This window comes from Embleya sp. NPDC050493, assembly GCF_044458105.1.
In the GTDB taxonomy this organism is placed as follows: Bacteria; Actinomycetota; Actinomycetes; order Streptomycetales; family Streptomycetaceae; genus Embleya.
Window position 1 is genome coordinate 56,675 of sequence record NZ_JBITHP010000007.1, and the last position, 56,960, is coordinate 113,634.

Genomic DNA, 56,960 nt, shown 5'->3' on the forward strand with positions numbered 1-56,960 from the left:
ACCGGCCCTCCTCCTCCAGGGTCGCGAGCCAGCCCCGCGAGCGGCTGGCCGCGTCGAGCCACTCCTGCGGCCCGGAGACGTGCCAGACCGTCTCGTGTCCGAGGTCGAGCAGGTGCCGGGTGGCCAGCCCGGCCACCAACTGCTGGTCCACGGCCACCACTTCGGTCGCCGCAGTACGCGAACCGTCGACGGTGATGGTGGGCACCGCGGAGGTGAGCTGTTCGATGCGTCGGCTGACGTGGATCAGCGGCACGGCGAGGATGACGCCCTCGACGTGTTGTTCGGACAGCCGAACGAGCGCGGCTTCGATCGCGGAGGTGTCCAGCGAGGCGGTGGTGGCGGTACTCACGGTGTAGCCGGCCCGGTCCGCCGCGCGTTCGACGCCGACGGTGAGGGCGGTCCGCGAGTGGAAGCCGGTCTGTAGCGTGACCACGCCGATGGAGCGGCTGCGGCCGGAGGAGAGCACCCTGGCCGCGTTGTTCTTGCGGTAGCCGAGTTGATCCACGGCGACGAGCACTCGCGCGAGGGTCGCGGCCTGGACGTTCGGATGGCCGGCCAGCGCCCGGGAGACGGTCTGCGCGGAGACGCCCGCGACCCTGGCGACATCGGCCATCCCGGGAGGCCGGGCGGTGTGGGATGCGCCGTCGTTCGCCATGGGGCTCCTTCCCCGTCGAGCCGCCTTGATATCGATGCCAGTCGATCACAAACGGGATATCGATACAAGGCGGCCCGACCGACCCCCGGATTGGGATCGATGACATGCGCGGGCGGCGGGGACGGACCTCGCCTGGGTGTTCCGTAGGCCGGATCCGGTCAGGTGATCGTCCACCGCTGGAGCGGCGATTGAACGTCCGGTTGCTGCGTCACCGGGGCGCCGTTCGCGGCGGAGGCGGTGGTGAGCGGTAGTCCGCTGCGCACGGAAGCGACGATGTAGGTGCCGGTGGGTTGCCTGGTGACGGTCCAGTGCTGATTGTCGTGGCCGTTGCAGGTCCATTGGATGATCCTGGCGCCGGCCGTGGTGGAGGCGCCTTCGACGTCGGCGCACAACCCGGATTCGGCGTTGGCCAGTTCGTAGGAGCCGTCGCTCTGCCGGGTGAACCGCCAACTCTGGTTGAGGCCGGCGCCGGCGGTCCAGGTGATGAGTGGGGTGCCCGCGGCGGTGCTGTGGTTCGGGTCGTCGAGTGCCTTGCCACCGGTGGTAAGGGTGTGGATGCCGTCCAGGGAACCGGGCCCGGTGCCGATCGCGGTGATGGTCAGGGTCTGCTCCGCGGCGGTGCGGCCCGCGCCGACGGGGTTGCCGGTGGTGTCGGTCCAGGCCCGGGCCGGGGTCGTCTCGGCGAGTCGGCCGGTCGTGGCGGAGAGGCCGATGACCAGGCCGCTGTAGCGGTTCACCAGCTTGTAGGTGCCCGCGGCCCCACCGTTGCCGGCGGAGGTCGTGGGGATGACGAACCACTGCTGGCCGACGGTCGGCCCGCCGGCGCCGGCCGGCGTGACGGTGGGCGCGGTTCCCCAGGCACGACCCGCAGCCGGCGTGCCGGGTACGCCGAGGAGTCGGCCGGTGGCGGCGTTGGTGATGCGGTAGGAGCCGTCACCGTTGGCCGCGAAGCTCCACGCGTCCAGGTTCGATCCATCGGAGGCGGCGAGTGAGGTGGTGGCGGATCCGACGGATACCTGGGCCAGGACGCGGTTGCCCCCGCTGCCGATGCGGTAGGTCTTCGCGGGGTCGAACGGCGGGACGGTGGGCGCCGAACCGGCGATGGCGAGGTTGACGTACTCGCCGGAGGAGCCGGCGGAGCAGCCGAAGGAGCAGTAGGAGCGGAAGTCCTTGCCGACGATGGCGGAACCGGTCTTGCTCGTGCCGTCGAGGAACCAGCGGTACCACGAGGCCGTGTGGTAGCCGCCGGTGTCGCCGATCAGCGTCCACTTCTGGGTGGCGAGGTTGTCGGTGGCGTAGAACTGCTGGGGCGCGTTTCCGCTTTGGTCGACCGCCTGCGGCTGCCCGATGTACAGCCCCAGGTAGGCGTTGTACGTGATGTCCATGACGAACAGCGGCGAGGTCGGCGGGGCGGTGCCGGCCGCGACCTGCTGGGCCACCGTGCCGGTGTTGGCCGGGTCGTACTCCTTCGACGCGGGCGTGTAGCCCGTGGTGTCGGCGGAGTTCACCGGCACCATGTTGCTCTCCTTGCCGCCCACACCGGGTTGCGACCAGGAGCCGTCGTACCACTTCTGCCAGGAACCGGCCGCCATCTTCCCCGAGATGGGTGCCCGGGCCACGTGGGCGTAGAACGCCTTCCAGCCGCCGTTCTTGTCCACGGCGCGCGAGCCGTAGAAGGCGTAGAAGTAGCCCGAGGCGGTGTCCACGTACAGCCGTTGGTCGCCGTCGCCGTAGTAGTAGGTCTGGTTCGGGAAGGCGGCGGTGTCACCCCGCTTGGTGCTGTAGGGGGACGTGATGGCGTGGTCCTTGATCGTCCACGTCCGGCCTCGGTCCCGGGAGATGGCGTAGTCGATGGAGTCGTAGTGGACGCCGTCGCCGAAGGGTTGCGGACTGAACTCGTTGTGGACCAGCCCGTACCAGTCGCCGGTGTCCGGATCCACCCACATCCCGGTCAGGTCGCAGAAGTTCCGCTGCGAGTAGCCCGAAGTGCCGGGCGCGTAGGTGGACTCCACGCCGGTGGGGCTGTTGTTGCAGAGGGCGGTGGTATCCGGATTCGTGCCCGCGTTGCCGATCGCATCGGAGAAGGCGGCCGAGTCGAAGTCGGTCCCGGTGAAGAAGCTCCACGCACGATCCTGGGTGGCGCCGTAGAGGGAATGGGCCTGCTGGAAGTAGAAGGTGCCGTCCTTGTCGATGTACGGGTTGGCCGGGGTGTCGTCCGGGTGCGTCCACGAGCCTTTGGCGCCTACGGCGACGGAATATGTGGCGGAGGACGGGGCCGCCGTCGGTGAAGACTGGGCGGCCGCCGTCGGCGAGGTCCTGTCCGTTGGCGAAGCCGTCGTCGTCGGCGCGCCGACGCCCACGAGCGCCAGGGCCGTGCCGAGGACCGCCACGATGATTCTTCCGGGAGGTGACATCTCTCTCCGTTCTCCGACGACCTGCCGTGCTACGTGTCGACAGGACATTCTGATATCGATAACAGAGCAGGTTGCTCGGCCGTGACGGCCTGGAAAGGCCGGAACTCCGAGTGGATCGCGAGTATGTCGTGCCGGCGCTCGCGCGCCGATGTCAGGCACTATGGCAGAGGATGTTATCGATGCCAATGCTTGCGAGGGGACTGCTCCCGGCGCCTGCGGGAACGTGCCGGTCGGAAGCCGCCGGGCCGTCGTTCCCACCACCGGAGCGGTCCGGTGCTCGGGATACCGCCTCGGTCGGTTTGCTCGAAGGCCGGGTCGAAGGAGGCGGAGGGCCGTTCGAGGTCGAAGCTCCCGAGATGGGCGAGTGCCTCCGGCGCACGCCGCGGGCGGTCCGCGCCCGCGTCCTCCCACGCGACGGAGACGGGGCCCACGCCGCCGATGGAACCCAGTCCTGGAGGTCGTCCTCGACCATGGCTCGGCGGCGGGCGGGAACATGGCGACCAGATGCCGGAAGGCCGAACCGGTGAAGCCCACGACGGTGTCGACGCCGAAGGCAGCCGGCGCCCGCGCGGTGTCCGCGATCTCGGCCGCGGCACCGCCCCCGCACGCTCACGGGCCGGCCGTCGCCTCGGATGCGCGCGGGCAGGATCGCCCGGTGCCGCCCGTCGATGAGTGCGTCGCATACGGCCCCGGCCGACCAGGGGGTTCGAGATCGCCCGGCGCTGTAGGTCGTACTCGGCGAGCAGCACGCGCCCGGAGGACACGGACGCGGAATCGGTGATGGCCTGTCGCCCTCGAAGTGGTCGCCGACGAGCGTACGCGCCGGGCGTAGCGGAGGTCCGAGGCGGTGGGGCGATCTCCCCGTGCCGACCGCCCGGAACGGGTCGTCGTTCCGGGCGGCGACGGGTGGGGACGGGTGCTATGCCTTCGATCGGGCGGGCTCGGCGCCGGCCGCCTGCTCGATGATCACCGCACCGGGCTTCGACGTGACCGTGCGGGCGTCTCGGCGGCGGGACATCGTGGCGCGGGGGCGTGGGATCGACGCCAGGCCGGAGAGCGCGACAGCTCGCGTGGAGACCTGGAACCCGCCGACGCACAGGACCTGGAGTCGGGCACCCTCTCCCGGCGCGGCGGGAAGCTCCATCGTCGTGGCCGAACGCCCACCCGGTTCCAGGCGGAAGTGCTCCCCGGGCAGCGGCTTCCCGGGGCCGCCGTCCACATCGCCGGGAGCGAGCCGGAAGTACATCGCCGTCGGGGCGACGGCTCGCGGATCGGCGACCGTCGTGATCTCCAGGACGGCGCAGCCGGCGCGGGCGCCCAGGCGGGCGTCGATCTCGGGACCGGGTTCGCCGTAGGGGTGGTGGGCGGTTCTGCCGCACGGCCGGCAGGACACGGTGACCCGGTCCATGACGCCCGGGTAGAGGCTGGTGTACACCACCCGCTCGCCGGCGTTCCCGCAGCGACCGCAGGGTTTGGCGGGGCCCACTCGCACGACCTGGTGGGTCGCGATCAGGGCGTCGCACAGGTGGTCGAACCACCCCGCGTTCTCGACCAGGCGGGCCAACGCGTGCGCCCAGCGCGCCGCGTGGTCGCCCAGCTCCTTCGCGAGCGGGCCGTCCGTCGTCTCCGTGGCGCCGGCACGTACGGCCGAGAGGATCGAGGCCTGCGCCTCGTCGTTGTGCAGGCGCATCGCACGAAGCGGTCTCGCACCGGGATCCGTGGTCCGGTTGCGGAGTTGGGCGTCCAGGTAGTGGTGGATCCGGTCCACCGTCGCGATGTCCTCCAGCCACGACGCGATCCGTGTCGTGGATGCCGTGATCGTGACAGGCTCGCCGTTGAGCCTGTCACCGTGATGAGTGACGGTCACTGTTCCTCCGAGAGTGAGGCGCGGGCCGCTGCCCGGCCGATTGCTCGGAGCCTGTCCACGCTTCGACGACGCTGTCGAAGGACAGGCCCCGAAGCCGGTTCACCGCCGGTGCGGTTCGCCGGTGGGGCTGACCAACCCCGCCGACCATCCTGCGCGAGTGTTCCGCGTTTGCCCAGGGGTCGAGGTCGCGAGACTGCGGGGGTGGGGCCGACAATCCCGGGGCCTGGTCCGTACCGGAACGGCTTCCTCCGGTCGGACGGACCGTTCGACTACGGGCGCGGCCACGGGTTGGGCGTACACGTGGCGCCGCCGGTGACCAGGGTCAGCGTCTGCTGCATCATCACCGGCGCGGGGGCGCCCGCGCGGTCGCACGTCTCGTGCATGTGACCGAGCCGATGGCCGACTTCGTGGTTGATCAGCATGCGTCGGTAGTTCGCCAGGTCTTTGCCGTAGGTGGTGGATCCCGTCGCCCACCGCCACGCGTTGAGCATCACCCGCCGGGTGGAGGCGACGTTGCACGAGACGCGTTGTTCGCCGGTGTCCAGCCCGTCCTTGGCGCACCACGTGTTGACCGTGCCGGTACTGGCGAGGGTGACGACGAAGGAGGATTCCCCCGAACTCACCCGTTCCAGGGCGACGGTTCCGTCACCTCCCCAACTGCGCGTGTCGTTGAGCGTCTCGTGCACGGCGCGCGCGAGGTACTTGGCGTCGATCGACAGGCCCTCCTCGACCTGTATGCGATAGCGCAGTACGCGCGCCCCGCCCCTGGCCGCGTCGTGGCCCGGAACGGTACGGAATCGGCCCGAGAGTGCGAGGTCGGCGGATATGTCCGAACGTGCCGCGAGCCACTCCTCGTACGGGCGGGTATCTGCGACGCCGGAGAAGTACTTCTCGTCCTTCTCGTCGGTGGGTCGGCAGGCGGTCGTGGCCAGGAGCAGGCCGGATGCCATCAGGGCGGCGAGGAGCGACTTGAGGGCCGAGTTCACGATGGGTCGGGCTTCCCGTCTGTGTGGTCTGTCCCGCCCGTCGCGCCGCGTGGGGTGCGTCGCGTCGTCGGACGGCGAGCCGGTGCTCGGGGCCAAGAAAAGCAGTTTCCGCTCATGTGAGCGAATGCGTCACCGGCCACCGGCCACCGGCCACCGGCCACCGGCCACCGGCCGCCGGTCACCGGTCACCGGTCACCGGGAAACGGATCGCGATCGTCGCGGGCTCGCCGGCAGCGGGAGGCGAAACGTCGCCCCGCTGCCCGCTCGGGTGACGGACGGCCCGTAGGGTCGAGGGATGGGCGGAGGGCACGCACACCATGTGATCGTCGATCGGGGCGGCCATCGGGTCTGGTCTCAGGAGCGCGGCGCGTGGCGCTTGTACGCCGACCTTCTGCGCGGTCCGGTGGAGTTCCCGCGTTTCGTCCGGACTCTGCCGGGTGGGACGCCCGACTTCTGGATGAACTCCGTGCGGTGGCAGGGCGTTGTGCTCGTGGACCTGCCTCGGCGCCGTCTGTTCGTGCACAGCACGGCGGAGATCGCGCCGAACTTTGGGGCGCCGTGCGACCTGCCGGAGATCCGCGCCTGGCTGGGCATGCTGCGTCAGGCGTGGTCGGGGTGGGAGGTGGCGTGGATCGCCCGTGGTCTGTACGAGGTCATGGACCGCCTGGGCTTGCCGTACCCCACCGTCGCCTACTTGGACGACCCGCCGCGCGGCCTGGCTCGGCAGTGGGCGCTCGCCCCGACCGAGGACGACGATCCCGGCCGGGTGGGACGGGTCCTGTGCGCGGTACGCAGCCGGGACGGAGCGTTGTCCTTCGCGGGCTCCTGGGCCCGCGACATGGCCGACCACCTGTGTGCGGGGCCGGACGCACACCTTCGATCCCAGCACGACGTCGCGGACTTCACGGTGCTCGAGTCGGTCCCGTGGTCCGGCCTGCACCTCGATGCGCCCAACCGTCGCCTCGACTGGTGGTCACTGGACACACCCCTGGATCCCGCGCGGCTGCCCCAGGCGTGGGAGGGCTGGACCCTGACCGACCACGGCGACGCCTACGAGGACGTCGTCCGGCTCATCGGACCCGAACTGCTGATCGACGCAGGCGACGAACACTCCGCCGCACGACGTCTCACCGAACGCATCACCCTTCGGCGGTGATCCGGTACGGCGGCCGTTCGGGGCCCCGATTCCCGAATGCGAGGGCCTGTCCCGATGCGCCCGCGCGGTCCTACGGTGTGCGGCATGTCTCGGGGGGAGAACGGGCGTCACGGTCGGGTGAGCGGTGATGCGTCCGGCCGGTCGTCGGCGTGTTCCCCCCGGGGCCGTCCCGCGGGGGACACGCCGGCGTTCGGGTGTCGGGGGTCAGTTGTCCAGTCGTGCGCGTAGGAGTGTCTTGGCCTGTTCGGCGCCCTTGCGGCTTTCGCCCTGGGCGCGGCGGAAGAATTCGGCGAGTTCGTTGTCGCCGGCGCGTTCGGCGTCCTGGATGTAGGTCTGCAGGCGGAGAGCGTTGCTCAGGCATGCCTCGGTGAACCAGATGATGTTGTAGTCCTTGTCCTTGGTCCCCGTGATGTCGCCGGTCTCGCTCATCGGTGCCTCCTGTGACGGGTTGTCGGTCGGGTGTCGGGTTCCGCTACCCGGGTCGTGTCGCGCCGAATCGGGTTCCGGCCGGGACGCGGGCCGTGACCGGCGGCGCGGGCGGCCGTTCTCCGGGGGCGGGGCGGGGGTGAAAGTGCACACGCTGCTCCCGGACGTCACGGGCGCGGCCGCGTGCGCGTGGGTCTTCGGTGAGACCGCCGACCGGACCGAGGGCGGGCATGGGCGATGGTGAACAACGCCGGGGTCGTGGTGATCGGCGCCCTTGCGGCGGCTTCGCTCGCGCCGATGCTTCGAGGCCGCACACCGGGACGAACCAGACTTTTGGGCGGGCGCGGTGATGGACGGGTCGATTGTGGTTGTGGCGGGTGGTGTGGCGGGTACCGGCGTGGGGCCTTGCGCCAACCGTTCTTTCAGGAAGAGGGCTTCGATGATCAAGACGCTGCACGACAAGGGTCTGCGTTCCGAACACGCCTATATGGCGGGTTTCGCCTCGATCGGGTTGTCGGTGTTGTCCTGGATGGGGTCGATGAAGGTCGAAACCCATGGTGTCGACCGTGCCGACCGGTGGGGTCTGTTCGTGGGCGAGTGGGCGCCCACCTTCTTTGCGATCGGGCTGGCTCTCAAGCTCGAGGAGAATCGGGACTGAGGACCGGCCGGACGCCCCGCGAGTGGGTGTCGGGCCCTTCCGGCCGGACACCCACCGACGCGGGCGGGGCACGACGGCGGGCCGCCTCGGAACGGGGCTCCCGGTGCGTGCGATCGCACCCCGCGGGCGAGAGTCGCGATCCCGCTGTGGCGCGGGATGGGACGCGTGGGGGCGTGGCGGCGAAGACCGGGTGTCGAGCCCCGGGGCACGACAAGAGGGGTCAGACGCCGAACGCGGCGGGGTACCGGATGGTTCCGGCGGGGACCGTGCGGGTGTTGTCGAGGGCCATGGCCATCATGGCCTCGTCCGGTACCTCGAAGGGTGCGCGGATACCGAAGCGGGAGGCCGGTGTGAAGCCGAACCGCGGGTAGTAGTCGGCGTGTCCCAGGACGAGAACGAGGTTTTCGCCCATGGCCCGGGCGGCGTCGAGTGCGGCGCGGATGGCGGTGGCGCCGGCGCCGGTGCGCTGGGCCGAGGGCAGCACCGCGCAGGGCGCCAGGGCGAGGGCGGGTGCGCCGTCGACGTGGCAGCGGGTGAGCAGCGCGTACCCGGTCGCGGTGCCGTCGGGGGTCGCGGTGACCATGGACAGGCCGTCGATCCACGCCGTCGGGTCGGCGCGCAGGGCGTCGACGATGTCGGCCTCCAGGGCGGTGGGGAAGGCCGCGAGGAGGATGTCGCGGATGGCGGGGATGTCCTCGGTGGTCTCGGGACAGGCGGTCCAGGTGGTCATGGTTCCGTCCTCGGTGGTGTCGGTGGTGTCGGTGGTGTCGGTGGTGTCGGTGGTGTCGGGGCTGTGGTCGTGAGGGCGTGAGGGCGGAGGAGGTGGACGGCGTGGTTGTAGTCGCCGCCGTGTTCGCGCCGCGTGTCGGTCTCTGTCCGGTGTGCGGCCGGGGCCTCCGGGATGCCGGGGTGCTGCGGGTCCGCTCGGTCCATGCGTTGGGTGAGCGGCGTGTGGTACTCGTCCCGCCAGTCGCCTTCCGGCTCCATGCCAGGGCGAGCATACGTTCGGTTCGACCGTGCTTGAGCGGTGCCGCGAGCGACACCGTCACCACGACGGTGTCGACGTTGGCGGCCGGGACCTGGCCGTGCGAGGTACGTGGAGAGGACGAGCGCACCAGGGCGGTGCGACGTTGCAGCGTCGCGTGCAGCGCCGGGGCGCGGCCGCCGGTGGTGGGTGCTGTGGCGCAGCTCGGCAGAGGGGCCGGACGGCCTGACGCCGGGCGGGAGGCCGGCGCCGGCGGAACGCAATTGCCGGCCGTGGCCCCGGAGTTCTTGGGGCGACGTCTTCGATTCGCGGCGCGGACTTGCGTGGCGCCCCGGGGATGCCACAACCGGGGGTGGTCAGGATGCCGCGGCCGCGGGCCAGGCTTTGGGGGAGCGGTAGTGGTTGCTGTGGCCGTCTTCCAGGACGGTGCGCAGAGTTGCGAGGTCGGGGGTGTCCGGCGGCAGGCGGAGTTCGCGCAGGATGGTGAGGGCGGCGTCGATGTCGAGGCTGCCGTAGAGGTCGAGGTAGCTGCCTCGGAGGGCCTTGAACAGCGCGGGGTGCAGCTCCGGGAGTCGGGTCGCGGTTTGGTAGGCCGGGTGTTTGATCGGCCAGGGCACCGGACCGGAGCATTCGAGGACGCGGCGGGTGCGGCGCAACAGCGGCTCGTCGCGGTCGTGTTCGTCCGAGGGGTGGTGCAGTCGGGGAAGGTCGTTGCCCAGGACCTCGGCGAAGGCGTGTTCCACCGTGCTCCTGTCCTCGAACCAGTCCACCCACAGGGAATAGGTGACCGCCTCGTACTCCCGTTCCGCCTCCAGGCGGGCGCGGTATCCGGCCCAGAACACGGCGGCGGGGGTCGGGTCGGTCTCGTGTTGGAGGGCGAACCCCATTTCGCAGGTCACCCAGTAATCGTCCAACAGATCCAGGAAACCGAACGCGAGCCGCAGTCGACCCGCCCCGTCCAGATCCGGATCCGTCATCGCCACGCTCGTCCACTGGTGGGCCAACTCGTTTCCGGTCATCGGCGCACCGGGCGTCTCCGCGTCCAGCCACATGCCGTCCCCGGCGGCCGTGACCCCGGCGGCCGCAAGCCATTTCCGCGCACACTCCGCGTCATCGTCCATCCGCCAAGTCTGCCGCCCCGCCCCCGCGCCACGGATCGGACGGCGGCCGGCGGCGTGGTTCATCCATCGACTCCGCATGATCGCGGACACCATCGAGGCAGCGACGGCACCGACGCCGACAACTCGGGGCTCGGTCGATACTCGCGTTCCACCCACGGATTTCGGTGGCGTTCAGGTTCTGGTGACCGGGACGAGGGTCAGGTACGTGATGCCAAGGATGTTGCGGTAGCCGTCGACCCGGGACGACCGCCGGCGGTCGACTCGTTCGCGCCGGGCAATTACCGCACCCGTGTGGGCCGGTGTCACGATCGCCACGATCGCCCCGTACGGCCGTTCGACCGGCCGTCGGGAGCGTTCGACAGCCGGTCGATAACAAGTCGTATTTGGTCATGATGTAACCAATAGGAAAAACCGGGTCCAGTCCGCACTGTTCGCCGCCCTACCCTGATCCACGGCCCGGCCTGACGGCTCGTCAGGCCGTTCGTCGATCCGAAGTGGAGAACCAGTGCCCAAGAGCCCGCGTCCACCCGCTTCCACCCGTCAACCCACTCCGATCCGCCCGTCCGTGGCGATCCGCCCCTTGCGCGCCGCCACGGCCGTCCTGCTCACCACCGTCCTGCTGATGTTCGGCGTGGGCGCCCCCACTCCGGCCGGCGCCGTCGACACCCCGTCCACGCTGGTGAAGAGCGTTCGGAACGCCACCCACCCGGGGGCCGCGGCCGCCGAGCACGGGGACACCCTCGACTGGACCGTCCGCTACCGCAACGCAACCACCGGCGACACCCCCGCCCCGGCCTCCGTCACCGACCACCTGGCCGGCGCGGGAGGTGCTCAGACCTACGTGCCCGGCTCGCTGCGCGTTCCGCCCGGCTGGGCCGCGAGTTGGTCCACCGACGGCAGCACCTTCACCGGCACCGACCCGGGGGCGGCCACCACCGCGGTCCGCGCCGAGAACCTGCTCGCCCTGGCCGGCGGCACCTCGCTCGCCACCCTGGCCCTCGGCCCGGTGAAGCCGACCCCGCAACCCACCGGCGGCGACGGATTCACGCCCGTGCTGCACCGCACGGCAAGCGGCGAGATCGAGTCCTGGAACATCTACCACCACGCGGCCCCGACCGCCCCGCAGGCCGTGTGCGTCAACCTGACGCTGGGTCAGCCCTGCGCCGGCGGCCCCTGGCCGCGCCCGCTGAACACCACGCCCGGCCCGCTCGGCAGCGGCGCCACCGGCAACATCGGCAGTCCGCTGACTCCGCAGTACGTGCTCGATCCGCTCCACCCGGACCAGTTGCTCTACCCTGCGGTCACCGCGTCCGAAGTCGGCGTCGGCTGCCTGGACCTCGCCGCGCACGCCAACTGCGGCTTCGTCCCGTTGGCCACCATGGGCGGCTCGCCCAGCAGCGCCAACAACCTGGCCGGCCTGGTCCGGGTCGGCGACAGCCTGTACGGCGTCGCCAACACCGGGCAGGTGCTGTGCCTGACCCTGGCCACCCGCACCCCGTGCGCGGGCCAGCCGTACGCGCCGATCGTCGCCGCCAACCACGATCTGCCCAGCACTCCCGCCGCCCTCTACCTCGGCGGCCTGACCACGGTCGGCAGCCGGGTGTTCGCCTCCTCCTCGCCGCAGGGCGGTGGCTCCACCGTCTCGGGTCCGCCCGTGCTCGGCTGCTTCGACACCGCGACCTCCGCCACCTGTGCGGGCTGGACCACCGCGCACACCGCCGGCCCGAACAGCGCCTACTACACCTACGACGTCTTCGCCTCCTACGACACCGCCGGGCACGCCGACGGCGTGTGCACCAGCGCCTCCGGCGGACCCAACGTCCTGACCACCTGTTACGGGCTCGACGGCTCCGCGCACACCGCGCCCGCCACCCTGTCCTCGTTCAACGGCAGCACCCTGACCTTCAGCCCCGAGACCGTCACCACTCCCGCCGGGACCCGCAGCTACTTCCCCGCCTGGGGCGGCGGCCTGGCCGGTGGAACGATCTGCCACGACTGGACGGCCGCCGCACCCTGCGCCGGCTTCCCGCTGCCCGCCACCCACCCCGGCGTCAACGGCGGCGCCACCCGCGACTACGGCTACACCTACGACGCCACCTCCCGCTGCCTGATCGGCCTCGGCGACGCCGGCTACCTGTTCTCCCTCGACCCGACCACCGGCGCCAGCCCCTGTGTGCACAGCGGTGCCGCCGTCACGATCAAGCCCGCCGACTTCTACTGCGACGGCGGCAGCGGCAACATCCAGGGCTACACCCGGGCCCGGCTGACCGGCCTCGACCTCACGCACGTCGACCCGGCCGCGTCGCGCGCGACCGTCACCGACCCCGACGGCACCCCGATCGCCACCCCCGGACTGGCCGCCGACGGCACCGTCGACCTGACCGGCATCGACCCCGTCGCGCACCCCGCGATCACCGTCACCGCCCAACTCGTCCTCACCACGGCGGGCGACTTCGGCTCCGACAACCATCCCGCGCTGGTCGTCGAGTACCGGGGCGACCCGCCGCAGATCTGCTTCCGCACCACCGTCACCGCCGACTGCGCGACCACCTCGATCGGCAACACCGCGACCGGCACCGACTCGACCGGCGCGTTCACCTCCAACACGGTCACCACCGCCGTCGCGCCCGGCGCGGGCTGCCAACCCAAGGTCAGCGTGGAGAAGGAGATCTGCGGCTCCGCCGACTCGCACGACTGCGCACCCGGCGGACCCGGGCCCTGGGCGAAGACCAGTCCCGTCGGCCTGCTCGGCCTACTCGGCACCGCGCACTGGCGGATCACCGTCAGCAACGCGGGTCCGGTGGACGCCGCCTCCGTCACCGTCAACGACGCCACCACACCCGCGTGCCGGCAAGCCGCCGGCACCTTCACCCTCGCCGCCGGGAGCAGCCGTCGGGTCTACTGCGACTCCCTGCTGCTGGCGCTGCCGCTGAAGAACACCGCGTCCGCGAGCTTCGTCGCCGCGAACTCGCCCGCCGGCACCCCTCGCACCACCACCGCGCCGTCCTCGGCGGTGGCCTGTTCGCTGCTGTGCATCCTGGCGGTGCCCGGCAAGGACTGATCCGCCTCCGCGTGCCCTCGACCCCTCCCCGCCGCGGCCGTCCGTCGGGCGGAGAGGGGTCGTCGGGGCCGCACGCACTCGGCGAAGCGCACCTGCGAAAACGCATCGAGCGCCGCCGGATGGACCACCGCGTCGCCCTCGCCCGGGCTTGTTCGCGAAAACCCAGCGATTGCCCGCCGGCGCGTCGTTGTGTTCGGGCAGCGGACCGCGCCCGTGCCGACGGGTGAAGTCGAACGGGGTGTGGATCGAGGTGGACCGGCCCTTGCCGGCCAACTCGCCCGCGGAATCGGGTCGCGAGTCGCGGGCGAACAAGGCGAGCAGGTCGATGCCGATCCGGTGTTTCGTCGAGGTGTGGATCGGACTGTCCCGGTACTCCCACCGTGACCATGAATGGCGAGGACGACGAACCCGGGCCGCCCGCCGAACCGGTACCCGGCGGCGAGCGAACCCGGATCCGAACCGGGCCGGAGCTCGGACGCGGACATCGTCTTCTCGTCCACCATCGCGTCGGGACTCCTCCACGCACGCGGGTATCGCCCGGGTTCCCCCGTTGGAGTGAATCAGTGGTGAAGGACGTAGCGACGGTCGCGCGGGTCAGGTTGCGTGCAGGTCGACAACGGGTCGTTCGACGCCGCGGTCGCCGTCCTGGGGCTGTTCGCCACCGGTCAGGCGTTTGCCGATCATGTCCCGGCAGACCTCGACCGAGAAGGCCATCAACGCGCCGGCCTGGGCGTCGCGGAAGTGCCGCTGGATCGGGGAGGACCGCAGGAAGCCCGAGCCGCCGCCGACCCGGAGCCCGAACTCCGCGATGTCCTTGGCCACTTGGTTGGCGTAGAGCTTCGCCTCCACGGCGGCGTCGAGGGCGCCGGGCGCGTTTCGGTCGGCGAGCCACATGGACCGTTCCGCGAGAACGCGTGCGGCCAGGAGCTTCACGTGCGCGTCGGCGGCGTCGAAATGGACCCATTGCATGTCGCCGACCGGATTGCCGGTACTCGGCACGACACGTTTGCGGGCGTGGTCGGTCGCCGCGTCGAGCGCGGCCTCGGCCACACCGATCGACAGCCACGGCAGGCCGAGCGCGATGATGTTCGGCGCCGTCGGGTCGACGATGTGGCATCGATTCCCGTGACGCAGCAGGGTGTTGCGGAAGTGCACCAACTGGCTGCGGGTGCCGCGCAGGCCCATCGAGTCCCAGATCGACACCATCTCGATGCTGTCGTCCCGGCTCACCCCGAAGAACGCGGGCCCGTCGTCGACCAGCGCGTTGACCAGGAAGTGGTCCGCGATCTCGCAACCGGACACGAACCGCTTCGCGCCGTCCAGCTCGAAGCCGCCGTCCACCGGTTCGGCCCGCTGGAGCGGCATCAGGAACAGGTTCCCGCCGGTCGGCTCCGACAGCGCGTTCGCGAACCGTTTGCCCGCCGCCAACTCCTCCGCATAGACCGGCGGGCCGTAGCCGACCAGCGCCTGCGCCGCGCCCAGATGCATCGTCCACACGCACGCCGTCGACGGGCACGCCTTGCCGACGATGCCGAGGATCTCTCCGAGCGCCTGGTAGGACAGCCCGGAACCGCCCCGGTCTCGGGGCATCGCGGCCATGTCCAGGCCGGCCTCGTGCAACGCGGTCAGATTGGCGACGGGCAGGGTGGCCTCGTGATCGTGCTCGTCCGCCGCCGCCGCGAACCGCGGGGCCAGATCCCGCGCCGCGTCGACGAACCGCTGTTCTTCCCTGGGAACCGCAAACGGTGAAGTCACCGACCCAGCCTAGAAGTTCCCTACGGATGTCGGGGTCGGTTCCCGCCACGCGAACCGCGGCGGCGCGATCGGTGTCGCCGGGCGCCCACGGCCGCGCCGTCGGGGCGATCCGGCGAGACGGTCGCCCGGGGGCGGGAGGCGGGGCGCACACCTGCGGGCAGACTCGATCCGGCGCTCTCGGCCGCTCCGCCGGACCCTGGGCGTTTGCCACGTATGCGAGGGCCCATGCGATGACCTCGCCCGCTGCGTCGGACCGGGTTCGGAGCAAGTCCGAAGCGTGAGCGCCCGAAAGCGATCGCCGTCGCCCGCCGAGGTCTGCCGAACGTCCGACACCATTCCACGACCCCGGACACCGTACGGTGCGGTCAACCGTGGGCGGAACGGCAGAAGCGGGCCTCGGGGGCATCGTCTCGCCTGCCGCTGAACCGAACGCCGAAGTCACAGGCGGCCCAAGGATCGACGGCACCCACCTTGGGCGTGGCGCGGCCGGGTTGACCGCCTCGGGGCGCCGCCCCGGACGCGGAGGAATGGTCGGTGCGGTCCGACGCACCGGATCCACGCGAGGGCGGGGAGGAAGCGGACGATCGGCTGTCGGCGCGCGGGCCCCCTTCCTGCGGGTCGGGAGGTGCGGCCCCCGCCGGAGTCGCGGGGGTCACGGCGCCGGTCGAGCCGAGGGAATTCGTCGTGGACGGCGAGATGCCGGGCGTACCGGTGTCGGGAAGAGGGACGCTGTTCGCGGCCAGGGCGGGATCGAGGGCTCGGGTGGGGGTGGTTGCCGGCGCGGTGTCGCAGGCGGCCACGAGCAGGAGCAGGAGAGCCGCTGCGGCGGCCGGTCGAGTGATATGCACGTGTTCCTCCGTGAGCGCGGGGTTTGTCCCGCAGGGGGTAACGCGTGCAGGCCCGGGGAGTTACTCCTCCGGTGCCGTGGCGGCCTCGCGGCGCGGGGCGCGCATCACGTGGGGCGGTGCACGGATTCGGGGCCCGCCGCGTGCGGACGTCCTTCGGCTCGGGGCACGTCGGCTTCCCCGACCGACCCGGTCGGATCTTCCGGGATCACCGACGCGGCGATCCGCCGACTGATCCGTTGCCGGGGCGTGGGTCGCTCGTTGAACCGGTATCGCGACCGGCGCGTGCCCACGTGACGGTACGGAATCCGGGCGCCGAATCGCCCGATCGACGACGGCGAGGAGCCGACCATGGCCGAGAGGATCACCTTTTCGCCGAGTCGGGCCGCATCCCGCCCCGGGCCGTCGGAGGGGGGACGTCGACGCACGGACGGGTCTCGGACGCCTTCGACCGGAATATCCGTCACCGGGCCGCACCCGACACCCCCGTCCGCGTGGCGCGGCCATGTCGGCCGGGCGGTTCCGCACCGGCGCAACGAGCGCCGCACTCAGCCCGTGGCCACACACCGGTCCGGCCGCCCGCGCGCCGGCGGCCCCTCGCCGACGGTGTCCGCGCCCACCCGAACCGTCCGAGAGCTCGGGAGAACCGTTGACCACCCACGCCTCCGCCGTTCCGGCCACGCCCCTGTTCGTCATCGAGTACCCCGAAGACGGGACCGCGACGGTGGACGGCACGCCCGTCCACGTTCCCGAGGGAGCGGAAGCCCGGCACGCCGCCATCGACGAGGTCCGCTTCACGGCGTCCCTCCTCGACCGGCCCGTGCGCGCGATCGACGTCGACCCGGACGGTACGCGCTATCCCCTGCTCATCGACCCGGACGGGACGCTCACGTTCCTGGCCGAGCCCCATCCCGACCCCGACCCGGACACCCCCGACGACGAGGCGCAAGCCCGGTCGAGCGAGGAGGGCGCGGCATCGACCGACGAGGACGACGGCGACTTCGGTGAGTGGTGGGTCGACACCGAAGGTAACGACCCGCACGGGCAGGCCGGCGACGAGCACGACCCGCACGAGCCGGCGAATCCGTCCGGAGCCGACCCGTCGCCGGTCGAGCAGCCGCCTTCGACCGTGCCCGCGCGACCCGGTCGAGCGCGGCGGCGTGCGGCCCGCTCCCGCATCCGCGTCGTGCCGGCCGCGATCGCTCTCGCAGTCGCCACGGCGATCACCGTCGTCGCGGTCCTCCTTTGGCCGGACGGCGAATCCGCAGGGTCGCCGTCGGGCGCGACCTCGCGTGCCGAGTCCGCCGCAGTCACCGCTCCGGCCGGCTGGCGACAGACGTCCGCCTGGTCGCGGTCGATCGCGCCGCCGGGAGCCGGTCGGTCCAGCGTGGCGGCACTCGGGGGACTGCTGGCCGCCCTCACACCGGACCATCGAGTCGCTCTCCTCGATCCCCGCGACGGGCGGATCGACCGGCTCGGCGAGCCGCTGCCGGCGGGCAACACCGCGCTGCACGCGACCGGCGACCCGGCCGCACCGGTGCTCGTCGCCGAGACCGAGGGCCGACTCGTGGTGTGGGCCCCACAGCGCGCTGCGCGACCCACGCGCCCGCCCACCACCCTCGACCTCGCGCCCGGCGCCCGCGTCAGCTACGCGGGCGCCCTCCCTCTGGTGACCGGGGCCGACGGATCGGCCGCCGCGCTGCGCGGCGACGCCCTCGTTCCGGTTCGGTTGTCTCCCGGAACCGTTGCGATGGCCGCCGACGCGGCGCACGTCCTCGCGGGGCGCACCGTCGGACCCTGGGAACTGCTCGGCTTCGACGGGAGGACACGCGTGGTGACCCCGCTGCCGCCGCGCGCCGGCGCGCGCATACTGCGTATGGCCGGCGGCGGGCACGGGACGGTCGCCGTCGTGTGGTCCGGTCCCGGAGACGGCAGCGAAACACTCGCCGTGCACGACTCGTCCTCCGGCCGGGTGCTCGCCGGCGCCGATGCCCCCGCCGGGTCCCTGGCGAGCGCCTGGATCCGCCCGGACGGCGATACCGTCGCGGCTTTGGGACCCGTCGTCGTCGATCTCGCCGGTGGGCGCTCGTCGGTCACCCCGGGCTTCGTGGCCCGCTCCGTCGCCGGTGGCCGGGTGTACGGCACGCGCGATCACCACACCGTCGCGGTGACGACGTCCGGCGTCGTCGCGGTGCCGGACCACGCCGCCATCCCCTGGGGCGTCAGCGCCGGCCGGGCGATCCTGCTCACCGGCGACGAGGACCGAGCGGTCCTGCATGCCGTGGATCCGGCGCCGTGATCGAACGAGAACCGGGATCTGCCGGCGCAGTCGCGCGCGGGGGAGGCCGGCGTGTCGACACCCGTGGCCGAGAAGCGAGAGGGGAGGAGCCGGCCGGGCCGCCCGTTTCCCCGGCCGCCGGGGCCTTTTCCTGCGGGGGTTTCGAGCAGGCGGTAGTGCAAATAAATTCCGGCAAATCAATATATAAACCTGAATGTGATATTTTACAATAAGTAGAGGTCATATAGGAGCGTAGGGAATCGAACCGTAGACGGATCCGACGGAAAGGCGGGACCGACGGTGGATCTTGCCGCCCCCACGAGCCGGGGAAGCAGTGCGGACAAGGCGCGGACCGACAGGCTGTGCCTGCTTGCGGCCGTGGACGACCAAGCGACGGACACCGACGTATTGACCGCCGCGGTGCAGCACGTGACCGCAGCGCTCGGTGGCTTCGGCGCCATGGGACACCTGAGCGCGAGCGCCTCTCAGGGCCTGCACTTGGTCGCGAGCGGTGGACTGCCTCGAGCCGTCACCCGCAACTGGGAGGACATCCGCGTCACCGATTCGGTGGCTCCGGCGCGAGCCTTCCGGACCGGCGAATTCGCCTACGCGTCCACCGCGAACCGCCCGGTCCGCAACCCATCGGATCCGCCTCACCTGTCGCCTGCCGCGGACGTCTCGGCACGCTCCGCCATGGCGGCCGTACCGCTGTCCGGACCGGACGGACCGCTCGGCGTCCTGTCCGTGCTGCTCCCGGTGGCCGAGGTGCCCTCCGCCGAGCAACAGACGTTTCTCGAGGAGGTGGCCCGGTGGGCGGCGGAACGGCTGCGTCTGGCCCCGCCCACGCCGGACGGCGTGTCCCGCGCCCTGTTGGGGACATCACCGGAACGCGCCCCTGGGCAGGGCCCCGGCGAGACCTCGACCGAATTCAAGTTCGAATTCGATGTCCATGCGAACGAGGTCGTCCTCGACGAGCGGTTGCTCGACGCCATCGGCATCGACCGAGAGACATTCGACGGGCGGCTCGCGACCTTTGACGACTACGTCCATCCCGATGACCTTCCATGGGTGATGGGAGACGTCGAACAAGCACTCCGGACCCGCGGCCGAGCGGACAGCGAGTACCGAGTGCGCCGTTCGGACGGGACGTACGCCTGGGTGCGCTTCCGCGGCCGGGCGGTCTCGCGCCGAGGCAGCAAGCCGACCCGTCTGGTCGGCACCATGTCGTACACCACGGAGACCCATGCCGCGCTGGAATCGGTGGGGCATGCCCTGGCCCACATGAGTGACGGCTTCCTGTCCGTGGACCGCGACGGGCGGATCGGATTCGTCAACGTGGCCGCCGAGCGCCTGTTCGGCCGACCGCGCGACCTGGTGGGACGGTCGCTGTGGGAGGTTCCCATCGTCCGGAAGGTGCCCTGGCTGGAGGAGCGCTCCCGCCGAGCCGCCACCGCGGGGGTACCCGACGGGTTCGAGGTGGCGTGGCCGGGCACCGATCGCTGGTACCACCTGCGACTGGTCCCCATCGCCGACGGGCTCACCCTCTACATCACGGATGTCACCGAAAGGCGCCTGCGCGAGGCGGAGAGCGCCGCCGTCGAGCGCGCCGCCGCCGAGCGCGCCGCCTTCATAGCCCGGCTGACCCGCGCCCTCGCCGAGGCGGCCACCACCCGCGACGTGACCGCTGCCGTGGCCGAGAGCGTCCTTCCTCCTCTGCAAGCCACCGGACTGGTCATCCTCGCCCTGGAAAACGACCGGCTGGACCTCGTCGGCTCCGTCGGCTACGCGCCGGCGGACCTCGACCGCCTCCACGGCATGCCGGTCGACGCGGCCCTGGAAGAGCTTCTGCGCACCCACGCACCGACTTTCGTGGAATCACTCGACGACCTCACCGAGCGTTATCCCGAGGCGGCGGACTTCCCGATTGCCGGCGGGAAGAAGGCGTGGGCCCTCCTTCCGTTGGTCGTCTCGGGCCGCGAGATCGGTGTCGTCGTCGTCTCCTTCGACCACCCGCGACAACTCACCGAGGACGAACGAACCCTGTTGACCGTCTTCGGCGGCCAGCTCGCCCACGCGTTGGAGCGGGCCCACCAATACGACGTGGCCACGACTCGCGCCCGTGACCTCCAACGTGCCCTCCTGCCCCGTGACCTGCCCGCGCTTCCCGCGGTCACCGCCGCCGCCCGCTACCTGCCTGCCGGACACGGTGCGGACGTCGGTGGCGACTGGTACGACATCATTCCGCTGTCCGCCGACCGGGTGGCGCTGGTCATCGGCGACGTCATGGGCCACGGCATGCCCGAGGCCGCGACCATGGGCCGCCTGCGCACCGCCGTGCGCACCCTCTCCGACCTCGAACTGTCTCCGGACGACGTCCTCGCCCGGCTCAACGACATCGTCGGGGAACTCAGGGAGGAGTCCTTCGTCACCTGTCTGTACGGCGTCTACGACCCGACCACCCAGGTCCTCACCTATGCCAACGCCGGCCATCTCCCGCCCGTGGTCGCCCGCCCCGACGGCAGCGTGTCCCTGCTGACATTCGATCCCGACCCGCCACTGGGGATCGCCGCCCCGCCCTTCGGCGTCCACGAGGTCCCCCTGCCCGACGGCAGCCATCTCGTTCTGTACACCGACGGTCTCGTGGAGACGCCGGGGCACAACATCGACGAGGGCCTGCGTCACCTCACCGAGACCATCTCCGCCGCTCTCGCCGACCGCGGTGGGCCGGCCGGGGAACCCGAATCGTTGTGCAATGCCGTCACCGCAGCCCTGCTGCCGGCACACCGTCGCACCACCGACGACACCGCCCTCCTCATCGCCCGCGCCCGTTCCCTGCCGCCGAACGACATCGCCGCCTGGGTCCTCCCCGAAGACCCCACGGCCGCGGGCCAGGCCCGACGCCATGTGCACGAGCAGTTCCGGCTCTGGTGTTTGGACGCGGAACTGGAAATGGCCACCGAACTCATCGTCAGCGAACTCGTCGGCAACGTCATCCGCCACGCGACGGGTCCGATCCGGCTGCGTCTGCTGCGCAGTCGCACCCTCATCTGCGAGGTCAGCGACGGCAGCCTGACCACGCCCCATATCCGACACGCCCGCGCGACGGACGAGGGTGGTCGCGGCCTCCAACTCGTCGCCGCCATGGCCCAGCGGTGGGGTACTCGCTACACCCTCGCCGGCAAATGCATCTGGACCGAACAAGCACTCGGCGGATGAGGGGTCACTGCCTCCGGGAGCCGAAACCCCGGCGAGCCCGCGTGGGCCGAGGGGCGTCAGGCCGTCAGGCCGTCAGGGTGTGCGCGGGGCGGCGCCATTCGGCTCGGGATCGGCGCCGAGGACGCTTCCCGGCTCTGCGGTCACCTCCGGGTCGGAGGCAAATCCTCCGGTCCGAGGCCGACCTGCACCACCCCAGCCCACCCCGCCCACCACACACCGACCAGCCACCCAGCCACCCAGCCACCCCCAGGCTCAGCTCTGCGTCGTCTCGCGAACCCCCCCAAGGGGCGCGGAAATCCGTGGACGGAGCCGAGGGGGAGCGCGTACGGTGTGGCTTCACGCCCTGAGACGGACGGAAGGAGGCGAGTGCCGTGCAGTTCACAACGTTCCAGCGCTCCCTTCTCCGCTGTCCCGGCGTGGTTCGTCAGTTCTGACCGGGAGCGCTCCAAGCAGCCTGTGTCCCGGAGGAATCCATGACCGATTTGGTCATCCGCGCGCTCTCCGCGAGCGACGCTCATTTCTTCGACGTACTCCCCGATCCCCTGGGCGCCCGTGAAGCCCATCGGCGTACCCGGTTCCGCCCCGACTGGAAGCGCGTCGCCCTGCGCGACGGCGAAGTCGTCGCACGCGGCGCGTGGTGGGGCGGCCCCGACGATTCGGAGCCCGTCAACATCAACTGGTTCGACGTGGCCGAGGGCGAGGAGGAGGCCGGGGCCGAACTCCTGCGCACCGCTCCCTGGCAGGTCGAACTCGAGATCAACCTGCCCGGCGGCCGGCGGGAAGAGGCCGAACTGCGCGCCGGCGCCGAGACGCGCTTCGCCGCCGCACGAGCCGCGGGGTACGAACTCCTGGTGGAACGCTTCCTGTACCGATGGACCCCGGAGCGAGGTCTGCCCGAGCGGCCCGGACGCCTGCGCTTCGGCACGGAGCCCGACGACACCGTGTTCTTCGACGCGTTGCGCAGCATCCACTCCGCCACCCTGGACGCCCACGCGCTCAGGGCCATCGAGGAGGGGGGCCTCGACCGGGCGGCCCAGGAGGAACTCGACTTCTTCCACTGGTGCCCCTCCCCACGGGAGTGGTGGCAGATCGCACACACGCCGGAGGGCGATCTGGTCGGCATCCACATCCCGGCCCACAACCCCTCCGGCCCGACCATCGGCTTCATCGGGGTAGTTCCGCAACAGCGCGGTCGCGGCTACGCCTACGACCTCCTCGCGGAGTGCACCCACTTCCTCGTCGAGCAGGGCGCGGAGAGCGTCAGCGGAGCCACGGACCGCGGCAACCTTCCCATGGCCGCGAACTTCGCCAAGGCCGGCTTCCCTGTCGTCGGAGAACGCATCAACTTCCGCCCGGCGGGCCAATCGGCCTGAAAGTCGTCGCGGAAGGCCGGTAGGGGCGTGGGCTCGCCGCACGGAGATCGCGGCGCCCGGGACCCGTGGTGATCGTGGCTCAGGCGATGGCGGCGGTGAGGCGTGGGCGAGGCGATGGTGAGCACACCCGGGTCCGGGCGGCCAGGGGTGCCACCCTCCGGTCCACGGTAGTGCTGCCCCCAACCATCGACGTGGTCACGGACGCAACGAGAGTGAGGTCGGCGCCCGACGTGGCGGGCGCCCGGCCGGTTCCCTGCCGGGGGTGGGGCTGGACCCACGTGCAACCGGGGCGCAGCGCCATCGCCCCGCCGCCGGGTCCGCGCCACGCTGGACGCGCAGACTACGAAACGGAGTTGCGTCATGAACAACCCCACGCGACGGAATGTCCTGCGCGGCGGCGCACTCGCGGCGGCCGGCCTCGCCGCGACCGTCCTGGGAGCGTCCGGTCCGGCTTTCGCCGCCCCGCCCGCGTCACCGGCCGACGCGGGCGCGGCGGACGGTCGGCGGTTCCCCTTCCTGGAAGGCGCGTTCGCCCCTCGGCGCCGCGAGGTCAGCGCCTTCGACCTCCCCGTGACGGGCCGCCTGCCCCGTGCGCTCGACGGCCGCTATCTGCGCAACGGTCCGAACGTTCTGGGCCTCGAAGACCCCAAGGCGCACCACTGGATGCTGGGCGCAGGCATGGTCCACGGCCTCCGTCTGCGCGACGGTCGCGCCGAGTGGTACCGCAGCCGCTGGGTCCGTTCCGCCGACGTCGCCGCCCGGCTCGGCGAACCCTACAAAGGCCCCCAACCGCCTCCCGCCGAGGACTTCGCGGGCAACACCCACGTGATCGGGCACCGCGGTCGCATCCTGGCGCTCCAGGAAGGCGGACCGCTGCCCTACGAACTCGACGGCGACCTGAACACCGTCGGGCTGTGCGATTTCGACCGTACCCTCGACGGGTCCTTCGCGGCGCACACCAAGTTCGACCCGCACACCGGCGAACTCCACGCGGTGACATACGCCATCGAGTGGGACCATGTGCGCCACATCGTGCTGGACCGAGCGGGTCACGTTGCGCGAACCACGCGCGTTCCCGTGGCGGATTCGCCGATGATGCACGACTTCGCCCTCACCGAGAAGTACGTCGTCCTCTTCGACAACCCCATCACCTTCGACGCCGAGGCCGCCCGAGCCGGGGCGCCCGTACCCTACGCCTGGAACGAGCGACACCCGGCCCGGGTCGGGCTGTTGCCGCGGGGCGGTGGTTCGGCCACGTGGTTCGACATCCCGCCGTTCTACTTCTCGCACACGCTCAACGCGTACGACGACGGTGGGCGCGTCGTCGTCGACTTCACCCGCATGCCCGCCCCCTTCGAGGTCGCCGGACGTGGCCTCGGCGGCCCGGCCGCCGCCGGACCACCCTCGCTCCATCGCTGGACGATCGACCCCGTGCACGGCGTCGTACGGACCGAACTCGTCGACGACCGCCCGCAGGAGTTCCCCCGCGTCAACGAGGCATACACCGGAAGGCGGCACCGCTACGGCTACACCGCGGCATCCGTCGAACTGTTCCGCGCCTACGGGCCGTCGGTGGGGGAGACCGGCGTCCGGCCCGGCAACGCGCTCGTCAAGCACGACCTGCTGCGCGGCACCACACAGGTGCAACGGCTTCCGCGCGGCGCCGACGCGAGCGAGCCGGTATTCGTCCCGGCCGACCGGGGCGCGGTCGGCCCGCCGCCGTCCGGACCCGCGCGCCCCGCCGAGGACGACGGCTACGTCCTCGCCTACGTCAACAATCCCGAGCGCAACGCCACCGACCTCGTCGTCCTGGCCGCCCGGGACTTCACCGGCGAACCCGTCGCCCGTGTCCACCTGCCCGTCATGGTGCCACTCGGCTTCCACGGCAGTTGGGTGCCGAACGGCTGAACCGCACGGGCGCGAGGTCGAACGATCGCAGTCGTCGGCGGCGCGATCCGTTCGGAGGCGTTCGGGGAGGTCGGCGACGGTCGGTGCCTCGAACAGGGGGCCCGGCCCCGGGGTGGCCGGGTTTCGCGGATGCGTGCCGCCGGGCCGCACCGTGCGGTGCCGCGCACGCCCGCGCACCCGGACGCGATGCGGCGCGGAGCATGGCCAAGACGACGCCTCGTCGTCATGCGAGGCGTGGGGGTGGGCGTCGGCGGTGACAGCGGCAAAGGTTGTGGATCGATCACCGGTTTCGCTTCACCGCGAGGTGGTATGCGCGCTCATCCGACGATTGTTCCCGTACCTGGTCCCATGACCGAGTTCAGCGGCACACGCAGTGCCTGCGGAGATGGAGGGCCCGGTCATGCTCAGCCCCCGCGGCATCCTTCGGGAGATCCACCGAGACGACGAGGCATTCCGCCTGTTCTGCAGCATCGCGGCAAAAGGCGAGAGCCAGGGCGGGTGGGAGAACGGGCGAATCGCCGCCTTGGTCCCCGACCCGGAACTCGCCCCCAAGATCGCGCGGCACGGCGCCGACGAAGACAAGCACGGACGCATCTTCAACGCCATGCTGCACCGCCGCGGGCTCGATCCGGTCGAGGTCCCGCCCGAGACGGACTACTGCATGCTGCTCGAACGCCAAGGCTTCGGCCTCGCCCACGACCGGCTGCGCCGCGGCGAGCCGCTGACCGAGGTCGACATCGTCGAATACCTGGTGCACAGCCGTGTCACCGAACAGCGCGCCGCCGAGGACATGCGGATGTTGCGCCGATACCTCGGCGACGAGCCCGACATCGGCAAAGGCATTCGGATGATCTGCGACGACGAGGAGAACCACCTCGCGTACTGCCACGAGGAACTGCTGCGCCTGTCCGCGCGCGCCGGTGCGGCGGACATCCGGCGCGCCCTGCGCAGGACCGCCCGCGCCGAAATCAAGGTGAACCGTGACGTGAGCCTCGCGGTGATGGCCCGCATGGGTCACCTGCTCGGCTGGTCGCGCGCTCGACGACTGGCCCTGAGGCTCGGCATCCACGCGACGTACGCCTACGACCGACTGTGGGGCACACGCCGCATGGTCGACCTGCGCCCGCCGGAGCGCGTCAACGCCATGGGCCCGAGACCCACCGAACCCCGGACCGCATAGCACCCCCACCCCGCGCCGATTCGCCCGCAAGCCTTCTCCGGGCCCCCGAACGGCCCCGCAACCTCCTCTACGAACCGAAAACGACCACCCGGCAACACGGCCACCGCAGCATCCGACCGGCCGAGTGGTCAGTCCCGACCGGACCGCGCGGCGACGACCGCATCCTGGAGCAGCCGCAGGAACTCCCCGTGGGCGAATACCAGCAGCGGTCGCCCCTCCGAGACACACTCGGCGATCCGCCACTCCCGTACCTGCCAACCGGGGTTCGCGTCGGTCCGATCGCGCAGTACGTCGACCGAGAACCTGTCGAGCGGCAGTGTTCGGCGCAGCAGCAGCGGCGACGCCTCGAAGGGAAAGATGGCCAGTTGCCTCCTGGACAGTCCCAGCCCGCCTTCGGGCGGCTTCGGAAAGGAGCGACCGGAGCCCGGATCCCCGAACACGTAGGCGCGGGTCTGCACCTCCCGTCCTTCATCGAAGGCGGCCCGCTGTCTGGCCCAGTACTTCTTGTCGTCGACCCGGATGAATCGCCCGACCGTCGCGCCGAGCAACATTCCGACCAGCTCTTCCACCGGCGTTCCCTTCCCGGACAGGGACACCACGGTAGCTCGCGGGAGTTCCTGCAACCGTCCCGGGCTCGTACCGAACCGCCCACAGCCATGCGGGCGTTCGGTCGATCGGTACGCGGTCGGGACAGAGGCCGTCGAGGGGCCGGCGGGCAATCGTCCAGCGTTGGTCGGAGTGCACTTGACCGCCGGCCCGTGCGTCCGGCCGGGACGGGAGCGGGTCGCACTCTAACGTGGGTTCGGAACGATCCGGGCACATCGCCTGAATCCCGATCTTTCCGAGGTATACGATCATGACCGTGCAAATGTCCGAACTCACCGGAGACTACGTCCTCGATCCCGCTCACACCCGGATCGGCTTCGTCGCCCGCCACGCCATGGTGACCAAGGTCCGCGGCGCGTTCCACCGGTTCGAGGGCACCGCCCACCTGGACGGCGCAGACCCGGCCCGATCCACCGGCCGTGTGGTGATCAAGGCCGAGAGCATCGACACCGGCGTCCAACAGCGCGACCAACACCTGCGCACCAACGACTTCCTGGACGCTCCCAACTTCCCCGACATCACCTTCCGCAGCACCTCGGTCGAGCCTCGCTCCGATACCGAATTCCGCGTCACCGGCGACCTGACCATCAAGGACACCACCCGCCCGGTCGCCGTCGACTTCGAGTACACCGGCAACGCCGTCGATCCCTCCGGCAACCTGCGGGTCGGTCTGGAGGGATCGGTGACCATCTCCCGCAAGGACTTCGGCGTCACCTGGAACGCGGCTCTGGAAGGTGGCGGCGTGCTGGTCGGGGACAAGGTCGTCCTGGAGTTCGACATCTCCGCGATCAAACAGAACTAGCGACACCCGACCGGCCGGCCCACCCGGTCGAGGGCATCACTCGGGAAGGCGACCACGCGGCCCGACCACGGTGTCCGGGACGAGAGCCGTCCCGCACCCGCACGGCAGACGTCGTGCGGGTGCGGGACGGACCGAGTACGGGGGCGGCCCGTTCGCCCGGGACGCCACACCCGCGGCGGAACATCCCGAGTCGAGCGGACGTCGCTGCGGTGAGGGTGCCGCGCGCCGCGCCGCAGCCGGGGCATCGCGCGGGCGCGTCCGGAGACCGTGCCGTCGCGCTGCCGGGTGACGGCCGGGCATGCGGTATATCTGGCCACTTCGAGTGACATGGCATGGAATTGCGCCAAACCTCGCCTGTGTATCCATACGGCTGCAGAGCGATGGGCGAAGTGCCTAGAGTGAGGGTGATCGACGCCGTATCGGTCGTTTCGTACCTGGACGCACTCATCGAGCCGGGGGGCTTGTGATGAGGGACAACGGTAGGTCGGCACAGGGATCGCAACCATTTCGGGGGCCGCACGGCAAACCGAACCTCCCCGGCGGGACCATCCGGGTCCCGCCGGCGATCGTGCCGACTCGCCGGGGCAGGTGAACCGTTCCCGAACAGCGTCGGGGCGCGCCTGTCACCGGAGTTCGCATCCCGGGAACCGGGTGTCCCCCGGATCCGGCACGCGCCGACGGGGCCGCGCCACTCCGACCGCGACACACGTCGAAGGAGAGGTGAAGCGATGTACGCCTACCATCTGATCTACGACATCCCCACCGCCAACCCCAGGCAGTATCGGGTCCTGGTCGCCTGGAAGAACGTGTACGGGTCCCGCTTCGGCGGCAACCCGACCGCGCCCACGGTTCTGAACGGGTCGGGGCAACTCGTCATCCCCGGAGGCTCCGTGGTCGCCCCCGACGTGATCACCGGGGGCCGGATCGAGTTCTTCGAGGAGACCGGCATCGACCTCAGGCAGGACGCCGTGCGGCGGCAGATGCAGACCGTCGGCAACGCCTGGTCGCGCGTGCTGGACGGGCCGAGCGACGCCCACTGCGTCTACCAGGAGGTCCAGGACGCCGAGCTCGTCGAGAGGACCTGCAACGTCAACATCCAGGGGCAGGTCCCGCGGGACCAGGAACTCCATTCCGCGCAGACCTACGACGCCTCGGTCGTCGGCCAACTCTTCGGCCCCATCACCCAGACCGACCTCACCTCCGGGTGGCGAGGTGTCCAGTACAACAACCTCGACAGCAACAACCAGACACTGGCCAGGAGAAAGTCCCAAGCCGCCGGCGACTGGTACGTGACGGCGGTCCAGGGCCTGCAGTACGCGCCCTAGCGACCGGCTCCGCCTCGGGCGGGCAGGTAGTGGTCCGAGAGTCGGGGGCCGAGGCATACAACGCTTGCGGCACATGGGAGTCGAGGAGGTCGGCCGCGTTTCGGCGGGCGCGCTCGTCTCGCAGCGCCCGCCGTTCGTCGGCGTCCGACTCCTCGTCCCCCGGTCGTCCCGGACGGGACGGCGGTCGGGCGGCTTCGGGCATGGTGGGCGCGGGCCTCGGCCCGGTTGCCGCACTCGGCCCACGAGCAGTCGTGGCCGCCCGGCGGTTGGTCGACGTGCGTGCCCGACGTGGGTGCCGGGTGTGGGCGACGCGGTGACCGCCGGGCTCAGGCTTGGCCGCGCAGCATGGGGAGCAGGACCTCGTCGACGACCGACACCACGAATTCGTCGGTGAGTTCCGCGGGTGCGCTCAGGTTCTGGTAGGTGATCATGGCCGGGCCGACGCGGGCGGTGAGGGGGGTCGCGGAACCGGGGCGGGTCTCGCCGCGCTCTTCCGCCGCGCGCATGGTCTGCAGTATCAGGCGCCGGGTCGGCTCGGAGATGCGTTCGCGCACCATCGCGTGTGTGGCCTGGGACTGCTGCTTGACCGTTTGCAGGGCCGTGTCGGCGCTGATCGTGCACGCGCTGTGCAGGAACCGCAGGATCGCGATCAGGTCGGATCGCAGATCGCCGACGAGCGGGATGTCGTCGGCCGAGGGCAGTCGGTCGCGCAGCGCGTCGACGAGCAGGGCGTCCTTGTCGGGCCAGCGCCGGTACAGCGGGGCCTTGCCGGTCCGCGCGGCGGCGGCTACGCCGTCCATCGTCAGGCCCGCGTAGCCGACCTCGCGCAGTTGCTCGAAGGTCGCCTGGTAAATGGCCTGTTGGAGCTCGCGGCCGCGCCGTCGGGTGGGTGACGCCGCGGCGTGGCGGGATTCTCCGGTGGGGGGTTCCAACGCGGTCACCTTTCTCGTCTGCGGACTCCAGTATCCCCAATTCCTTGTAAGAGACTGTTCGGTCTCCTATAGTCCTCATAGGAGACTCGTCGGTCTCTTAAATTCCCCTGCCCCGACCTTCGGAGATCAGCCATGCCCTCTACCACCGCGTCCAACGGGTCCAACCCGTCCCACGCGTCCGAGGCGTCATCCGACGCGCCGGCCGGTTCTTCACCCGGGTCTTCCGGCGGCCCACCCGGGCCCGCAGCCCGGGGGGCCGGCCTCGTACTCGCCGTCGTCACCGGCTCGATGCTGCTCATCGGCATCGACGTCACCGTGGTCAACCTCGCACTGCCGGACATGGGCGCAGCCCTCGACCTCTCGCCGACCGCGTCATCGTGGGTACTCAACGCGTACACGCTCGCCTTCGGCGGCCTGCTCCTGCTCGGCGGGCGGCTCGGGGACGCATTCGGGCGCCGCCGGATGTTCCTCGCCGGCGTCCTCCTGTTCACCGTGGCGTCGCTACTCGCGGGCCTCGCACCGTGGGCCTGGTGGCTGGTCGGCGCCCGTGTCCTGCAAGGCGTCGGCGGCGCGCTCGTCGGGCCCAGCACGATGGCCCTCATCGTCAGCACGTTCGAGGGGCCCGCACGGGCGCGCGCCCTGTCGTGGTACTCGGCCGTCCTCGGCGGCGGCGCGTCCGTCGGCCTCATCCTCGGCGGAGTGCTTACCCAACTCGCCTCCTGGCGCTGGGTCTTCCTCGTCAACGTGCCGCTCGGCGCGCTGCTCCTCGCGCTCGCCGGGCGGGTCGTCCGTGAGCCGGAGCGGCCCGCCCCGGCCCTCCGCCGACGCTTCGACCTCGCCGGCGCGCTGTTCGGCACCGCCGGAATCACCGCCCTGGTGTACGCCTTCATCCGCGCAGCGTCCGACGGCTGGCACGACGACCGCACCATCGTCGGCCTCGCCGCCGCGGCCGTCCTCCTGCCCACGTTCGGGCTGGTCGAGCGGCGCGCCGCCGAACCCGTCCTACCGCTGCGCCTGGCCGCGACCGGCACCCTTGCCCGGGTACTGCCCATCGTCGCGTTCTATTCGGCCGCGATGTTCAGCGTGCTCTTCATGCTCGCCCGGTACTTCCAGGAAGGGCGGGGCTTCGGCCCGGTCGAGAGCGGCCTGGCCTTCCTGCCCCTGATGGCCGCCCAGTTCACGATGGCCAGGGTCGCGCCCGCGCTCGCCCGGCGCGTGGGCACCGCGTGGCCGGTGGTGGTCGGCGCGCTGGCCTGCACCACCGGGTTCGTGTGGCTTGCCCGCCTCGGGGACGCCACCGGGTACCCGACGGGCGTCCTCGGACCGGTGATACTCATCGGAGCGGGCGCCGGAATCGCCATGACGCCGCTGAACATTTACGGCCTGTCGGGCGTCGCGGCGCACGAATCGGGCGCGGCGTCGGGGCTGTTGCAGACCACGCAGTGGATGGGAGGCACCCTGGGGCTGGCGGTGTGGGTCACCGTGTTCGGCGCCGCGACGCGCGGGGCGCCCCCCACGCAGAGCGCCGAACACGTCCTCACGCACGGTGTCGCGACCGCGTTCGGCGCCGCCGCGATCAGCGCCGGACTCGCCGCCGCCACGGCGCTCACTCTCTTCCGCCCCGCGCGCCCGGCGCAACCGGATGAGACGACGCGCGCGGCACTCTCCACCGAGCGGACGACGTAGCGGCGGAGCCATCCGGAGCGGTCGAGGTGGCCACATCCCCCGACGATCCGGGCACGGGATGCGTGATCGTGCAGAGCGGCGTCACCACGGGAGACCAGGCCGCCCCGGTCCGGGACGACCTCAACGCTCGCCGCCGCGCGGGCGAGATCGCGCTCCGGGAACGCTTCGAGCGCACCCGCGTCGACGGCGACCTGCCTCCCGACGCGGGTGCCGCCGACCTCGCCCGCTCCGTCACGTCGATCTCGTACGGCATCTCGATCGAGGTGCTCTGTCCGCCGGCTTGCGGTGTGATCAGTCGTCGGCCGTGTGTTCCCCGCTGCGCCGGTTTGCGCGGTCGACCTCGGCCATGTGTTCCTCGGCCCACTCACGAAGCGCGGCCAGCGGTTCTTCCAGGGTCGTGCCGAGCGGGGTGAGCCCGTAGTACACGCGTGGCGGCACCGACGCTTCCACCCGACGGCTGACCAGGCCGTCACGGGCCAGCCCTTGAAGGGTGACCGACAACATCTTCTGCGAGACGCCGGCCATCCTGCGCTGGAGTTCCGCGAAGCGCACCTCCTGCGGGGACGCCTCCGCCAGCACTTTGATGGTCATGGACGTCCACTTCGTGCCGATCCGGTCGAGCAGACGGCGGGTCGGACACTGCGGATCGAACAGATCTCCACGATTCCCGTGCGGGAGGCGCCGCGTCGAGGAGGTCACCTGGAACTCACCACCTGTGGCAGAAGTGCGGTCTTGGCCCCCTCACCCTAGTTACCTATCGTTTTGTTGTCACCATTCGTAACCACACAGGGGGATCGCCGTGCCCACCGCACCGCGCCACACACCCAATCGCCCGTCGGGGATCGAACTACGGCGCGTCACCGCCAACGGCGTCGACCTCAACGTGGCCCTCGCCGGCGAGGGGCCGGCCGTGCTCCTGCTGCACGGCTTCCCGCACACCTGGCAGCTGTGGACCCACGTCCTGGACGGCCTCGCCGGGCAATACCGAGTGATCGCACCAGACCTGCGAGGAACAGGCGCAAGCACGCACGCACGGGACGGCTACGACGCCGGAACGCTCGCCACCGACGCCGAAGCCCTACTCGACGCCCTCGGGGAGGGTTCGGCGTCCGTGATCGGCATCGACGCCGGAACCCCACCGGCGTTCCTACTTGCCATGCGCCGCCCCGACCTCGTCCGACAACTCGTGGTCATGGAGTCACTTCTGGGCACACTCCTGCCCGGCGCCGAGGAATTCCTCGCCCAGGGAGCACCGTGGTGGTTCGGCTTCCACGCGGTACCCGGCCTCGCGGAAACCGTACTCACCGGACACGAAGCCCGGTACATCGACTGGTTCCTGCACACCGGCTCCAACGGAGAGGGCGTGGACCCCGCCGTCCGAAACGCCTTCGTCCACGCGTACACCGGGGCCGAAGCCCTGCGCTGCGCCTTCTCGTACTACCGGGCACTGCCCACGAGCAACGAACAGATCCGGGAAGCCGCCGATACCGGCCGGTTGACCGTACCCACCATGGCCATCGGGGCCCGTCCCGTGGGCAGGGCCCTCGAACGGCAACTGCGGCCGCTCGCCGATCATCTCGTCGGCCACGTCATCGACGACTGCGGCCACATCATCCCCCTGCACCGCCCCGGGAGACTGCTCGGCCTCCTGGAACCGTTCCTCGCTGCGCCGCTGCCAACCGCCGAGCGCCGCGCGGCCTCGGGAGCCGCTCTGCCCGCGCCCAGGCGGCCATCGCGCACGTGACTTCCGTGGAAGCCGCTTCGCGGTGACGCGGTCGCCGGACCATGGCGGCAGCGGGGCGTGTGTTCAGGCGTCGTGCCGCTCGCACACCGCGCCCGCGGTACGGGCGCAGGCCGATCTCCATCGGCGGCGGGACGGTCGACGGCGGCACCACCACGCCACGGGGACGTGCGCTTCCCGGGGTCATCGGTAGGAGGCGAGCGCGGTGAAGTAGAGGAGCAGGAGGGAGGCGGCGGAATTCGCGCCGCAACGCGCGGCGGCGGATCCGGTGGCGCCGGCGCGCTGTTCGAGGATGTAGACGAGCAGTGCGATGACGGCGGCGGCGAGCGTCGCGGCGAGGAGCATGACGGCCTGCAGGGGGTCCACGGTCTCTCCGAGTGTTCGTTGGGGCGGATGTTCCCCATAACGGCCGTCGCGCCCCGGTCGGGTTACACGCTCGACCGGGTCGCGGTGGGGGAATCGGGCTCGGCGGCGGCCGAGTCGGCGGGGGAGCGGGTGTCGTCGACGCCGGGAGGAACGAACTTCGAGCCGCCTGTAACCCGATCGCCGTCTCCGGGCGGTAGTGGGGGTGCAGTGGTTGTCGGCGGACCGAGGAGGGCGCGACGGTGCGAAGCGGCGGTTGGTCGCGATACGAGAGTGCAGATGCCGCGGAGGAGCCGCCGGACCTGCCCCGGTCCGACGGCCCGCGGGCACGGACGGGATCGAGGCGGTGGGTGTGGTGACCCCGCCTTCGCCGACGTCCACGGCCGGACTCGGGGAGGATCCCGCGACCGCCCGGGTGACGTCCGGCGCGGGCGAGGGGAGAAGAACCGCGGAACTGGAGAGAGCCGCCCGCGAGCATCTGCCCGACCTGGTGCGCTATGTGCGTGGCAGATTCCCCGACCTGAGATCGGACGCCGAGGACATCGCCCAGGACGCGCTCCTGGCGGCATGGCAGGCCCGAGGGGACGAACCGATACCGCGGCGCTATCTGTTCACGGTCGCCAAGCATCGAGCCTACGACGTGTGGAGGAAACGGTGTCCGGTGCTGCCGGCCTCCGACCTCCTGGAGGAGTTATGCGGCCGAGCGATCGATGAGCCGGCCGTCGAGGTCGCCCGGACGATCGACTTCGACGCGTTCCTCGCGACGTTGCCCAAGGAGGAAAGGGCCGTGGCGGTGCGCCAGTACGTGTATCGCATGACCGCGTCCCAGATCGCCCGGGACATGAACGTCACGCACGGGGCGGTCAAGAGTTGGCAGGACCGGACCCGGAAGCGGGCCAGGGTGAGGTATGAGCCGGAGAGGGCTGTGAGGACGTCATGACCGCACGCGACATCGCATCGTCCGACGGGGGCGCGACCTCCGACCGCCCCGAACCCGCGCGCGGCCCCAACGAGATCCCGGCGCCGCACAGGTTGCCGGAGGAGGAATACGGGCGCCCGCGGCGCCGGTTCGACATGCGGTGCGACGGGTCGGTGCCTCCCGTCGCGACAGGAGGCACCGACCCGGAACCCGGGACGGACATCGACGCCGTGCTGAAGATCCTGCGGGAGAAGGCAGCGCGGGCCGACAGGGACCCGGACTACGCGGCGGCGTTGGCGCGGACGGCCCGGGCCGCGCTGGACGACGACCTCCTCGATGTCCTCCCGGACGGGCCCGAGGACTTCTCCGCGTACGAGGAAGCGGACAGGCGCCGCGCGGACGCCGGCGACAGCGAATGCTCGGAGCCATCGCCTCTGCGGGAAGGGGTGGTTCCGTCGGGCAAGGACCGTGCGGACACGGCCTTTGCCGAGCCCCTGCCGCGCTGCTCCGCCGACCTGCGCAACGAGGATGCCGCCGACCTGTTCGCCACCCCGAACCACCGGGTGCGCACCGACGCGCCACGGGTCGAGGACCTTGGGCCGATTCACCCGTGGACCGAGATCCCACCTGCCGCCGGCACCGTCCCTGCCCGTCGTACCGTGGCGCGTCCCACCGGGAGTCGGGCTGTGAGCCGCGCTGCGAACACCGTGGTGGAGGCGTCGCAATCCCTGGTGGTTCCCGGCGCCGACCTGCGGACGATGAATGACGACGACCGGTGGGAAACGCGGGTAGCGATCGCGCGGTGGCGGGAACGGTTGAGCACGTGCCCGGCCGGGGCGTTCAGCGGCGAAGAGGCGGCGCTGGTCCTGACGGCGGTGGCCACGCTGGCAACGAAGTCGATCGTGAATCGGGACGAGCACACGGCTTTGCGCCTGATCCGAGCCGCGTCCCCGCAACTGCTGTTCCTGGGTCGCCGCCACCCGGCGGTATTCGAGGCACGGCGCGCCTGGGCCGAAGCCCTGTCCGAACTCGGCCGGTACCGGAGGGCCGAGACCATGCTGCGTCACCTGAGCGACGACGAACAGCACCTGTTCGGGACCCACGAGCCGCGGACGGCGCTGCTACTGAACTGGGCACTCGTGGGTCAGGGCCGCTTGCGGCAGGCGGAGGACGGGTTCCGCTCCCTGGAGACCGGGATGATCCGCCTGCGGGACCCCGACACGTCGATGCTGCGGCATCTGCAATGCAGGCGCTGCTGGTTGCTCGGACGACAAGGGCGTGTGGAGGACGCGGTGCGTGCCTACGACGGCGTCATCGTCCACCGCTCCCACGAACTGGACGATCACCACCCCGACGTCGCCGACGCGCGGCACTCCCAGGGAAAGCTCCTGGTCTGCACCGGAAAAGGGGCAGAGGCGGTCGATCTCCTGCGGGCGCTGGCCGAGGACCGCGCGCGTGGCCAGGGAGACGATCACCCCGACACGCTGGAAACCTTGAAGTACCTTCACCTGGCGAAGGACCGGTCGGAGTGGCGTGACCGGCACGTCGTCGACCGCGTGATCCGCGACCTCGAAGAGCTCCTGCGCATCCAGGACGAACGACACGGTCCGAACCACCCCATGAGCCGGGACACGGCGGCATGGCTCGCACGGCTCCGCCACCACCGGGAGGCGATCCGATTCGGCGAACCGCTCTCGGACCTGCTCCGATCCTCGACGGCACGGGCCCGAACCACCACCGTGCCCCGGCCGCGCTCGACGCAACGGTCGACCCGGCTCGTGACCAAGTAGGCACGGAAAGCGAGGCAGGACATGAAACTCGGACTGTTGACGGCCGCGCTCGGCCGGATGTCACTGGAACAGGTCGCCGCCTGGGCGCCACAGGCCGGATACGAGGCGCTGGAGGTGGCGGCGTGGCCGGTCGGCAGCGAACACGTCCATCAGGCCGCTCACTTGGACGTGGTCGGCTTCACCGCCGACGACGCAGCCCGTGTTCGGGATCTGATGGACGGCCACGGCCTGACCATCTCGGCGGTGACCTACTGCGGCAACAACCTGCACCACGATCGTGGTGAACGCGACCGTGTCCACCAGCACCTGCGAGCCTGTGTCGACGCGGCCGCGACCCTGGACGTCCGGCACGTCACCACCTTCATCGGCCGGGACATCACCCTGCCGGTGGCCGACAATCTCGTGCAGGCCGAGCGGCACCTGGCCCCGCTGGCCCGGTACGCGGCCGACCGCGGCGTGAGGCTGCTCGCGGAGAACTGCCCGATGGAAGGCTGGCACCCCGACGGATACCCCGCCAACCTCGCGTACTCACCCGAACTGTGGGACTGGATGGCCGACTTGGGCTTCGGCCTCGCGTACGACCCCTCCCACCTCCCCTGGCTCGGCATCGACCCCCTCCACGCACTCGAATACGCCCTCCGAGCCGGCATCGTCGGCCACGTCCAGGCCAAGGACATCCGGATCGACGAGCGGGCGCGCACCCACTACGGCGTCTTCGGCAAGACAGCCGGACGCACATCACCCACCGATGTCGGATGGTGGCGCTACCGGGTACCCGGCTGCGGGCAACTCGACTGGAAGGAGATCATCAACGCGCTCGACACCGCCGGATACGACGGCGACATCGCCGTCGAACACGAAGACCCCGTATGGAGCGGCACCCTCGACAAGACCCTGCAGGGCCTGCGGATCGCCGCGCGCACGTTGCGACCCCTCATCGTCTCCGGGGCGGACGAACAATCACCCCCTCCCGCACCGCGCACCGAACTCCTTTCCCCCTCGCCGTAGCTCACCACCCCCGAAGCCGCACCGGCCTCGGCTCCCGGGCACGTCGATGTCCGCGTGGGAGCGCGAGGCCGGTTCGGGGTTCGTCACGTGCTCGACGAGGGATCGAGGTGGGGATCGGGCCATGGCCTCGTGTCCGCCGGCGGCACTCTGCAGCGCGCGGTGGCGATCTCGTGGAAAAACGTACCCATCGGGCCTACGCCTCCGGTAGGGATCGCGCCGCGCCGCGGATGTGACAGACACCGTTCCTGCGCACGCCGGCAACCATGGTGCCCTCCCGTGCCGGGGCTCGGTGTGCTTGGCTCGTCCGGAGGATCGTTCGTACGCGTTTTCGTTGCCGGTCGGAACCACCGGAGTTGATGGTCGTGTCCTGCGGGCGTGGGGATCCCTCGGAGTGGCGTGAGTATCGGCTGGGCCTCGGGTCGTGCGTGCTCCCACTGGTGTTCGTGCTCGGCATGGGTGTCGGGGCCACGGTGGGGATCGCCTCGGAGACCGGCTGGTTCTCCCTCTGGCCGCCGGTGATGGGGCTGTTTGCGCTGTTGATGTCCTTCGAGCTCTTCCGTTTGCACGTGATCAGGGCAACGGTCGTCGACGGGTACGGCGTGACGCTTCGCGGGGTCTTCCGTACCCGCGTGGTGGCGTGGCCGGACACGCAGGGCATCGAGATCGAGACGCTGCCCTGGGGATTGGAGGACCAGCCGACACAGGCGGCCGTGTTGTACGACTCGACCGGGCGGAGATACGCCCTTCCCAACATGGACGACCTCCGCACGGACGACCTGAACCACGAGGTGAACGCCTTGCGGGAGACATGGGTACGACGCCGGGGTGAGCACTGGGCGCCCGTCCCCGAGGTGGCGGCCCGGATCAGGCGCGACCGCGGAAGGTGAGTCGACCCCGCACGCGAGACCGCGTCTGTTTCGGTTGTGCCGCGTGGCGTTGGAGGTGTAGCTGCCTTCGATGTCTGCCACAGTTTCGAGGCCGTCTGCCACGTGCCGGACAAGTGGCGGGTGCACGACGAAGCCTTCCGGATCCTCGAACCGGGCGGCCGCCACGTGGGCTACGACTGGTTCGCCGCAGAAGGTCTCACCGATGTGGAGCACGAGCGTTTCATCGAGCCCATCCCCCTTCGTGAGCCACGGCCTGCCGCACACGACCTCCCCCGCGCAGCTCACCGCCGATCCGAGCACCGCCGGTTTCGCGGCGCCCCGCGCCGGTAGGGGTCGTCGGCGATGCCGGGGTCGAACGCCTGCCGCTGGGTGGGAGTCCGGTAGCCGCTTCGTCGAAGGACGACGGCGCTATTCAACCCTCGACTCCACGTGCCGCACGGAACGATCAGAAGGCCCTCATGCGGGCCCGGTGTGGCGTGCGATTCCGATCCGACGACGGCGCAGCGGACGGTGGCGGAGTACCAGGTGCGGTCGACTGGTTCCGGAGTGGGTTGGTGACCATGCGGTTCATGGATGTCGAGCAGAAGTGATGGCGTTGCCGTGGGGGCGGCGATAAAAGGGAAGGCGGGAGTCGCCGGGGTGCCGGCAGGATGTCCGCGCTCAGCACCCGAGGGAAAGGCCCCACGACCGTGGCTCGTGCCATTACTTTGATCCGCTCCGCCTCCCTGTCCGACATCGCCGAGTACGCCTACGCTGCCACGGCGCCTGCCGAGTCACGCCTGATCTTCCTCGCCGGGTCGTGTCCGCTGAACGATGACGGTTCCACGGCAGCGATCGGGGACTACGCGGGCCAGGCGGCGAAAGCGATCGAGAACATGCAGGCTGCTCTCGCTGCCTCGGGTGCGTCACTCCAGGACGTCATCAGCACACGGGTTCTCGTCGCATCAGCCCGGCGGGAGGACCTGGTGGCCGCCTGGCAGGTGGTCCGGGACTCGTTCGCCGACCATGACGTCCCCAGCACCTTGATGGGCGTCACCGTACTCGGTTACAAGGACCAACTCGTCGAGATCGAGGCCGTCGCCGCCGTGCTCGATTCTTGAGACCCGTTCAACGGTGATTGTCGCGGCGGGCACGGTGTGGTCCGCGACCCTGGCCCCTGGCCGACGATCCCGATGCGGCGAGCGCGGTGCTCTCGTGCCCGCCCGGCCGCTCCCCGCGCCGACATCGCTGCCCGCCTGACCGCGGCAGCCGCCGGAGTCGAGCCCGCCGGCCCCGCTCCTCGCGAACGAGCCGAGGGCCGACAGGACGGGCCCGCGGCCGGCGCACCGGCGACCGCGGCCCGTACGCCGACCGCGCGCGGGCGCGGGATCGGACCGGCCGCCCGGCGTCGACCACGTCGAAGGCCCCGGCCGCGACGAAGAAGGCGCACAAGGTCGTGGTGGATACCGACGAGGACCCCTGCCCGGCGCGGTCGCCCTGGCGCACGTTCTTCACCGAGCGCCGCGGTGTCGGCGACGTGAAGGTCAAGGACACCTCCACCCTCCAGACCAGGGAAGGGAACTGAACGCCCCATGCCGTACTGCTCCACCGCAGGCGTTCGTCTCGCTTGACCTCTTGCTCGTCAGTCCGGCAGCCAGTGCAGTTCGTGCGCCAGGGTTTTGGCGACGGCACGGATGCGGCGGTGTAGCGGCGACTGCTCGCGGGGGAGAACCAGGTGGATCGTCAGGCCGGGCGCGCCTCGCAGCGGTCGCCAGGTGAGACCGGCCGGTGCTGCCGTGGCCGCGGCTTCTCCGGCCGGGGCGAGGGTGACCCCGTCGTGCAGGTCGCGCTGAGACATGTCGAAGGAGACCGCGGGCGTGTGGAATCGGGGGTGTGGTCGGGTGTCTCGGAACAGTGCGGACAGCTGATCGTGGATCACGGGGTTGGCCGCACGGTCCGGGAGTCGCAGCGGATACGCCGCCGCGTCGGCGATCTCGATCTCCGGGTGTCCGGCCAGCGGATGGTGCTGCGCCAACTGGACCCCGACGCGCTGATGCCGCAGCAGGAACCGGCGTACGCCACGGCCCGGTTGTTCACCGCGGGTGATCCCGGCATCGATGCGGCCGTCGGCGACCGCGGGGGAAATCTCCGGTGTCGCCATCGGGACCGCGCCGACGTCGAGTCCGTAGTTGTCGCGAATCAGCCTGTCCACCAGGGCCGGTGCCGTCTCGGCCCCGGTGCTGAGGCTGTATCCGATGCGCAGCGTGCCCAGTTCACCGGCCGCCGCGCTCCGGGCGGTGTCCCATGCCCGGTCCAGCGCCGCCAGCGCGGACGGCGCGGACTCCGCCAAAGCCGCACCGGCCGTGGTCAATACGACGCTACGCGTGTTGCGGATGAGCAGGGCCGTACCGAGTTCCGCCTCCAATCGGCGCATTCGGGCGCTGAGCGCGGGCTGTGCGATACCGATCCGTGCGGCCGCGCGGGTGAAGTTCAACTCCTGCGCCAGCACCAGGAAGTACCGCAGGCTCACCGTATCCGGCGCCACGTGCCCTCCTTCCCTGCCGATTGATAACGATCCGTTCTGAGGCTATTCCGTGCCGGTCTTTCCCTCGACCGCACATCGGCCCCTAGCCTGCGCATATGGCGATTCGACGGATCGCACTACCCGACGCCGGGATCGATCGATCCGGGTGTCGATTCGAAGTCGGACGTGTCCGGCCGAACACAGGAGGTTTCCATGGCCAAGGGCTACTGGGTCAGTGTCTACCCCGCCATTTCCGACCCTGAAGCGCTGACCGCCTACGACAAGCTGGCCGGTCCGGCTGTGCGGGCCGGGGGCGGGCGCACCCTGTCCGTTGGCGGTCGAGTCGTCGCCCACGAGGCCGGAATCACGCAACGCGCCGTTCTGATCGAGTTCGACAGCTTCGAGCAGGCCGTCGCGGCATACGAGAGCGAGGCATACCGGAAGGCCCTGGTGGCCCTCCCCGACGGCTACGAGCGCGACTTCCGCATCATCGAAGGCATCGACTGACCGGCGGGCCGGCCATCGCCGAGCATCGCTTACCCGATACGCCAGAACCTGACCGGCCAGGCCAACCGGTCGCGCTCTCCCGGCGTGAACTCTCCACCCCCAGAGCCCCGAACCGCGCACGGCCGTAGTCCTGCTGTAGTTCCAGGACTGCGCGGTACCGGACGCCCGAGGCGACCGGGCGGGCGAGGTGACCGGGCGGGCGAGGGCCGGCCCGCCGAGCCGGCGGTTGCGAAGAGGCTGAACTCACGGCGGTCGGCGTGGCAGCGCGTGGTCACCGACGCCCTCGACAGCCCTGTGCCGAGGCGGCGGGCGTGAACGGCCGCGGACAATTCGCTGGGCGGGCCGACGACGTCCTGACATCATCGCGACCATGATCGACGACTTGCCAACGGGATTGACCGTGCGCCATCCGGTCGCCGAGGATCAACCACGGATCCTGGCGGTGCTCGATGCCTGGTGGGGCGGCTTTCAGGGGGAGGCGGGCTCTCGAGAACGCGCTCTGCTTCTGCCCCGGTTGTATTTCCAGCACTTCACCACGACCAGCTACCTCGTCGAACGCGAGGGCGAACCGGTGGCGTTCCTTGTGGGGTTCCACTCGCAGAGTCGATCCGATGTGGCGTACATCCACTTCGTGGGCGTCGACCCCGCCTGGCACGGACGCGGGATCGCGAAGGCCCTGTACCGGGGCTTCTTCGACCAAGCCTGGGAAAGCGGCCGACGGTACGTGCACAGTGTCACCAGCCCGGGCAACGCGGGTTCCCGACGATTCCACGCACGGCTCGGCTTCGAGACACTGCCCGACGCAGGCGGTTCACCCGTCCGCCCCGACTACGACGGCCCCGGTCTCGACCGCGTCGCGTTCACCCTGGACCTCACGCGACACCGGGAAACCGGCGGCACCGGCCACGACACCACCACGACGGACGCGAACACCCGCCCCCGTCCCGCACTTCGGCTCGCAGTCCTGGACCACGTGTTCGCGTTGGACCATCTCGCCGACGACCGCGAACCCCGCGACGACGCGTGGCACGCCCTGGTCCGCGCGCCCGAGGGGCTGACCGTCGTGCGGAACGCCTCCGCCGACACCCCCGCGGCACAGCGCTGGATCGGCCTGTACGACGCCGACGCACAGCACGGTCTGGACGTGCCGGGGCTGTTGGCCTCCCTCGTCCAACCCCTCGCCGAGGCCGCGGTGCCGGTGTTCGTCTGCTCCACGTACCACGCGGACCTCCTCTTGGTGCCCGATCCGCACCGCGCTCAAGCCCTCGCCGCGCTACGCGCCGCGGGCCACGAGGTCGTCGACACTCCCTGACGCCCGATGGCCCGGCATGCGATCGGCCGTTCGTGATCCCGGCGACCCGCAGGGCCCTCGGTCTGCTCCACTGGGGGCGGCTCGAACCACGAGGGTCCGCGCCCGTGTCGAGCACGTCTTCGCCCGCGGGTAGAAACGGAAGATCCTGCGCGACTGCCGCCGCCCCAGGGCAACGGCGTGGACCGGTCGGTCGGCGCGGTCGTCCGCATGCACGACCTCGCCATGACCGGATGCCCGACAACGATCCGGGCCAAGGCCGTTCGCGAGCCACGTGACCTTTACGCGGCGGTCAGGTACGCACGGATCTCCGCGATCAGCGCCGGGGGCATGGTCTCGTCGAGAGGTCCGCGGGTCACGAACTCGTCGATCGTCTGGACCCCGATGGTGTAACCCCCACCGAAGCCGACGTCCGAACACCATCCCAGGTAGCGTACTTCCCCGCCCTCGTACACCAGCGAGCTGTCCGGCGGGCAGGTGGCGCAGCACCGGTGATCGCTTTCCCACCGCCATGTCTTCGCCACGGCACGCTCCCGGTCCGACGGCTCCACTGGGTTACCTGTCTGCCCGGCCCCGGGCCACGCGTCCATCGTACGGGCATGGGGTGGTCCATCGGCCGCATTCCACGAGGCCATCACCGCAGCCGCACGGTGAACGCGGTACGTCGCGCCGGCGGGCGTGCCCGAAGCGGCTTCGGCACCGGCGCGGATGCCGGGGGCGACGACGACGGTTGATGCGGTTCGCGGTCCGGGTGACGATCTTGCCGGGCTCGACCGCTTCGTACACTGAGGAGCGTGACACCGAGGAGCGTGGAGGAGCGCACAGCCGCCGGTATCGGCGCACGTCCGGCGCCCGCTTTGCGGCGATATGTCGACGCGTACGTCGGTTTCGACCTGCGCGCGCTCCCGGCCGGTGTGCACTGCGGCCCGCCGAGTCGCGCGCTCACGGCAGTGATCAGCCTGTCCGGCCCGTTGGAGGTCGCGGCGGGCGTTGACGACGGGTCTCCGATCACCCGGTTCGGCAGCGTGACCGGTGGTCTGATGAGCCGGTCCGTCGCCATCCACCACGACGGACGCCAGCAGGGTGTACAGGTAGCGCTGACACCGCTCGGGGCTCGGGCCATCTACGGCCTACCCGCCGCCGCGCTCGCCGACCGACTGGTCCCGCTCGACGAGCTTCTCGGAGCGCTCGGCGCGGAGCTGGTCGACCGGCTCCGCACGGCCGAGACATGGGCGGCGCGCTTCACCGTGCTGGACGCATTGCTCCTCCGCGCTGTCGATCGCGGCACCGGCGGCCACCGTGTGCACCGGGTGCGCCCCGAGGTTGCCGAGGCCTGGCGCCGACTCGTCGCCGCGCGGGGATGTGTTCACGTGGGCGCGGTTGCCGCGGAACTCGGCTGGAGCCGTCGGTACCTCACCGAACGGTTCCGCGCGGAACTGGGCCTGTCGCCGAAGACCGTCGCCCGGGTTCTGCGTTTTGAGCACGCGCACGAACTGGCAACGGCACACGCCCCGCTTCCGTGGGCCGAGGTGGCGACCATCTCCGGCTATGCCGACCAGGCCCATCTCGTACGGGAGTGGAGCGAGTTCACGGGACGGTCGCCGACGGCCTGGCGGCGCGGCGAAGTTCTCCTCGGGCCCGGGTAGTCGCCACCCGACCGACCGTCGTGTCGGTTTCTGTTCCCATTCCTTCAAGACCGCCCGACCGCTGTCGAGTGATGATCGTCGGCATGAGACTCGTCAACAACGAACGCAATGCCGTCGACTTGCGGACCACCCCCGTGCACCTCGGGCTGGGATCGCGAGCGAAACCCGTCGAGGGCTTCGCCTGGGACCCGGAGGTGCTTCAGGCGTACAGCGCCGCGGTCGCGGCGGACGGCGCCGAGGGCCGAATGGTGATGATCTTCGACGGCGACGGGGACGGCGACCATTGGGAGAGCCACCCTGCCGGCGACGAACTGGTCGTATGCCTCAGCGGGTCGGTGACGGTCACCCGCGACGTGGACGGGGTGCCCGAACGCGTCCTGCTCGGACCGGGCGAAGCCACCATCAACCCGGCCGGGGTATGGCACGCGGTCGATATGTCGGGGCCGACGTCCATCCTGGCCATCACCGCCGGCCTCGGCACCGACCATCGTCCTCGGACCGACTCCCGTACGACCGAACCCCTCGCTACGCCCGACCGGGAAGCGCCGTGACGACACGCATCGCGTGCCTCGGCGACAGCCTCACGCGCGCGCAGTTCAGCGTCGACTACCTGGACCTCATCGGACGACGCCACCCTCTCGGTGACGGTGACGGTGACGTGCGGCCGACCCGCTTCTGTGCCAACGGTGACTTCGCCTACAACCTGTTGCAGCGCGTGGATGCCGTCGTCGCGAACCCGCCCGACGTGATCACCGTGTTGATCGGGACCAACGACGCCCGAGCAAGCCTTCCGGGCTACCCCGTCGAGCAGGCCATGAAGCGCAAACGGCTCCCCGAACGCCCGTCTGCCGGTTGGTTCCAGGAGTGCCTCGCAAGCATCGTCGAACGGCTGCGAACCGAGACCGATGCGACGATCGGTCTGCTGTCGCTGCCGGTTCTCGGCCAACAACTCGACGGACCCGCGGCGCGGGCGTCGCAGGAGTACAGCCGGATGATCGCCGAGGTCGCCGCCACCAACGAGGTGGCCTACCTTCCGCTCCACGAACGCCAGATCGAGGAACTGCGCCGAACGGACCCGCCGCCGATTCCCTACCGGGAGGTGACACCCGCGGCGGTCGTCGGAGTCCTCGTCCAGCACACCGTGCTGCGCCGCAGCCTCGACACGATTTCGCGGCGTCGGGGTCTGGTGCTCACGACCGACCAGATCCACCAGAACAGCCGCGGCGCCACCCTCATCGCCGAGGTCATCGACGCCGGCCTGCCGGTCAAGAGGTCCTGACACATGGTGAGTCCGGTGTGACCATCGGCTTGCTCGGTCGTTGGGCCCCGTGTGCGCAGAGGTGGGTCGCGTCCATGGATCGTTTCGGACGAACTGTTGTCCCTCACCGAGTCGTTGCCACCCGAACCTCCTCCGAAGCCCCACCCGAACCTCCTCCGAAGCCGACGCGTGGGCGACCCCGTGTGCCGGATCGGCAGGCGTTGTGCGGGATCCTGTTCGTCCCGCACACGGGTATCCGGTGGGAGTCCCAGCCGCAGGAGTCGGGGTTCGGGTCGGGGATGCCGTGCCGGCATGGCCCGAGGGGTCAACGTGCGGCCGGGACGCTCACGCGCGGGGTGGTCGAGGTGGGCGCGGGGGCGGTTGCCTCGGCCGGGTGTTCGCGCAGCAGCAGGCCGGCGGTGAGTGCCACCAGGCACGCGGTCAGGCCGTGGACGCCGAAGGCCGTGGCGGCGGAGCCGTCGTTGCTCAGCACGACCGTCATGTCGCCGGCCGGGATGAAGGTGATGGCGAGCATCGTCCAGCCCAGTGCCCGCCGGTGTCCGGTCAGCAGGAGGGCGAGCATGACCAGCCCGGTGCCGATGTCGCGGACGCCCTTGACGGCGAGGAACCCGGTGCCTTCGTGCTCGGGCCAACTGGGCAGGCCGAAGCCGGACGCGGTCGACTGCGGGGCGAGCAGGTAGGCGAGGCCGACGTAGATGATGAAGGCGCCACCGAGCGCGGCCAGGATGGTGGTGAGGGTCTTGAGCTTCATGGTGTTCTCCCGAGTGTCGGGCCGGTGGGACCGGCCGTCGTCGCCTTGTGGGGAAAACACTCGCCGGGTGGTCCTGGAAGGCACATGGAAGCGACTTGGAGGCGACCCGGAGGGCGAGCGGAGAGCCGCCGGGGCCGGCGGTTCGGCCCCCGAGACGGTCGGCTTCGACGATCTGGTCCCGGGGCTGCCGCGCCCCAACATCGACCCGCAACTACCGGCGACCATGGACCTGTTGTTCGACCGACGGATCGAGACCATGGCGGACCCGATCCGGCGCGGCGAGTCCGCCTGAGCCTGTCCGGGCGACGGGCCATGCTCCTCTGCCGGGTCGTCCGCGCGACGAACGAGAAGGGCTCCGACCGCGCGTTGCCGCGGTCGGAGCCCTTCTCCGCCGACCTGCGCGAGGCAGAGCCCGTACGGCACGCCACGAGGCGAGTATGTGTGGACCCCGCGAAGGGCGCCCGTCCACCCGTACAGCAACGCGGCCCCGGTGCGGAGCGGACGGTTGTCCGGACCGAGACGAATCGCCGCCGTGGTCAGGACGCCGGGAGCCGCCGTTCGATGTCGGATCTTCCGGCGGGTTTGTGGTGTGGGTCGGTTCGGTGTCGGCCGACCGGAGCGGACGACTACCCGCATCCTGCATGGCCGAACCACCCGTTCGGCGTTCGAAAACACGTCGATGGCGTCGGAGCGGTAACGCACAATGGCCCGCATGTTCCCCGATGACACGTATCTGTCGAAGCTCGGACGACTGACGTACTCGCTGGCCCTGGTGGAGAGCACGGCCCTCGCGCACCTGGCGCAACTCCCCGGTCTGCCACCGGCGTTGACCGCCCGAAAGTTGACCGGCAGGACCCTCGAGGCGATCGCCCGCACCGTGACCGACCCGGCCAACCTCACCAAGGTCACCGACCCCGCCACCCGCACCTACCTGGACGCGGCCGGCGAGGAACTCGCCGCCGCCGCGCGAACGAGCCACGCCCTCACCCACGCCCGCGCCGCCGACCCGGGCGAGCAACCCCGCCTGCACCGGCGCCCCGATCACAGCACCGCCGGCACCGACATCACCACCACCTGGCTCGACCACGCCCAGGCCGAACTCGACGACGCGCTGCGCCGCCTCGGCGAGGTGCGTCGCAGCGCCGCGTGACCCCGTGGCACGCCGGGGCCTGTGGGTGCGGTTCGCGTGACGCGCACTACCCCGACCATTCCGACGGCCGATTCGTCTGCCGGCCCAGGCCGCGGCGACCGTGCCGAGGTACCTCGCCCATTCGGCGCCGGTCCCAACGCCGTCGGCCTCTCACGAGGCCAACGCCGTCGAACGGCAGCAGCCCGGGTACTTCCCCCTGCGCAGACAGCCGGCGCGAGCCCGACGCCCACCCGTCCTCGCGACGCCGCCGCGCCCGTCCACGCCACGCCCCGCGGCCCGGTCACGGTGCCCCCGACCCCCACATGCCCGGCCTGTCGCCGCTCTGCGGCGGTTCGCGCCACCCCCGGTCCACGCCTCGCCGGTGAAGTCGAACGCGGCGACCAAGCGGTCGGCCGCCGGCCCGAGTTGCCGACTCCGGCACGGCCGGGCACAGCCCGGATCAGCACGCGGCGCAACGACTCGCGCAGCTGCGCCGGCCCGGGTGCTGACCGCGTCGACGCCCGGGCGGTTCGCCGTGCGGGCGAGCGCCGGCCACGGTGAAGTCGCCCTCGTGCGCCATGCATGGCACCTGTTCGCGGGCACTCAGGCAGGAGCCGGTGCAGCCCCGGGATACGGGCTGAGCATGGTGTCGAAGTAGCCCTCCGGGGCTGCCTCCAGGAAGGTCGACAGGTTTTCCAGGAAGGCCCGAAGCGGTGGCGTCGCGTTGTGTCGGTCCAGGTCTTCCTGCGAGCGCCAGACCTCGTACAGGAAGAAGCGGCCGTCCTCGTGCTCGTGGAGGTGGTATTGCAGGTTTCCGGGCTCTTGTCGGGTGGGTTCCACGAAGGAGGACAGGATGCGCCGGACCTCGTCCGCGCGCCCCGGCGCGGGGCGAAGGAAACCGTAGAGGGAGATGGGGTGATCCGTGTTCGTCATGGACCTCACGTTAAGATCTCACATCGATGTGAGATTCAAGGGATTGTGAGGGGCGCCACATGAAGATCGGCGAGCTCGCCGCCGCGACGGACACCTCCGTCCGGCTCCTGCGCTACTACGAGGAGCAGGGCCTCCTGGCGTCCTACCGTCTCGACAGCGGCCACCGCCGCTACGACGACAGCGCACCCGCCACGGTCCGCCGCATTCGCGCACTTCTGGACGCGGGGCTGCCGACCAGGGTCATCCGCGATCTCCTGCCGTGTGTTCGCCAGGACGGCACGGTCGCCGAATGCAAGCTGGAGACCCTCCAAGAACACCTCCGGGGCCTGGATGACCGGATCACCGCGCTGTCGGAAACCCGCACCTCACTGGCCGGGCTCATCTCCGCCACTCGGACCCACGCATCGGCGCGCACGTAAGCCCGCCACCGCCTCCGTGCGTCCGCGCCTGTCGCCCGGCGCGGGTCGACTTGATGGGCCGGTCGTCGCGGTAGGTGTGGGTGGTGAGCAGCGCGCCGACGAATCCGTCCGCGACCACCCCGACCTGCACCGCGACGCCGTCGCACCCGTCGACCGCTCAACAGCCGCCGCCACCACCGCGCATCCAGGCGGTGCTGCCGAGAGCCCGATCACCGGCCTCGGCCCGGTCCCTCTCGCCATCCCCCGAGACACGCAACAGGTCCCGAGGACCCTCACCGGCGTCCCGGCGGCCGAACGAGAGAACCACCAACAACGCGATCGCGCCCAACAGCACCACCCCGACGGCGACCAACAGCACTGCGTACACGTCAACTCCGCGTTCACAGTGGGCACATCGCCCCCATGGTCGATGTCCCACCACACGGCATCGGCCGTTCGCCCTCCATCGGGTCTCGTTCCGCGCCCGCCGGCGCCGGCCCGGTGCCGTTCGGACCGGCGGACCGGCGGACGGGGCAACGTCACTCGGGAATGCCGAGCGGCGGGTGCTCGAGCACGCGGGGCTTGTACTCGACCAACTGGATACGGCCGTCGAAGGTGCGGTGCTCGATCATCTCGAGGGCGACGTCCGGATAGCCGTCGTAGATGCGTTCCGCGCCCGTGGCCCCGGTGATCACCGGGAAGATCACGACCCGGAAGCGGTCGACGAGTCCGGCTCGTACCAGGGACCGGCACAGGCTGAGGCTGCCGATCGTGCTGAGGAGCCCCGCGCCGCTCGACTTCATGGCGCGGACCGCCTCGACGGCGTCGTCGCGGACGAGCGTGGAGCCGGCCCAGGTCAGTGGCTCGTCGAGTGAGGAGGAGAACACCACCTTGGACGCCCGCGTGAGCTCGTCGACGGACGCCTCTTCCTCGGGCCTGAACTCGGCTTGGCCATTCGGGACCTGGCCTGCGGCGAAGCCCGACATCAGGCGGTAGGTGTTCGCTCCCATCAGGTACGTGGCCTCGGGCTGCTCGCCGAGCCATGCGAGGTACTCCGGACCCTCGAGGCCCCAGAACCCGGGCCATCCCTCTCCCGATGCGTGGCCGTCGAGAGAGGTGATGAAGTCGACGAGAAGCTCCGACATGGCAATGTCCTTTCCACAGGTGTCGCTACCTTGGACCCGCCGGGAGCCACAAACTCATCGGTCGCGCATCCGGGTAGCGTTCAGGACCAGGGTCGAGGTCTGGCGGGCGCCGGCCAGGTCACGAAGCCGGCCGCGCCCCGCGGCCGGTCGGGAATCCGGTCCCAGCCCGCCCGGCGATTGCCGTGCCGGCTCCGCCACACGCGCGGCCGCGCGAAGGCGGAAGGCACACGGACGCGGCCCCACCGGAGTTCGGCCGGTGGGGGCCGCGTCCGAGGTGAAGGGTCCCGAAGCCGGTCGGCCTCGGTGGGTTCTGCGGCGACGGCATGGCGAGCCGCACCACGTCCCCGACGACCCCGCCGCCCGCCATGCGCGACGGCGAACGGGCGGTGCGGCGCTCGATATTCGTGGTTACGTGTTCAGGCTGGTGTGGTTCCACCAGCCTTGGCGCCCGGCGGTGAAGGTGACCTCGCGGGTCCCGATCAGGCCTTCGTAGGGCTTGCCCTTCACCAGGGGGCTCGTCGTGACGACGCCTTTCGGGTCCTTGATGGAGGGGATGGTGACGGCGGTGGCGTGGTCGAGGTCGCTCTGCTGGAAGCCGGCGGGCCGGGTGGTGGTGATGACCTCGTCCCAGTTCGGCGAGGCGGCGAGCTGGTGGGCGAGGTGGACCTCGGATCCCTGGCCGAAGGCGAGACAGGTGAGGTGGTCGGGGTAGTCGGTGGCGTTGAGCGGCTTGTAGTGGACGACGTCCTGCTTGCGGCAGGTGGCGGTGGTCTCGTCGAGGATCTTGGTGAAGGTGCGATTGCCGGCGCTGTCGACGGTCACCCGCTCGAGTTCCACGGGCAGCGAGTCGCGGGTGCCGTCGACGATTTCCTGGAGGGGCCAGTCGCCTTCGGAGAACAGGGAGTAGTACACCCGCTGGTCCTCGTGGTTCGCGAGGTCATCGAGGTACTTCTTCCGCAGGCCCCCGTCCAGGCCGAACTTGTTGATCATCTGGAAGGCATGGATGGGGACGTGGTAGAGCGCGAGGTGGTAGGCGAAGACCGTATCGGTGCCGATGAGCAGGAACCGGTGGCCGTGGCGGGGAGCGGCGTCGGCGTCGGATACGGAGATGACGTCGGTGGTGGTCATGCGGACACTCCTGGGGGTGGGATCGGGGGGATCGGGTGTTCGGTCGGCCGTCGGCGGGATCCGTCGGGCCGGCGGTGTGGCGGCGACGCCGGAAGGCGTGCCGGAGCCATCGCTGTTCGAGGCCGCGGGAGGTGCGCCGGTTGCGCAGGTGGCCGGCGGTGATCGGGTCGAGCCGGCCGTTGCCGACGAAGACGTCGAGGAGCAGGTCGTAGACGGTGTGCATGGTCTTGATGTCCGGCGCGTAGTCGGGCGGGCCCACCACGACCCGGGCGGGTGTGACGTCGATGCCGCGGCCGTCCGGGATGAGCGTGGCGGTGACCGGCCGTCCCAGATGTCGTCGTACCGGCCGTCGTCGCGGGTGCTGTTGCCCACCCGGGCCACTCCGATCGCGGGGTGGATCTTCGCGTAGGCGATGTTGCTGCTCATGGTGGTTGCGGGTTCCTTCCGAGACGGTGAAGGTCGCGGGGTCGTCGTGGCGCACCGGCGGGCGGCCGGGTGTGCAGGTGACGAGGCGGCGGGCCGGGCCGGATGCGGCAGTTCGCGGGCCGGGAGGGCTCCCACGACCGGTGGGGAGAGGGCGGCACACCATTCGGATTGACAGCTCGCATACGATCCATCCCTTTCGAGTGAAGGCTGTTCGTGTACTTCACCCGGATGGCGCGCGCCCGCCGGATCGGGGGACGACCGGTGGGCGAGAGTGCGGTGCGGCAGTCCGACCGCTCGGAGACCCGAACCGGCGGCGCCTGCTCGGGAGCGTCGCGCCGATGAGGGCGGGGGGCGGCATCGAGACCACCACCAATCCCGACAGCCTGCCCGTCCGCCTCTTGGCCGGCCTCGGCGTGGCCGCGGGGTGGGCCGTCGCGGCACTGCCGGCCGGCGGCCTATTGCTACGCAAACGCGACACCCGGGGCAACCGGGTGGCGTGAAATACCCGGTATGTCAGAGTCGGTGACGATATTCGAATCGCCGAATCCCTCGGGGTCGGTGCGATCGCCGGGGCTCTCGGCCGTGCGGCGGCAGGCAACTATCTGTTGGGATCTCGGCGTTTGTCTGTGCTTGTGCTCACAATTGGAACTTTGTGTTGTACAAGATCCTTTCGATACCCCATTCTTGGTCATCCTGGGTGGGGACCCCGGGGGGAACGGATGATTCGCTTCTCGGCGAGCTGAAACTCGTCGGCCTTCGCGCTGCCCGAACGCCGGTTGCGGCTTCGGGATTCGCGCGTGCGCTTCTGGGCGATTTCTTCCATTCGCCATGATTTCGATCGGGAGCGCGACGGCGAGATGAGCAACATGGGGTACGCGAGCGGCGTGCCCGGCGGGCGGCACCGAGGACGTGCCGAACAGCCGATGGGGGCGGATCACCCGACGGAGATCCTGGCGCCGATTCGCGATGAGCCGCGCCCGGTCCCGGCCTTCGAGCCGACTCCCGCAGGAGAGCGTCCCCGGCGACACCGGGCACGCAAGGCCGAGCCGTTCCGGCTCAGGACCAAGCGTCGGCGTCGCCGTTCGCTGCCGGCCGTGGACGTGCACTCGATGCGTATCACCGCCCTGGTGCCCGCGCACAACGAGGAAGCGCAGATCGGCGAGACCATCCAATCCCTGTACGGTCAGCGTCGACCGCCGGAGACGATCATCGTCATCGCGGACAACTGCACCGACCGAACCGTCGAGATAGCCCGCGGCATGGGCGTGCAGGTCTACGAGACCGTCGACAACAAGCACAAGAAGGCCGGCGGCCTCAATCAGGTCATCGATCACATCCTGCCGAATCTCGGGCCGGCCGACGCGATCCTGGTGATGGACGCCGATTCCACCCTCGGGCCGGAGTTCCTCAGCCACGGCCTGGAGCGGCTGGCGACCGGCGAGTTCGGAGCGGTCGGCGGCACGTTCACCGGCAAGCCGGGCGGGGGTTTCGTCGGCATGCTGCAACGCAACGAGTACGCCCGCTATGTCCGCGATGTCGAGCGGCTCCAGGGCAAAGCCCTCGTACTCACCGGGACGGCCACACTCTTTCGCGCGCTGACCCTCCAAGAGGTCGTCGCGGCCCGAGCAAGCGGTGAACTTCCCGGCGCGGCGCACGTGTACGACACCCGCGTGCTCACCGAGGACAACGAACTCACGCTGGGCATCCTGCACCTGGGTCTGCGCATCGTCTGCCCGCCCAAGTGCACGCTGATGACCGAGGTCATGGGCACCTGGTCGGACCTGTTCAAGCAGCGACTGCGCTGGAAGCGCGGCGCCTTGGAGAACCTGACCGACTACGGGTGGACACACATCACCCGCACCTACTGGGGACGACAGGTGCTCTCGCTGATCGGCCTGCTGATCATCGTGATCTACCTCGGTTCCCTGCTGCTGTCCCTCGCCCTCACCGGACACGTGCGTATTCAGCCCGTGTGGATGGTGGTGACCCTGATCTTCTCCGTGGAACGCGCCGTGAGCGTCCGCAAACGCGGACCACTGCAAGTGGTGCTCGGCGCGCTCATCGTGGTCGAGATGGCCTTCGACCTCTACCTGCAAGCGGCCCAGGCTCAGGCGTTCTGGGACGCGATCCGAAGAAAAGAAAGGAAATGGTGACCATGTATCACGCAAGTACGGGTGCGGCCGCAGCCGGCGCCGGAGGCGCTCTGGCCGCGACCGGCGCGAACGTCATGTGGGCGCTCGTGGCAGCGTTCACGCTGTTCAGCGCGGGCCTCGCGCTCAAGCGGATCCTGCCCGCGCGCACTCGCTGACGTTCGACCTGCGGTCGACCTTCCGCCCCGGGGGCAACCGGTAAGCCGTTCCCGGCCGCACCCGGCGGCGGGAGGTCGACCGCAGGGCCACCCATCCTTCGATGGTGGCCGGGTTCGTGATGATGTCGAATCTTCGAAAGGAAGTCCGAGATGAAGTCCAGCGTGCGAGTGCGCGCATGGGCGGCCGGGGCAATGGTCGCGGTGGCGGGTCTGATCCTGGGCCCGACGACGGCCGCGCACGCCGATCCCGCGTCCCCCGCCCCATGCTCCGCCGGCTATGCGGCGATCTCGTTCGACGACGGCCCCTCGACCCTGACCCCCGCCTACGTCCAGGCACTGAACGACGCCGGTTGGGTCAAGGCGACCTTCTTCCTGACCGGGGCCCACGCCCTGGACTACCCGCAGTACGTCGCGCAGATCGCCGCCGGCGGCCACTGGATCGGCAACCACTCGTTCTCCCACCCGTTCCTGGACGACCTGGGCGAGCCCGACGCGTTCAACGAACTCCTGGGTACGAACCAGATCCTCCAGTCCCAAACCGGCCACGCACCGACGCTGTTCCGCCCGCCGTACGGCCGAACCAACGCGGGAATCCGCCAGGACGCGACCACACTCGGCATGACCGAGGTGCTGTGGACCACCGACTCGTTCGACTACAACGGCATCTCCACCGACGACATCGTGGCCAACGCCCTCCAGGTCGGCCCGGGTGGCATCATCCTGCTGCACGAGGGATACCAAAGCACCCTCGCCGCGATCCCGCGCATCGTCGACGGGCTGGCCGAGCGCGGGCTGTGCGCGGGCCGGATCGTGCCGTCGACGACACCGGTCCAGGCATGGCCCGGCGCCACCTACTACGCGACCGCCGCGCACTGGTGACACCACCGCCGAGTTCGGCGCCGACCACGCAACCATCCTCGGTCCGCGCCGAACTCGGTGAACGCCCCTCCCGGGCATCGGGGTATCGCCTGCCTCCACGTCCGTGATCATGGTGGCGAAGTCCCCGCGCTCGTACCGGTGTACGGTGCCGGGCGGTCACTCACCGCTCGGAGCGCCGCCGCCGTTCCGTGAAGCGCTTACGGATGCTCGCCGTCCGTCCGCCGGGCACGGCCGCCCGCCCGACACCGCTGAACGGTCCCCGGCTCGGTTGTCCCCTGTGCCGGGCGGCCGTCGATGCGCCGGGCGAGGCGGTCGCGGTGCTGGACGTCGAGCACGTCGAGGATGTGCCCGGTGCCGCGTACGAGGCGGAACATCCCGGAGATGCGCACGGTGCCGCCCGGCTGCGCGTATGCCGGCAAAGGCCGAGCGGCCTCGGGGATGTGGGACGGCGTCGGTGCCTCGTGGCCGCAAACCTCATGTCTGGCAGCCATCCCGGGGGAAGTAGCTGGAGGTGATCCGGTAGATCCCGGGGCGCGAAGCGGTCAGTTGAATCCAGGGGCCGCTCGCGCGCAGGCAGGCGCCGTCGGAGTACAGCCAATGCGAGTAGGCGGCACGCACGGTGACCGTTCCCGGGCGGGGCATCCTGAGCACGATGTCGGCGTCGCCGGCACGGAGTACTTCGGCGGGGGCGGTGGCCAGTGGCACGGCGTCCCGGACGCGGAAGACGGTCCAATAGGTGTCGTTCCAGACCGGCTCCAGCCAGGAGCCCAGGCGGCCGGACCGGATCAACGCGGCCTCGGTCCTGGCGTAGCCGTCCGGTGGGGCGTGCGGCAGGACGACGTAGCCGACCGCCCAATCGTTCAGCCACGCCCGATAGTTCGCCTCGTCGAGTTCCTCGGAGTAGAACAGGCGGCCGCGCTCCATGTCGAGTTGGCGGTTCCAGCCGCGCACCGCCTGGAAATAGCGGGCGAACACCCGGGCCTCGCGGTGCGAGCCGGTGGGGACCACTTCGACACGGCCGCGATAGGCGCCCAGCCGGTCCAACTCGGCGATGACCCCGGCGGTGTGCCGCGACCAGTCGGGCACCTCCGTATGCGCCTGCACATCCCGGACCGTCACCACCGCCGTCCAGATCACGCACATCGCCAGCCCCGCGGCACACAAGCGCGTGCGGAAGGACGTGTCACCACCGACTCGGAGCAAGGACCTCCAGGGCTGCGGGTCTCGCCGTCTCCGCTCGAACCAGATCGCCAGCAGCACGGGCGCGCCGACAAGCGTGCCCAGGCGCTCGACGTTGGTGCCCACCGGCGAAGGAATCAGCCAGGTCAGCACCACACCGACGGCGTAGACCGCGCCACCGGCCCGCAGCTCGCGCCAGTCGCGCGGTGCCGTCAACGCCACCACGACGCCGGCCAGGACCGGCAGGATGATCCGCTCGGCCCCCATGGGCTGTTGGCCGTGGGACGGGAACAGCGCGGTCACCAACCCACCGACCACACCCGTCGGTACGGTCAGGGCCAGGCCTCTCGCCCACTGCCGGTCGAGCAGGAACCCCGCGCCCGCCACGAGAAGGAACAGACCGGCCACGGGGCTGAACAGCACGGTCAACCCGGTCCCCACGACCCCCGTGACGAGCCGCCACACGGGTGTGTGCCGCCCCACGAGGACCAGCAAGGTGCCCAGCGCGCTCGCGACACCGAGAGCGAACGTGGCGCGGCCCGAGACGATGTTGGCCCACAGCGCCAGCGCCCCGATCAGCGCCGGCCACGTCGGTACCTTCCGGGTGGTGCGCACCAACAGCGCGGCCAACAGCCAGGTCGAGATCAACCCACTGAGGGCGGCGAGAGTGCGGACCCCGACCAACGCCATCAGCGGCGGCGAGAGGACGCTGTAGCTGCCGACGTCGATCCCGCCGAACCAGAACAGGCCGTACGGTGTACCCGGATGCCGCACGGCGAACTCCGCCCAGGAGTACTGAGCCGCGAGATCACCGCCACCGGTGGCCAGCAGGAGGCCCCATCCGACATACAGCGGTAGCGCGAGCGCGACCGCGACATGACATATCCGCCACCGGGGCGGGGAGACGCCGGACGGCTTCGCGGGCTCGGGGTCCCCGCCGTTCCGCGCGCCGGCCGCCTGGACCGGGCGACCACCGCGCCGTTCGCCGGAGGCGGCGCCGACGACGGCCGTCACGATGCGGCCGCCCTCGCGTCCGAACGGCGACCGACGCGGGCGTGGACCCCACCGCAGGCGGCGCAGTGGAGCGAAATGATTCCGGCCGACGCCCCCGCGCGGCTCGCTCATGACAGGTTCCTCACAGGCACAACTGGGCTCCACAGCCGCTCGACGGATGCGGAGCCTGCTCAGGCATCAGGATGACGGACGAAGACTAGTTGGCCAGGCGCGCGGTGTGGTGGTTGGGGGGCGGACCGGGCTCGATCGAAAGGGGGCCGGCGGACGGGTCGGCCGCGACGACTGGGGGCGTGGGGGCGGGGTAGGCGCCGTCCGCGCCGACGGGAACAACCCTGCCGGCGCCGGCTCGGGCGGTCCGGCCGACGACGGCCGTCACGAAAGGGGACGATCATGGGCCTTGAGGTGGCAGCGATCACGGAGCACGGAGCGTTGTTGGCCAATCGCCCGGACGGGCCGAGTTGGTTCCCGTACGCGTTCGTCGCC

At 70.8% G+C, this 56,960-nt stretch carries 53 protein-coding genes and 2 pseudogenes (2 of these 55 running past the window's edge); 33 read left to right on the forward strand and 22 right to left on the reverse strand.

The features are described from left to right. From ACIBM5_RS16125 to ACIBM5_RS16145, 5 genes and pseudogenes are all read right to left on the reverse strand, one after another. Positions 1 to 655, reverse strand: partial view of a LacI family DNA-binding transcriptional regulator gene (locus ACIBM5_RS16125; RefSeq protein WP_396007419.1) — the 5' portion only. 377 nt of this gene lie to the left of the window's left edge; only the first 655 of its 1,032 coding nucleotides appear in the window; it begins with the start codon at positions 653 to 655; the stop codon falls past the left edge of the window. A 158-nt stretch (positions 656 to 813) separates the two neighbouring features. Next, complete coding sequence (locus ACIBM5_RS16130; protein ID WP_396007420.1) at positions 814 to 3,069, reverse strand: RICIN domain-containing protein; 2,256 nt, start codon at positions 3,067 to 3,069, stop codon at positions 814 to 816. Between the two features lie 305 nt (positions 3,070 to 3,374). Beyond that, a pseudogene (locus ACIBM5_RS16135) lies at positions 3,375 to 3,877 on the reverse strand (hypothetical protein); the annotation flags it as partial. Between the two features lie 111 nt (positions 3,878 to 3,988). After that, positions 3,989 to 4,936 carry a hypothetical protein gene (locus ACIBM5_RS16140; RefSeq protein WP_396007421.1) on the reverse strand — a complete coding sequence of 316 codons (948 nt, stop codon included), beginning with the start codon at positions 4,934 to 4,936 and terminating at the stop codon, positions 3,989 to 3,991. Between the two features lie 269 nt (positions 4,937 to 5,205). After that, positions 5,206 to 5,922 (reverse strand): DUF3152 domain-containing protein, encoded by a 717-nt coding sequence (locus tag ACIBM5_RS16145; RefSeq protein WP_396007422.1) that lies wholly within the window; start codon positions 5,920 to 5,922, stop codon positions 5,206 to 5,208. A gap of 295 nt (positions 5,923 to 6,217) precedes the next feature. Between ACIBM5_RS16145 and ACIBM5_RS16150 the strand changes: the two genes are divergently transcribed. Then, on the forward strand, positions 6,218 to 7,078 hold the full coding sequence (locus ACIBM5_RS16150) for a hypothetical protein (RefSeq protein ID WP_396007423.1): 861 nt from the start codon (positions 6,218 to 6,220) through the stop codon (positions 7,076 to 7,078). A 204-nt stretch (positions 7,079 to 7,282) separates the two neighbouring features. Here ACIBM5_RS16150 and ACIBM5_RS16155 read toward each other — a convergent pair whose 3' ends face one another. Further along, positions 7,283 to 7,507, reverse strand: coding sequence for a hypothetical protein (locus ACIBM5_RS16155; RefSeq protein ID WP_396007424.1), 225 nt, complete (start codon positions 7,505 to 7,507; stop codon positions 7,283 to 7,285). Positions 7,508 to 7,943: 436 nt separating this feature from the next. Here ACIBM5_RS16155 and ACIBM5_RS16160 point away from each other — a divergent pair, with 436 nt between their 5' ends. Further along, positions 7,944 to 8,162: a hypothetical protein gene (locus tag ACIBM5_RS16160; protein WP_396007425.1), complete on the forward strand. Its 219-nt coding sequence runs from the start codon at positions 7,944 to 7,946 to the stop codon at positions 8,160 to 8,162. Between the two features lie 220 nt (positions 8,163 to 8,382). On the opposite strand, the gene ACIBM5_RS16165 is transcribed toward ACIBM5_RS16160, so the two are convergent. Both ACIBM5_RS16165 and ACIBM5_RS16170 read right to left on the reverse strand, forming a co-directional pair. Further along, positions 8,383 to 8,892, reverse strand: coding sequence for a GNAT family N-acetyltransferase (locus tag ACIBM5_RS16165; RefSeq protein ID WP_396007426.1), 510 nt, complete (start codon positions 8,890 to 8,892; stop codon positions 8,383 to 8,385). A gap of 611 nt (positions 8,893 to 9,503) precedes the next feature. Next, complete coding sequence (locus ACIBM5_RS16170; protein WP_396007427.1) at positions 9,504 to 10,268, reverse strand: hypothetical protein; 765 nt, start codon at positions 10,266 to 10,268, stop codon at positions 9,504 to 9,506. 565 nt (positions 10,269 to 10,833) lie between these two features. Between ACIBM5_RS16170 and ACIBM5_RS16175 the strand changes: the two genes are divergently transcribed. Next, positions 10,834 to 13,329, forward strand: a complete 2,496-nt coding sequence (locus ACIBM5_RS16175; protein ID WP_396007428.1) for a hypothetical protein — start codon at positions 10,834 to 10,836, stop codon at positions 13,327 to 13,329. A 144-nt stretch (positions 13,330 to 13,473) separates the two neighbouring features. Here ACIBM5_RS16175 and ACIBM5_RS16180 read toward each other — a convergent pair. Both ACIBM5_RS16180 and ACIBM5_RS16185 read right to left on the reverse strand, forming a co-directional pair. Continuing rightward, a pseudogene (locus tag ACIBM5_RS16180) lies at positions 13,474 to 13,704 on the reverse strand (SAM-dependent methyltransferase); the annotation flags it as partial. A 219-nt stretch (positions 13,705 to 13,923) separates the two neighbouring features. Further along, the gene (locus ACIBM5_RS16185; protein WP_396007429.1) at positions 13,924 to 15,084 is read right to left on the reverse strand and encodes an acyl-CoA dehydrogenase family protein; all 1,161 of its coding nucleotides are present in this window, start codon (positions 15,082 to 15,084) and stop codon (positions 13,924 to 13,926) included. Positions 15,085 to 16,578: 1,494 nt separating this feature from the next. Here ACIBM5_RS16185 and ACIBM5_RS16190 point away from each other — a divergent pair. From ACIBM5_RS16190 to ACIBM5_RS16210, 5 genes are all read left to right on the forward strand, one after another. Then, positions 16,579 to 18,228 carry a hypothetical protein gene (locus ACIBM5_RS16190; RefSeq protein WP_396007430.1) on the forward strand — a complete coding sequence of 550 codons (1,650 nt, stop codon included), beginning with the start codon at positions 16,579 to 16,581 and terminating at the stop codon, positions 18,226 to 18,228. A 357-nt stretch (positions 18,229 to 18,585) separates the two neighbouring features. Continuing rightward, the gene (locus tag ACIBM5_RS16195) at positions 18,586 to 21,423 is read left to right on the forward strand and encodes a SpoIIE family protein phosphatase (RefSeq protein ID WP_396007431.1); all 2,838 of its coding nucleotides are present in this window, start codon (positions 18,586 to 18,588) and stop codon (positions 21,421 to 21,423) included. A 473-nt stretch (positions 21,424 to 21,896) separates the two neighbouring features. Then, a complete protein-coding gene (locus tag ACIBM5_RS16200; RefSeq protein ID WP_396007432.1) occupies positions 21,897 to 22,796 on the forward strand; it encodes a GNAT family N-acetyltransferase in 900 nt (299 codons plus the stop codon). Positions 22,797 to 23,156: 360 nt separating this feature from the next. Further along, positions 23,157 to 24,704 carry a carotenoid oxygenase family protein gene (locus tag ACIBM5_RS16205; protein ID WP_396007433.1) on the forward strand — a complete coding sequence of 516 codons (1,548 nt, stop codon included), beginning with the start codon at positions 23,157 to 23,159 and terminating at the stop codon, positions 24,702 to 24,704. Between the two features lie 400 nt (positions 24,705 to 25,104). Further along, positions 25,105 to 25,884: a ferritin-like domain-containing protein gene (locus ACIBM5_RS16210; protein WP_396007434.1), complete on the forward strand. Its 780-nt coding sequence runs from the start codon at positions 25,105 to 25,107 to the stop codon at positions 25,882 to 25,884. A 128-nt stretch (positions 25,885 to 26,012) separates the two neighbouring features. Here the strand turns inward: ACIBM5_RS16210 and ACIBM5_RS16215 are convergent, their stop codons facing one another. Next, positions 26,013 to 26,453: a hypothetical protein gene (locus tag ACIBM5_RS16215; RefSeq protein WP_396007435.1), complete on the reverse strand. Its 441-nt coding sequence runs from the start codon at positions 26,451 to 26,453 to the stop codon at positions 26,013 to 26,015. A gap of 287 nt (positions 26,454 to 26,740) precedes the next feature. Between ACIBM5_RS16215 and ACIBM5_RS16220 the strand changes: the two genes are divergently transcribed. Continuing rightward, the gene (locus ACIBM5_RS16220) at positions 26,741 to 27,292 is read left to right on the forward strand and encodes a YceI family protein (protein ID WP_396007436.1); all 552 of its coding nucleotides are present in this window, start codon (positions 26,741 to 26,743) and stop codon (positions 27,290 to 27,292) included. A 728-nt stretch (positions 27,293 to 28,020) separates the two neighbouring features. Then, a complete protein-coding gene (locus ACIBM5_RS16225) occupies positions 28,021 to 28,617 on the forward strand; it encodes a hypothetical protein (RefSeq protein ID WP_396007437.1) in 597 nt (198 codons plus the stop codon). 326 nt (positions 28,618 to 28,943) lie between these two features. Here the strand turns inward: ACIBM5_RS16225 and ACIBM5_RS16230 are convergent, their stop codons facing one another. Next, positions 28,944 to 29,558: a TetR/AcrR family transcriptional regulator gene (locus ACIBM5_RS16230; protein ID WP_396007438.1), complete on the reverse strand. Its 615-nt coding sequence runs from the start codon at positions 29,556 to 29,558 to the stop codon at positions 28,944 to 28,946. A gap of 123 nt (positions 29,559 to 29,681) precedes the next feature. Here ACIBM5_RS16230 and ACIBM5_RS16235 point away from each other — a divergent pair, with 123 nt between their 5' ends. Then, positions 29,682 to 31,235 (forward strand): MFS transporter, encoded by a 1,554-nt coding sequence (locus ACIBM5_RS16235; protein ID WP_396007439.1) that lies wholly within the window; start codon positions 29,682 to 29,684, stop codon positions 31,233 to 31,235. Positions 31,236 to 31,526: 291 nt separating this feature from the next. Here the strand turns inward: ACIBM5_RS16235 and ACIBM5_RS16240 are convergent, their stop codons facing one another. Then, positions 31,527 to 31,934, reverse strand: a complete 408-nt coding sequence (locus tag ACIBM5_RS16240) for a winged helix-turn-helix transcriptional regulator (RefSeq protein WP_396007440.1) — start codon at positions 31,932 to 31,934, stop codon at positions 31,527 to 31,529. 100 nt (positions 31,935 to 32,034) lie between these two features. Between ACIBM5_RS16240 and ACIBM5_RS16245 the strand changes: the two genes are divergently transcribed. Next, entirely contained in the window at positions 32,035 to 32,979 is a 945-nt protein-coding gene (locus ACIBM5_RS16245) for an alpha/beta fold hydrolase (protein WP_396007441.1), read from the forward strand. Between the two features lie 180 nt (positions 32,980 to 33,159). Here the strand turns inward: ACIBM5_RS16245 and ACIBM5_RS16250 are convergent, their stop codons facing one another. After that, the gene (locus ACIBM5_RS16250) at positions 33,160 to 33,342 is read right to left on the reverse strand and encodes a hypothetical protein (protein ID WP_396007442.1); all 183 of its coding nucleotides are present in this window, start codon (positions 33,340 to 33,342) and stop codon (positions 33,160 to 33,162) included. A 343-nt stretch (positions 33,343 to 33,685) separates the two neighbouring features. Between ACIBM5_RS16250 and ACIBM5_RS16255 the strand changes: the two genes are divergently transcribed. From ACIBM5_RS16255 to ACIBM5_RS16285, 7 genes are all read left to right on the forward strand, one after another. Next, entirely contained in the window at positions 33,686 to 34,279 is a 594-nt protein-coding gene (locus tag ACIBM5_RS16255) for a sigma-70 family RNA polymerase sigma factor (protein WP_396007443.1), read from the forward strand. Continuing rightward, positions 34,276 to 36,048, forward strand: coding sequence for a hypothetical protein (locus ACIBM5_RS16260; protein ID WP_396007444.1), 1,773 nt, complete (start codon positions 34,276 to 34,278; stop codon positions 36,046 to 36,048). Before ACIBM5_RS16255 ends, ACIBM5_RS16260 begins: the two co-directional genes overlap by 4 nt. 21 nt (positions 36,049 to 36,069) lie before the next feature. After that, entirely contained in the window at positions 36,070 to 37,056 is a 987-nt protein-coding gene (locus ACIBM5_RS16265) for a sugar phosphate isomerase/epimerase family protein (protein WP_396007445.1), read from the forward strand. A 425-nt stretch (positions 37,057 to 37,481) separates the two neighbouring features. Continuing rightward, the gene (locus tag ACIBM5_RS16270; protein WP_396007446.1) at positions 37,482 to 37,943 is read left to right on the forward strand and encodes a PH domain-containing protein; all 462 of its coding nucleotides are present in this window, start codon (positions 37,482 to 37,484) and stop codon (positions 37,941 to 37,943) included. 36 nt (positions 37,944 to 37,979) lie between these two features. After that, the gene (locus ACIBM5_RS16275; protein WP_396007447.1) at positions 37,980 to 38,273 is read left to right on the forward strand and encodes a methyltransferase domain-containing protein; all 294 of its coding nucleotides are present in this window, start codon (positions 37,980 to 37,982) and stop codon (positions 38,271 to 38,273) included. A gap of 359 nt (positions 38,274 to 38,632) precedes the next feature. Continuing rightward, positions 38,633 to 39,043: a RidA family protein gene (locus ACIBM5_RS16280; RefSeq protein ID WP_396007672.1), complete on the forward strand. Its 411-nt coding sequence runs from the start codon at positions 38,633 to 38,635 to the stop codon at positions 39,041 to 39,043. Between the two features lie 338 nt (positions 39,044 to 39,381). Continuing rightward, on the forward strand, positions 39,382 to 39,507 hold the full coding sequence (locus ACIBM5_RS16285) for a hypothetical protein (RefSeq protein ID WP_396007448.1): 126 nt from the start codon (positions 39,382 to 39,384) through the stop codon (positions 39,505 to 39,507). A 57-nt stretch (positions 39,508 to 39,564) separates the two neighbouring features. Here the strand turns inward: ACIBM5_RS16285 and ACIBM5_RS16290 are convergent, their stop codons facing one another. Next, positions 39,565 to 40,467, reverse strand: a complete 903-nt coding sequence (locus ACIBM5_RS16290; RefSeq protein ID WP_396007449.1) for a LysR family transcriptional regulator — start codon at positions 40,465 to 40,467, stop codon at positions 39,565 to 39,567. A 192-nt stretch (positions 40,468 to 40,659) separates the two neighbouring features. On the opposite strand from ACIBM5_RS16290, the gene ACIBM5_RS16295 reads away from it, so the two are divergent. Beyond that, positions 40,660 to 40,953, forward strand: a complete 294-nt coding sequence (locus ACIBM5_RS16295) for a DUF1330 domain-containing protein (RefSeq protein WP_396007450.1) — start codon at positions 40,660 to 40,662, stop codon at positions 40,951 to 40,953. Between the two features lie 370 nt (positions 40,954 to 41,323). Then, a complete protein-coding gene (locus tag ACIBM5_RS16300) occupies positions 41,324 to 42,265 on the forward strand; it encodes a GNAT family N-acetyltransferase (protein WP_396007451.1) in 942 nt (313 codons plus the stop codon). Between the two features lie 278 nt (positions 42,266 to 42,543). On the opposite strand, the gene ACIBM5_RS16305 is transcribed toward ACIBM5_RS16300, so the two are convergent. Then, entirely contained in the window at positions 42,544 to 42,786 is a 243-nt protein-coding gene (locus tag ACIBM5_RS16305) for a hypothetical protein (RefSeq protein ID WP_396007452.1), read from the reverse strand. A 285-nt stretch (positions 42,787 to 43,071) separates the two neighbouring features. Here ACIBM5_RS16305 and ACIBM5_RS16310 point away from each other — a divergent pair, with 285 nt between their 5' ends. The 3 genes from ACIBM5_RS16310 (at position 43,072) to ACIBM5_RS16320 (ending at position 45,187) form a co-directional block, all read left to right on the forward strand. Beyond that, complete coding sequence (locus tag ACIBM5_RS16310) at positions 43,072 to 43,908, forward strand: helix-turn-helix domain-containing protein (RefSeq protein WP_396007673.1); 837 nt, start codon at positions 43,072 to 43,074, stop codon at positions 43,906 to 43,908. A gap of 83 nt (positions 43,909 to 43,991) precedes the next feature. After that, positions 43,992 to 44,459 carry a cupin domain-containing protein gene (locus ACIBM5_RS16315; RefSeq protein WP_396007453.1) on the forward strand — a complete coding sequence of 156 codons (468 nt, stop codon included), beginning with the start codon at positions 43,992 to 43,994 and terminating at the stop codon, positions 44,457 to 44,459. Further along, on the forward strand, positions 44,456 to 45,187 hold the full coding sequence (locus ACIBM5_RS16320; RefSeq protein ID WP_396007454.1) for an SGNH/GDSL hydrolase family protein: 732 nt from the start codon (positions 44,456 to 44,458) through the stop codon (positions 45,185 to 45,187). The genes ACIBM5_RS16315 and ACIBM5_RS16320 overlap by 4 nt, the downstream gene beginning before the upstream one ends. 304 nt (positions 45,188 to 45,491) lie before the next feature. Here the strand turns inward: ACIBM5_RS16320 and ACIBM5_RS16325 are convergent, their stop codons facing one another. Then, a complete protein-coding gene (locus ACIBM5_RS16325; protein ID WP_396007455.1) occupies positions 45,492 to 45,938 on the reverse strand; it encodes a DUF4267 domain-containing protein in 447 nt (148 codons plus the stop codon). Positions 45,939 to 46,005: 67 nt separating this feature from the next. On the opposite strand from ACIBM5_RS16325, the gene ACIBM5_RS16330 reads away from it, so the two are divergent. Together ACIBM5_RS16330 and ACIBM5_RS16335 are read left to right on the forward strand one after the other, a co-directional pair. Next, positions 46,006 to 46,230 (forward strand): hypothetical protein, encoded by a 225-nt coding sequence (locus tag ACIBM5_RS16330; protein WP_396007456.1) that lies wholly within the window; start codon positions 46,006 to 46,008, stop codon positions 46,228 to 46,230. A gap of 420 nt (positions 46,231 to 46,650) precedes the next feature. Further along, positions 46,651 to 47,088 (forward strand): hypothetical protein, encoded by a 438-nt coding sequence (locus ACIBM5_RS16335; RefSeq protein ID WP_396007457.1) that lies wholly within the window; start codon positions 46,651 to 46,653, stop codon positions 47,086 to 47,088. 582 nt (positions 47,089 to 47,670) lie between these two features. Here ACIBM5_RS16335 and ACIBM5_RS16340 read toward each other — a convergent pair. After that, entirely contained in the window at positions 47,671 to 48,000 is a 330-nt protein-coding gene (locus ACIBM5_RS16340) for a putative quinol monooxygenase (protein WP_396007458.1), read from the reverse strand. A gap of 59 nt (positions 48,001 to 48,059) precedes the next feature. Here ACIBM5_RS16340 and ACIBM5_RS16345 point away from each other — a divergent pair, with 59 nt between their 5' ends. Beyond that, on the forward strand, positions 48,060 to 48,419 hold the full coding sequence (locus ACIBM5_RS16345; protein ID WP_396007459.1) for a MerR family transcriptional regulator: 360 nt from the start codon (positions 48,060 to 48,062) through the stop codon (positions 48,417 to 48,419). 157 nt (positions 48,420 to 48,576) lie between these two features. On the opposite strand, the gene ACIBM5_RS16350 is transcribed toward ACIBM5_RS16345, so the two are convergent. The 3 genes from ACIBM5_RS16350 to ACIBM5_RS16360 form a co-directional block, all read right to left on the reverse strand. Then, complete coding sequence (locus ACIBM5_RS16350) at positions 48,577 to 48,786, reverse strand: hypothetical protein (RefSeq protein ID WP_396007460.1); 210 nt, start codon at positions 48,784 to 48,786, stop codon at positions 48,577 to 48,579. A gap of 151 nt (positions 48,787 to 48,937) precedes the next feature. After that, a complete protein-coding gene (locus ACIBM5_RS16355; RefSeq protein ID WP_396007461.1) occupies positions 48,938 to 49,543 on the reverse strand; it encodes a dihydrofolate reductase family protein in 606 nt (201 codons plus the stop codon). A gap of 408 nt (positions 49,544 to 49,951) precedes the next feature. Continuing rightward, a complete protein-coding gene (locus tag ACIBM5_RS16360) occupies positions 49,952 to 50,671 on the reverse strand; it encodes a hypothetical protein (RefSeq protein ID WP_396007462.1) in 720 nt (239 codons plus the stop codon). Here ACIBM5_RS16360 and ACIBM5_RS16365 point away from each other — a divergent pair. From ACIBM5_RS16365 to ACIBM5_RS16385, 5 genes are all read left to right on the forward strand, one after another. Next, on the forward strand, positions 50,652 to 51,080 hold the full coding sequence (locus ACIBM5_RS16365; RefSeq protein WP_396007463.1) for a hypothetical protein: 429 nt from the start codon (positions 50,652 to 50,654) through the stop codon (positions 51,078 to 51,080). The genes ACIBM5_RS16360 and ACIBM5_RS16365 overlap by 20 nt on opposite strands. A 355-nt stretch (positions 51,081 to 51,435) precedes the next feature. After that, a complete protein-coding gene (locus ACIBM5_RS16370; protein WP_396007464.1) occupies positions 51,436 to 51,597 on the forward strand; it encodes a hypothetical protein in 162 nt (53 codons plus the stop codon). 357 nt (positions 51,598 to 51,954) lie between these two features. Further along, the gene (locus ACIBM5_RS16375; RefSeq protein ID WP_396007465.1) at positions 51,955 to 53,250 is read left to right on the forward strand and encodes a glycosyltransferase; all 1,296 of its coding nucleotides are present in this window, start codon (positions 51,955 to 51,957) and stop codon (positions 53,248 to 53,250) included. 2 nt (positions 53,251 to 53,252) lie between these two features. Continuing rightward, entirely contained in the window at positions 53,253 to 53,405 is a 153-nt protein-coding gene (locus ACIBM5_RS16380; RefSeq protein WP_331772491.1) for a hypothetical protein, read from the forward strand. A gap of 150 nt (positions 53,406 to 53,555) precedes the next feature. Then, positions 53,556 to 54,284: a polysaccharide deacetylase family protein gene (locus ACIBM5_RS16385; protein WP_331772490.1), complete on the forward strand. Its 729-nt coding sequence runs from the start codon at positions 53,556 to 53,558 to the stop codon at positions 54,282 to 54,284. A 474-nt stretch (positions 54,285 to 54,758) separates the two neighbouring features. Here the strand turns inward: ACIBM5_RS16385 and ACIBM5_RS16390 are convergent, their stop codons facing one another. Beyond that, complete coding sequence (locus tag ACIBM5_RS16390) at positions 54,759 to 56,477, reverse strand: hypothetical protein (RefSeq protein ID WP_396007466.1); 1,719 nt, start codon at positions 56,475 to 56,477, stop codon at positions 54,759 to 54,761. 402 nt (positions 56,478 to 56,879) lie between these two features. Here ACIBM5_RS16390 and ACIBM5_RS16395 point away from each other — a divergent pair, with 402 nt between their 5' ends. Beyond that, positions 56,880 to 56,960, forward strand: the 5' portion of a protein-coding gene (locus ACIBM5_RS16395; protein WP_396007467.1) for a hypothetical protein. The gene runs 60 nt beyond the window's last position; only the first 81 of its 141 coding nucleotides appear in the window; the start codon lies at positions 56,880 to 56,882; the stop codon falls past the right edge of the window.

Bases quoted from the DNA above. Each gene is read 5' to 3' on its own strand.
- ACIBM5_RS16130 (WP_396007420.1), bottom strand. From the start codon at position 3,069: ATGTCACCTCCCGGAAGAATCATCGTGGCGGTCCTCGGCACGGCCCTG.
- ACIBM5_RS16170 (WP_396007427.1), bottom strand. From the start codon at position 10,268: ATGGACGATGACGCGGAGTGTGCGCGGAAATGGCTTGCGGCCGCCGGG.
- ACIBM5_RS16380 (WP_331772491.1), top strand. From the start codon at position 53,253: ATGTATCACGCAAGTACGGGTGCGGCCGCAGCCGGCGCCGGAGGCGCT.
- ACIBM5_RS16200 (WP_396007432.1), top strand. From the start codon at position 21,897: ATGACCGATTTGGTCATCCGCGCGCTCTCCGCGAGCGACGCTCATTTC.
- ACIBM5_RS16150 (WP_396007423.1), top strand. From the start codon at position 6,218: ATGGGCGGAGGGCACGCACACCATGTGATCGTCGATCGGGGCGGCCAT.
- ACIBM5_RS16205 (WP_396007433.1), top strand. From the start codon at position 23,157: ATGAACAACCCCACGCGACGGAATGTCCTGCGCGGCGGCGCACTCGCG.
- ACIBM5_RS16210 (WP_396007434.1), top strand. From the start codon at position 25,105: ATGCTCAGCCCCCGCGGCATCCTTCGGGAGATCCACCGAGACGACGAG.
- ACIBM5_RS16225 (WP_396007437.1), top strand. From the start codon at position 28,021: ATGTACGCCTACCATCTGATCTACGACATCCCCACCGCCAACCCCAGG.
- ACIBM5_RS16160 (WP_396007425.1), top strand. From the start codon at position 7,944: ATGATCAAGACGCTGCACGACAAGGGTCTGCGTTCCGAACACGCCTAT.
- ACIBM5_RS16335 (WP_396007457.1), top strand. From the start codon at position 46,651: ATGTTCCCCGATGACACGTATCTGTCGAAGCTCGGACGACTGACGTAC.
- ACIBM5_RS16235 (WP_396007439.1), top strand. From the start codon at position 29,682: ATGCCCTCTACCACCGCGTCCAACGGGTCCAACCCGTCCCACGCGTCC.
- ACIBM5_RS16365 (WP_396007463.1), top strand. From the start codon at position 50,652: ATGACGTCGGTGGTGGTCATGCGGACACTCCTGGGGGTGGGATCGGGG.
- ACIBM5_RS16165 (WP_396007426.1), bottom strand. From the start codon at position 8,892: ATGACCACCTGGACCGCCTGTCCCGAGACCACCGAGGACATCCCCGCC.
- ACIBM5_RS16295 (WP_396007450.1), top strand. From the start codon at position 40,660: ATGGCCAAGGGCTACTGGGTCAGTGTCTACCCCGCCATTTCCGACCCT.
- ACIBM5_RS16360 (WP_396007462.1), bottom strand. From the start codon at position 50,671: ATGACCACCACCGACGTCATCTCCGTATCCGACGCCGACGCCGCTCCC.
- ACIBM5_RS16325 (WP_396007455.1), bottom strand. From the start codon at position 45,938: ATGAAGCTCAAGACCCTCACCACCATCCTGGCCGCGCTCGGTGGCGCC.
- ACIBM5_RS16385 (WP_331772490.1), top strand. From the start codon at position 53,556: ATGAAGTCCAGCGTGCGAGTGCGCGCATGGGCGGCCGGGGCAATGGTC.
- ACIBM5_RS16265 (WP_396007445.1), top strand. From the start codon at position 36,070: ATGAAACTCGGACTGTTGACGGCCGCGCTCGGCCGGATGTCACTGGAA.
- ACIBM5_RS16375 (WP_396007465.1), top strand. From the start codon at position 51,955: ATGAGCAACATGGGGTACGCGAGCGGCGTGCCCGGCGGGCGGCACCGA.
- ACIBM5_RS16155 (WP_396007424.1), bottom strand. From the start codon at position 7,507: ATGAGCGAGACCGGCGACATCACGGGGACCAAGGACAAGGACTACAAC.
- ACIBM5_RS16260 (WP_396007444.1), top strand. From the start codon at position 34,276: ATGACCGCACGCGACATCGCATCGTCCGACGGGGGCGCGACCTCCGAC.
- ACIBM5_RS16220 (WP_396007436.1), top strand. From the start codon at position 26,741: ATGACCGTGCAAATGTCCGAACTCACCGGAGACTACGTCCTCGATCCC.
- ACIBM5_RS16345 (WP_396007459.1), top strand. From the start codon at position 48,060: ATGAAGATCGGCGAGCTCGCCGCCGCGACGGACACCTCCGTCCGGCTC.
- ACIBM5_RS16300 (WP_396007451.1), top strand. From the start codon at position 41,324: ATGATCGACGACTTGCCAACGGGATTGACCGTGCGCCATCCGGTCGCC.
- ACIBM5_RS16340 (WP_396007458.1), bottom strand. From the start codon at position 48,000: ATGACGAACACGGATCACCCCATCTCCCTCTACGGTTTCCTTCGCCCC.
- ACIBM5_RS16315 (WP_396007453.1), top strand. From the start codon at position 43,992: ATGAGACTCGTCAACAACGAACGCAATGCCGTCGACTTGCGGACCACC.
- ACIBM5_RS16355 (WP_396007461.1), bottom strand. From the start codon at position 49,543: ATGTCGGAGCTTCTCGTCGACTTCATCACCTCTCTCGACGGCCACGCA.
- ACIBM5_RS16370 (WP_396007464.1), top strand. From the start codon at position 51,436: ATGAGGGCGGGGGGCGGCATCGAGACCACCACCAATCCCGACAGCCTG.